The sequence below is a fragment of the Pseudomonas sp. G34 genome, from assembly GCF_031119625.1.
In the GTDB taxonomy this organism is placed as follows: Bacteria; Pseudomonadota; Gammaproteobacteria; order Pseudomonadales; family Pseudomonadaceae; genus Aquipseudomonas.
The window spans coordinates 228,175-284,698 of record NZ_JAVHZV010000002.1; the positions used below are offsets into that span (position 1 = coordinate 228,175).

Genomic DNA, 56,524 nt, shown 5'->3' on the forward strand with positions numbered 1-56,524 from the left:
GATACCGTGGGCTTCATCCGTCACCTGCCGCACAAGCTGGTCGAGGCGTTTCGCGCGACCCTCGAAGAGTCGAGCAACTCCGACCTGCTGCTGCACGTGATCGATTCCCACGAGCCGGAGCGTGACGCGCAGATCGAGCAGGTGCTTCACGTGCTCGGCGAGATCGGCGCCCAGGATCTGCCGGTGCTCGAGGTGTACAACAAGCTCGACCTGCTCGAAGGCGTCGAACCGCAGATCCAGCGCAATGCCGATGGTCGCCCTGAGCGGGTGTGGCTGTCGGCCCGTGATGGTCGTGGCCTGCCCCTGCTCAAGCAGGCGGTTGCCGAGCTGCTCGGTGATGACCTGTTCATTGCCACGCTACAGCTGCCGCAGCGCCTGGCGCGCTTGCGGGCACAATTCTTTGAACAGGGCGCGGTGCTGCAGGAGTCCTATACCGAGGACGGCAGCAGCCTGTTGCAGGTGCGCATTCCGCGGGTCGAGCTCAACCGCCTGGTCAGTCGAGAAGGCCTGCAGCCACTCGAGTTCATCGAGCAACACACTTTGCAATAAAGCCCGCAGCGGTGATTTTGCCGCTGGAAGCAGGCATTCTGTAGCATTGGTGGGCGCGCCGTTGGCGCGTCTTTGCTTTATCAGTATGGAGAGCGCTATGGCTTGGAATGAGCCGGGTGGCAACTCGAACAATCAGGATCCCTGGGGTGGCGGCGGCCGTCGTGGTAACGGCGGCGGTGGCGGCGGCGACCGCAAGGGACCACCGGATCTTGACGAAGCCTTCCGCAAGCTACAGGACAAACTCAATGGGGTGTTCGGTGGCGGCAACAAACGCGGCAGTGACGACAATGGCTCCAGAGGCAAGGGTGGCGGTTTCGGCCTGCTGTTCGTTGCGCTGGCCGTGGTGGGCGCTTTTTGGCTGTACAACGCGATCTACGTGGTCGATGAGCAGGAGCAGGCCGTGGTGCTGCGTTTCGGCAAATACCACGAGACCGTCGGCCCGGGCCTGAACATCTACTTCCCGCCCTTCGATCGCAAGTTTCAGGAAAACGTCACCCGCGAGCGTGCTTACAGCAAGCAGGGGCAGATGTTGACCGAAGACGAAAACATCATCGAAGTGCCGCTGACCGTGCAGTACAAGATCAGCAATCTGAAAGATTTCGTGCTCAACGTCGACATGCCGGAAACCAGCCTGCAGCACGCCACCGACAGTGCCGTGCGCCACGTGGTGGGTTCCACCGAGATGGATCAGGTACTGACCGAAGGTCGCGAGCAGATGGCCGGCGATGTGCGCGAGCGTCTGCAGCGCTTCCTCGACACCTATGGCACCGGTATCACCGTGACCCAGGTGAACCTGCAGAGCGCCGCGGCGCCGCGTGAAGTGCAGGAAGCCTTCGACGACGTGATTCGGGCCCGTGAAGACGAGCAGCGTGAGAAGAACCAGGCGGAAACCTACGCCAATGGCGTGGTTCCCGAAGCCCGTGGTCAGGCCCAGCGTCTGATCGAGGATGCCAGCGGTTACCGCGACGAAGTGATCTCCCGCGCCCAGGGTGAGGCGGATCGTTTCACCGCGCTGGTGGCCGAGTACCGCAAGGCACCGGAAGTCACCCGTGAGCGTCTGTACCTGGACACCATGCAGCAGATGATGAGCAATACCAGCAAGGTGCTGGTAACCGGCGACAAGGGGCAGAACAACCTGCTTTACCTGCCGCTGGACAAGATGATCGACAGCCGTGGTGGCAGCAGCAACACGTCGTCCAGCGCTGCCGGCGCGGGCGCAGCCGATCTCGGTGCACGCGTTGGTAACAGCGCCGGCCAGTCAGACGTGCGTACAAGGGAGAGCCGTTGATGAGCAATAAATCACTGGTGACCCTGATCGCGGGCGTGGTGCTGGCTCTGGTGGCCTGGAGCAGCTTCTACATCGTGGCGCAGACCGAGCGGGCGGTATTGCTGCAGTTCGGGCGTATCGTCGAGGCCGACGTACAGCCGGGTCTGCACATGAAGATTCCTTACGTCAACCAGGTGCGCAAGTTCGATGCCCGCCTGCTGACCCTGGATACCGTCAACTCGCGCTTCCTGACCCTCGAGAAGAAGGCGCTGATGGTCGATGCCTATGCCAAGTGGCGCGTGCTGGACGCCGAGCGTTACTACACCGCGACCTCGGGCATGAAGCAGATCGCCGACGAGCGTCTGTCGCGTCGTCTCGAAGCCTCGCTGCGTGACCAGTTCGGTAAGCGCACCCTGCACGAGTCGGTGTCTGGCGAGCGTGATGCGCTGATGGCTGACGTGACCGCTTCGCTCAACCGGGCGGCGCAACGCGAGCTGGGTATCGAGGTGGTGGACGTTCGCGTCAAGGCCATCGACCTGCCCAAGGAAGTCAACCGCAGCGTATTCGACCGCATGAGCTCCGAGCGTGAACGTGAGGCGCGTGAGCATCGCGCCAAGGGTAAGGAACTGGCGGAGGGCATTCGTGCCGACGCCGATCGTCAGCGCCGGGTGCTGCTCGCCGAGGCCTATCGTCAGGCCGAGGAATTGCGTGGTCAGGGTGATGCCCAGGCCGCTGCGATCTACTCCAAGGCTTACGGTCAGGATCAGGAGTTCTACTCCTTCTATCGCAGCCTGAACGCCTACCGCGAGAGCTTCTCCGACAAGCGTGACGTGCTGGTGCTGGATCCGAGCAGTGACTTCTTCCGTTACCTGGAAAAGTCCAAGCCTTGATAGGGCTGTAAGTCGCACGCTGCAAGCGCCAGGTTGGGCCGAGTGCTCGCCTGTCGCTTGAAGCTTGTGGCTTCGGGCTTTTGGCGTGGTATGATGCGGCAGCCGGGAAAATCCCGGCTTTTTTACGCCTGTGGGAATCATGCGGCACGAACCTAGCGTTACGTTCTGTCTTGCAAGGCTGTTGACCTTGTCCCTTTCCGCGCCCCTGGCGTGGGGGCCTCGTGCAATCAATTCACTGATCGCCGCGATGCCCGTTCCTGGAGCCGACCGGCCTGTTGCCGGCTTTGGCTTTCCATCCGCTTCACTGAAGGCTTGTGCCGCCCGAATCAAGAGGGAAATGGCGAAATGGCGACCGTAGACCGCTGGCTGCTGCCAGATGGGATCGAAGAAGTATTGCCCCCGGAAGCGGCGCGCATCGAAATCGCGCGTCGTCAGGTGCTGGATCTGTTTCAGCGCTGGGGGTATGAATTCGTGGTTACACCCCATATCGAGTACCTGGAGTCGCTGCTCACCGGTGCTGGCCAGGATCTGGATCTGCGCACCTTCAAGGTGACCGATCCGTTGTCCGGCCGGCAGATGGGCTTTCGCGCCGACATCACCCCGCAGGTCGCGCGCATCGATGCGCATACCCTGCGCCGTGAGGGCCCGAGCCGGCTGTGCTACGCCGGCAGCGTGCTGCATGCACAGCCGCGGGCGCTGACCACCTCGCGCAGCCCGATTCAGCTGGGCGCCGAGCTGTATGGCGATGCCAGCCCGGCCAGTGACGTCGAGGTGATCAGCCTGCTGGTCGACACCCTCGAGCTGGCCGAGGTGCCGGACGTGCACATGGACCTCGGCCACGTCGGTATCTACCGCGGCCTGGTGCGTGCGGCGGAGCTGTCTGGTGAAGCCGAGCAGCAGCTGTTCGATGCCCTGCAGCGCAAGGCCATGGACGAGATCGATGCGCTGACCGAGGCGCTGCCGGAATCGCTGCGGCGCATGCTGCGCGCCCTGGGCGAGCTGTGTGGCGGTCGCGATGTGCTGGACCTGGCCCAGGCGTGCCTGGTCGATGCGCCGGATGACGTGCATGCCGCCCTGGATGAGCTGGTGGCCATCGCCGATGCGCTGGAGCTGCGTTATCCGGAGCTGCCGCTGTATTTCGATCTCGGCGAGTTGCGCGGTTACCACTACCACACCGGTGTGGTGTTCGCCGCGTTCGTGCCGGCTGTCGGCCAGGCGATTGCCCAGGGCGGCCGCTACGACGACATCGGCGCCGACTTCGGCCGTGCTCGCCCCGCTACCGGTTTCTCCACCGATCTGAAAACCCTGGTGACGCTCGGCCGTATGCCGCTCGGCGAAGAGCCGGCCGGTATCTGGGCGCCGGACAGCCATGACGTTTACCTGTGGCAGGCGGTTCGTCGTTTGCGCGCTGCAGGCGAGCGTGTGGTGCAGGCGTTGCCTGGTCAGGAGCTGGCCGCGGCTGCCGATGTCGGCTGTGATCGCCAACTGCTATTGCATGACGGTCGCTGGCAGGTGCTGGCGCTGGACTGAGCGGCCTGCGTGGTCGTCTATTCTGATTTACTTTCGCCGGCCGTGACCGGCTCAAGCTTGCGCGAAGAGGACAAGTATCATGGGTAAGAATGTCGTCGTCCTGGGCACCCAGTGGGGTGATGAGGGCAAGGGCAAGATCGTCGATCTGCTGACCGAACATGCCGCCGCCGTAGTGCGCTACCAGGGCGGCCACAATGCCGGTCACACCCTGGTGATCGATGGCGAGAAGACCGTGCTGCACCTGATTCCCTCGGGCGTGCTGCGCGAGGGCGTACAGTGCCTGATCGGCAACGGCGTGGTGGTTGCACCCGACGCCCTGCTGCGCGAGATCAACAAGCTCGAAGAGAAGGGCGTACCGGTGCGTGAGCGCCTGCGCATCAGCCCGTCCTGCCCGCTGATCCTGTCCTACCACGTGGCCCTGGATCAGGCCCGCGAGAAGGCCCGTGGCGAGCTGAAGATCGGCACCACCGGTCGCGGCATCGGCCCGGCCTACGAAGACAAGGTGGCGCGTCGTGGCCTGCGCATCGGTGACCTGTTCCACCGCGAGCGTTTCGCCGCCAAGCTCGGCGAGCTGCTGGACTACCACAACTTCCAGCTGGTGAATTACTACAAGGAGCCGGCCATCGACTTCCAGGAAACCCTGGATCAGTGCATGGAATACGCCGAGCTGCTCAAGCCGATGATGCTCGACGTCACCGCCGAGCTGCACAACCTGCGTCGCGCCGGCAAGGACATCATGTTCGAGGGCGCCCAGGGCTCGCTGCTGGACATCGACCACGGCACCTACCCGTATGTCACCAGCTCCAACACCACCGCTGGCGGTATCGCCACCGGTTCCGGTGTCGGCCCGATGTACCTGGATTACATTCTCGGTATCACCAAGGCCTACACCACGCGCGTCGGTTCCGGCCCGTTCCCCACCGAGCTGTTCGACGACATTGGCGCCTTCCTGGCCAAGCGTGGTCACGAGTTCGGTGCCACCACCGGTCGTGCTCGTCGTTGCGGCTGGTTCGATGCAGTGATCCTGCGTCGCGCCATCGACGTCAACAGCATCTCGGGCCTGTGCCTGACCAAGCTGGACGTGCTCGACGGCCTGGAAACCATCCGCATCTGCGTGGGCTACAAGAACGAGAACGGCGCCGTCATCGACGCCCCGACCGATGCCGACAGCTACATCGGCCTGGAGCCGGTCTACGAGGAAATGCCGGGCTGGAGCGAGTCGACCCTGGGTGCCAAGACCCTGGACGAACTGCCGGCCAATGCCCGCGCCTACATCAAGCGCGTGGAAGAGCTGGTCGGCGCGCCGATCGACATCATCTCCACCGGCCCGGATCGCAACGAGACCATCGTGCTGCGTCATCCCTTCGCCTGAGTGATGGTGGCTCCACGGCGAGCTGTCAGCGGGTAACAAGAAACGGGTCGCCTCTGGGCGGCCCGTTTTCATTTGACGGGCACTCACGTGCGGCACAATCTGGCGATGTGCCGCTACTCGGCACGCGCCTTGCTTGGTGTTGATCCTACCCCTGAAGTTGCCGCTCCTCTGGCGGTCGGAGGATTTGCCCGTGATCGCTGTGTTGTCGCTGTTGCGTAGTCGCCTGCTGTTGCCGGTGTTCATTGCCCTGGGCGTGGCGTTGCTGGTTCAGGTGCTGCTGGTGCTGGCCCTGACCCGTAGTACCGTGGATGGCCTGGTGACCGATCTGGAGCGCCAGCTGGGCAGTGACTCCCAGCGCCTGGCGAGCGAGCTGGAGCAGGCCAACAAGGAAGTTTCGGCCAGCCTTGGCGGGCTGTCGGTGCGCACCCGCGAGAGCCTGTCGGCCGGGTTGTCGAGCCGCCTCGGCGAGGAGCGCGTGCAGATTCGCGCCAGCCTCGAGCGCAGCCTGCGTGATTCCGCCAATGATCTGGCGCAGTTGCTGGCCGCCGTGGCGCCGCGGGCCATGTGGGATTCCGATGTTCCGGCGCTGTCGGAATTCGCCCGCCGCGCCCAGCGTAACCCCAACGTGCTGTTCGTGATCTACGACGACGCCGAGGGTAACCATCTGACCCGTTACCTCAACCGCCAGAACGCGCAGATCAAGAGCATGCTCGACAAGGGCGAGGGCGAACGTGCGCTGGACAAGGTCATCAATGCCGCAAAAAGCGACCCGAGCGTGTATTTCGTCGAGGCCAGCATCAGCCCCAGCGAAGTGGAAATCGGCAAGGTGCTGATGGGGGTTTCCACGGCCGCCATCGATGCCGAGCTGGCAGCCGTGGACAAGCGTTTCGAGGCCTTGCTCGCCAACGGTGGGCAGTTGGTGGCCGAGAGCCTGGCCGGTGCCTCCACGGACAGCGCCAAGGCGCTGTCGGCGCGCCTGGCATCGGCGCAGCAGGCTGCCCAGGGCATGGCGACCAATACCGGTGTGGCGGTCGACGCCGCGGCCGCGAACCTGCGCTGGCGCATCGGGCTGGGCCTGGCGGTGGTCGGCTTCGGGGTGCTGCTGGCGCTGGCGATCGTTTTGGGCCGGCGCGTTGTCGTACGCCTGCGTACCCTGATCGCGGCGCTCGACGATCTGGCTGCCGGCGAGGGTGATCTGACCCGCCGGATCGAAATCGACAGCCGTGACGAAGTGGGCGAAATGGCCTCGGCGGTCAACCGTTTCGTCGCCAAGCTGCAGCCCATCGTTCGCGAGGCCGGCGAGGTGGCGGTGCGCACCGGGCAGGAAATCACCGCCCTGAGCGCCCGTAGTGCCGCGGCGCAATCGGCAGCCGAACGCCAGCGTGACGAAGTGGCGGCCAGCCTGCAGGCGCTGGCGGCGATGGCCGACGAGGCGCAGGCCGAGAGTCGGGCCATGCAGGAGGCCCTGCAGCGGGTCGCAGCGATTCGCCAGTCGACCCAGGAAAATGCCGCGATCGCCAGCCGGGTTGGCAGCTCCATCGAGGAGCTAGTGCAGCGGGTCGATGCGGGGGCTGCGGTCATCGAGCGGCTGGCCACGCAGAGCGAGCAGATCGAGGTGGTGCTCACGGTGATTCGCGCCATTGCCGAACAGACCAACCTGCTGGCCCTCAATGCGGCCATCGAGGCGGCGCGGGCGGGCGAGAGTGGTAGTGGCTTTGCGGTCGTCGCTGACGAAGTGCGTGCCCTGGCCAGCAAGACCCAGCAATCAACCGGCGATATCCAGGCGCATATCGTTGCGCTGCAGCAGGGTGCTCGCGAGGCGGTCGGCGCGATTGGCCAGGCCGGGCAGCAGGCCGATCAGGGGTTGGCGGCGCTGCGCGAGAGTGCGCGCATCCAGCAGGCGGTGCAGCGTTCCGTGGAGGACGTGCATGGCGCCATCAATGCGGCGACCCAGGCGGCGGCGCACCAGGCCGAAGGTGCCGATGCGGTGCGTGGGCGGGTCGAGGTGATTCATGCCGAAGCCCAGCGCGCGGCCGAGGCCGTGGCGGCGACCGCCAATAGCGGCCGGGTGCTCGATGGCCTGGCGGCTCAGCTCAAGGGCAGCCTGGGGCAATTCAAGGTGTGAGGCGGGGTGCCCGGGGCCTGGCGCGCGCCAGGCGCTGCGGCAGGTTTTCGCAGGCAATAAAAAACCGAGCCATTGGCTCGGTTTTTTGAAATTTGGTGCCCAGGAGAAGACTCGAACTTCCACGATCTTGCGATCACTGATACCTGAAACCAGCGCGTCTACCAATTCCGCCACCTGGGCACTGCAGTAATGTTCACCGTTGCCGGTACGGATCATTACGTCCGTTATTTGCAAAGCAGGTTATCAAGCTGCTTCACGAAATTTGGTGCCCAGGAGAAGACTCGAACTTCCACGACCTTGCGGTCACTGATACCTGAAACCAGCGCGTCTACCAATTCCGCCACCTGGGCACTGAAACTGATGATTGCTCATCTGTTCCGTGTTACAACGTCTCCTCGACGCTGTGGGCGCGAACTATACGGTCGTGCTTTTACCTTGTAAACCCCTGACGTCGAAAAATTATTCGTGTCGAAAGCTGACCCGGAGGGCGCTTTCGCGCTTCAATAGACACATGGCAAAAACCGACTCTATAGATAAGGTGAACAGTTTCTAATGGCCGATTGGCAATCCCTCGATCCCGAGGCCGCCCGAGAAGCGGAAAAGTATGACAACCCCATCCCCAGTCGCGAGCTGATTCTCCAGCAGCTGGCTGATCGCGGCTCACCCGCCAGTCGCGAGGAGCTGCTCGAAGAGTTCGGGCTGACCACCGACGAACAGATCGAGGCGCTGCGTCGCCGGCTGCGCGCCATGGAGCGCGATGGCCAGCTGATCTATACCCGTCGTGGCACCTATGCGCCCGTGGACAAGCTCGACTTGATCCTCGGGCGCGTCAGCGGCCACCGCGATGGCTTCGGCTTTCTGGTGCCGGATGACGGCAGCGACGACCTGTTCCTGAGCCCGGCGCAGATGCGCCTGGTATTCGATGGTGACCGTGCGCTGGCGCGGGTTTCCGGCCTCGACCGCCGCGGCCGCCGTGAAGGCGCCATCGTCGAAGTGATCTCCCGTGGTCACGAGACCATCGTCGGCCGTTATTACGAAGAGAGCGGCATCGGTTTCGTGATTCCCGACAACCCGAAGATCCAGCAGGAAGTGCTGGTGACGGCGGGCCGCAATGGCGGCGCCAAGCAGGGGCAGTTCGTCGAAGTGACGATCACCCACTGGCCGACCCCGCGCTTCCAGCCCCAGGGCGATGTGACCGAAGTGGTCGGCAACTACATGGCGCCGGGCATGGAAATCGACGTGGCGCTGCGCAGCTACGACATTCCTCACGTCTGGCCCGAGGCGGTGATCAAGGAAGCCGCCAAGCTCAAGCCGGAAGTCGAAGAGAAGGACAAGGAAAACCGCGTCGACATGCGCCACATCCCGTTCGTCACCATCGACGGTGAGGATGCGCGGGACTTCGACGACGCCGTGTATTGCGAGAAGAGTGGCGGCAACTGGCGCCTGTTCTCCGGTGGCTGGAAGCTCTATGTGGCGATCGCCGACGTTTCCCATTATGTGAAGGTCGGTTCGGCGCTGGATGCCGAAGCCCAGGTGCGCGGCAACTCGGTGTATTTCCCCGAGCGCGTCATTCCGATGCTGCCCGAGGAGCTGTCCAACGGCCTGTGTTCGTTGAACCCCAAGGTCGACCGCCTGGCCATGGTCTGCGAGATCAGCATCTCCAAGACCGGCAAGATGACCGACTACAAGTTCTACGAGGCGGTGATCCACTCCCATGCGCGCCTGACCTACAACAAGGTCAGTGCCATGCTCGAGCAGCCCAAGAGCAGCGAAGGCAAGGCCCTGCGCAGCGAATACAAGGAGGTGCTGCCGCACCTCAATCAGCTGTATTCGCTGTATCAGGTGCTGCTCACCGCGCGCCATGAGCGCGGCGCCATCGACTTCGAAACCCAGGAAACCCGCATCATCTTCGGCACTGGCCGCAAGATCGCGGAGATCCGCCCGACCCAGCGCAACGATGCCCACAAGCTGATCGAGGAATGCATGCTGGCGGCCAACGTGGCCACCGCCGCGTTCATGCAGAAGCATGGCATTCCTGCGCTGTATCGGGTGCACGACGGCCCGCCGCCGGAGCGCCTGGAAAAGCTCAAGGCATTCCTTGGCGAGCTGGGCCTGTCGCTGCATCGTGGCAAGTCGAAAGACGGCCCGTCGCCCAAGGACTATCAGGCGCTGCTGGAAAGCATCCGCGGTCGTGACGATTACCACCTGATCCAGACGGTGATGCTGCGCTCGCTCAGTCAGGCGGTGTACAGCGCCGACAATCAGGGCCACTTCGGCCTGAACTACGATGCTTACGCGCACTTCACCTCGCCGATCCGCCGTTATCCGGACCTGCTGATCCACCGCGCCATCCGCAGTGTGATCCGCTCCAAGCAGGATACGCCGCACGTCGAGCGTGCCGGCGCGGTCAGCATGCCCAAGGCGCGTATCTACCCGTACGACGAATCGATACTGGAGCAACTTGGCGAGCAGTGCTCGATGTCCGAGCGGCGTGCCGATGAAGCCACTCGCGATGTGGTCAACTGGCTCAAGTGCGAGTTCATGAAGGATCGCGTCGGCGAAACCTTCCCGGGTGTGATCACCGCGGTAACCGGCTTCGGTCTGTTCGTCGAGCTCAAGGACATCTACGTCGAAGGCCTGGTGCACGTCACCGCGCTGCCCGGTGACTACTACCACTTCGACCCCGTGCACCACCGCCTGGCCGGTGAGCGCAGTGGCCGCAGCTTCCGCCTTGGCGACAGCGTGTCGGTGAAGGTCATGCGTGTCGATCTGGACGAGCGCAAGATCGATTTCGAGATGGCCGAAGGTGCAGAACAGGCACCGGCTGCGCGCGGCAAGCGCCGCGAGTCGGGCAGCGACAGCCGCGGTGGTCGCGGCTCGCGCGGCGGCTCTACGGGCAATACCGACGTGCAGAAAAGCCGTGACGTGAAAAAGGCCCTGCTCGCCGACTCCAAGTCTTCCGGCAAGGGTGCCAGCAAGGCGGCGGACAAGGGCGGCAAGCCGAGCCGTCATCGCAAGGGCCCATCGAAGAGCAAGGCCAAGTCATGAGTCAGCTGGAAAAGATCTACGGCGTACATGCCGTGGAAGCCTTGCTGCGTCATCACCCCAAGCGGGTGAAACAGATCTGGCTGGCTGATGGCCGCAGTGACCCGCGTGTGCAGCCGCTGCTCGAGCTGGCGGGTCAGGCGCGGGTCGCCGTCGGCCAGTGCGAGCGCCGCGAGATGGATGCCTGGGTCGAAGGTGTGCACCAGGGTGTGGTGGCCGAGGTCAGCCCGAGCCAGGTGTGGGGCGAAGCGATGCTCGAGGAACTGCTCGATCGTTGCGAAGGCCCGCCGCTGCTGCTGGTGCTCGATGGCGTCACCGACCCGCACAACCTGGGTGCCTGCCTGCGTACCGCCGATGCCGCCGGCGCGCTGGCGGTGATCGTGCCCAAGGACAAGTCGGCAACCCTGACGCCGGTGGTGCGCAAGGTCGCCTGCGGCGCCGCGGAGGTGATTCCGCTGGTGGCGGTGACCAACCTGGCGCGCAGCCTGGAAAAACTCCAGCAGCGCGGCCTGTGGGTGGTCGGCACGGCCGGCGAGGCCGAGCAGGAATTGTTCCAGCAGGACATGACCGGCCCGACGGTGCTGATCATGGGTGCCGAGGGCAAAGGCATGCGCCGCCTGACCCGCGAGCACTGCGATTACTTGGTCAAGCTGCCCATGGCCGGTAGCGTCAGCAGCCTCAACGTGTCGGTGGCCACCGGCATCTGCCTGTTCGAGGCGCTGCGCCAGCGCCGTTCGGTCAAGCGCTGAAACAATCGCCGGCTCATCGCCGGCGATTGCTGTTCAAAATATCACCAGTTCATCTTGCGTGCGCCAGGGGGCTTCTCTAGAATGTCGCCCCTTGCCGTCACGGCAGGCGCGTTCGCGCCCCTTCGTTTCAGCAAGCCAACAGTGTCATTCACTCCTTGCCTGACCGCATTTGGCGGCAGGCTACAACCCGTAAGGAGCATTCATGCGTCATTACGAAATCATCTTTCTGGTTCACCCGGACCAGAGCGAGCAAGTCGGCGGCATGGTCGAGCGTTACACCAAGCTGATCGAAGAAGACGGCGGCAAAATCCACCGTCTGGAAGATTGGGGCCGTCGTCAACTGGCCTATGCCATCAACAATGTTCACAAGGCTCACTACGTGATGCTGAACGTTGAGTGCAGCGGCAAGGCCCTGGCCGAGCTGGAAGACAACTTCCGCTACAACGATGCCGTGATCCGTAACCTGGTCGTCCGTCGTGAAGAAGCCGTTACCGGCCAATCCGAGATGCTCAAGGCCGAAGAAAACCGCAGTGAGCGCCGTGAGCGTCGTGAACGTCCTGAAAACGCCGAGTCCAACGACGGCGATGACAGCGACAACAACGACAGCGACAACGCTGACGAGTAATCACCGGATCTATTGAGGAGCCAACTCCATGGCACGTTTCTTCCGTCGTCGTAAATTCTGCCGTTTCACCGCTGAAGACGTGAAAGAGATCGATTTCAAAGATCTCAACACCCTGAAAGCCTACATCTCGGAAACCGGCAAAATCGTTCCTAGCCGTATCACCGGTACCAAGGCTCGTTATCAGCGTCAGCTGGCTACCGCTATCAAGCGCGCCCGCTTCCTGGCCCTGCTGCCCTACACCGACAGCCACGGCCGTTAAGATCTGACGTTCGACAAGTAGTAAGGGATATATCGCATGCGCGCCTTGGCAGAATTCATCATGCGCGGCCGTATGCAGGCCACCCTCGTGGTGGTCGGTTCTGCAGCATTGCCGCTGCTGTTCTGGTTGAGTGCCGCCGCGGGAAGCCTGGTGCTTCTGCGGCGTGGCCTGAGTGATGCGACTGGCATCCTCGCCTGGGCTTTGCTGCCAGCCATTGGCTGGTGGTATTTCGGCGAACCGCGCACCTTGCTGGTGTTGCTGGGGGCGCTGGGGTTGGCGTGTGTATTGCGCGCCAACCCGTCCTGGCGGCGAGTGCTGTTGTTCAGCATCGCATTGGGCCTGGTGTATGGGCTGGTACTGAGGGCGACGTTCCATGAGCCCATCGAAGCCATGGCGCAGGAGTTGAACAAGCTCTTGCCGCAGATGTTCGATGGCGTTCACCAACAGATGTCGGTGGATGATCAGGCGCGTCTTCAGAGTCTCATAGCACCGGTGCTGACCGGATTGCTGGCAGCGTTGCTGCAGGTGGTCAGCTTGCTTAGCCTGATGCTTGGGCGGTTCTGGCAAGCGGCGTTGTACAACCCGGGAGGTTTCGGCTCCGAGTTTCGTGAGCTGAGATTTCCGCCGATGCTGGCGATGTTACTGCTGGTCGGCATGCTGCTCGGGCCCAATCTGGGTGTCGAGATGGCCATGCTTACCCCGTTGTGCAGTGTTCCGCTGGCGTTCGCGGGCATCGCCCTGTTGCATGGGCTGGTGGCCAAGGGCCGACTGTCGAAGTTCTGGCTGGTCGGCATGTACATCACGCTGCTGCTGTTCATGCAGCTGACCTTTCCCTTGCTGGTGGTGTTAGCCATCGTCGACAGTCTGTTTGATTTTCGTGGTCGTTTGACGGACAAGCCCGGTTCGGGCCCCGCCAACGGTGAAGGTTAAAAGTTAAGAGGTAACACCCAAATGGAAGTCATCCTGCTGGAAAAAATCGCCAACCTGGGCAACCTGGGCGATAAAGTGAACGTTAAAGCCGGTTACGGCCGTAACTTCCTGCTGCCGCAAGGCAAAGCCACCGCTGCCACCGAAGCCAACGTTGCGGCTTTCGAAGCGCGTCGTGCCGACCTGGAAAAAGCAGCTGCTGACCGTAAGGCTTCGGCCGAGTCGCGCGCTGCTCAGCTGGCTGAGCTGGAAGTCACCATCACCGCCACCGCTGGCGATGAAGGCAAGCTGTTCGGTTCCATCGGTACCCACGACATCGCTGACGCCCTGACCGCCTCCGGCGTTGAAGTGGCCAAGGCTGAAGTGCGTCTGCCGAACGGCACCATTCGCCAGGTTGGCGAATACGACGTAGCCGTGCACCTGCACAGCGATGTCGAAGCAACCGTCAAGGTTGTCGTAGTCGCTGCCTAACTCTCAGCGAACTGCTTAGCGGGTTTGCACTCAGGTGCCTTCCCGCTAACATCGGGCACGGTATTGCGAAAGCGATACCGTGCCCTTTGTTTTTCAACGCAAGCATTCTTTCCAGGCGCCCATGAACGACATCAGCATCCCCGAACAGTACGACCTGCAAACCGCCGCCCTGAAAGTGCCGCCGCACTCGATCGAGGCTGAGCAGGCGGTGCTCGGTGGCCTGATGCTCGATAACAACGCCTGGGAGCGCGTGCTCGACCAGGTGTCCGATGGCGACTTCTATCGCCATGATCATCGCCTGGTATTTCGCGCCATCCACAAGCTGGCCGAGCGTAATCAGCCCTTCGACGTGGTCACCTTGTCCGAGCAGCTCGACAAGGAGGGACAGCTGTCCCAGGTCGGCGGCCTGGCCTATCTCGGCGAACTGGCGAAGAACACGCCGTCGGTGGCCAACATCAAGGCTTATGCCGGCATCATTCGTGAACGTGCCACGCTGCGTAAACTGATTGGCATCAGCAACGATATCGCCGACAGCGCCTATGCACCGGAAGGGCGAACCGGCGAGGAAATTCTCGACGAGGCCGAGCGGCTGATCTTCCAGATCGCCGAGGCGCGGCCGAAGACCGGTGGCCCGGTGGGCATCAACGATATTCTGGTCAAGGCCATCGACCGCATCGACGAGCTGTTCAACAACGGCGATGCGATCACTGGCCTGTCCACCGGCTTCTCCGATCTGGACAACCTGACCAGCGGCCTGCAGCCGGCCGACCTGATCATCGTTGCCGGTCGTCCGTCGATGGGCAAGACCACCTTCGCGATGAACCTGGTGGAAAACGCGCTGATGCGCAGCGACAAGTCGATCCTGGTGTATTCCCTGGAGATGCCATCGGAATCCATCGTGATTCGTATGCTGGCCTCGTTGGGTCGTATCGACCAGACCAAGGTGCGCGCGGGTCGCCTCGACGATGATGATTGGCCGCGGCTGACCTCGGCGGTCAACCTGCTCAATGACCGCAAGCTGTTCATTGACGACACCGCCGGTATCTCACCGTCGGAGATGCGTGCGCGTTCGCGGCGCCTGGCCCGTGAGCACGGCGAGATCGGCCTGATCATGGTCGACTACCTGCAGCTGATGCAGATCCCCGGTTCCAGCGGCGATAGCCGGGTCAACGAGATTTCCGAAATCTCGCGCTCGCTCAAGGCGCTGGCCAAGGAATTCAACTGCCCGGTGATTGCCCTTTCGCAGCTCAACCGGGGCCTGGAGCAACGGCCCAACAAGCGTCCGATCAACTCCGACTTGCGCGAATCCGGGGCCATCGAGCAGGACGCCGACATCATTCTTTTCGTCTACCGGGACGAGGTCTACCACCCGGAAACCGAATACAAGGGCGTCGCCGAGATCATCATCGGCAAGCAGCGTAACGGCCCGCTGGGTACCGCACGCCTGGCCTTCCTCGGCAAATATTCGCGTTTCGAGAACCTGGCGCCCGGCAGCTACCAGTTCGACGACGAGTGACGGTTCAGCCCGTGGCCGGCTCGAACACCGCGTAGCCCGAACGCCCGGCGGCCTTGGCCTGATAAAGCGCCTGGTCGGCCGCCTTGTAGAGGTCGGCGAACTGTTCGGCATGCCGCGGATAGAAGGCGGCGCCAATGCTGATGCTGACGTTCAGCGCGTGGCCGGCGTAGTCCACAGGGCGGGCCAGCTCGGCAAGCAGGCGTTCGGCGACATCCTCGGCGTAACGCTGCGCATCCTCCCCGCCAATCAATACCGCGAATTCATCGCCGCCCAGGCGCGCCACCGTGTCGCTGCCGCGCACCTGTTCGCGCAGCCGCCGGCCGATCTGCTGGAGCAGCAGATCGCCGGCGTCGTGGCCATGCCGGTCGTTGATCGGTTTGAAATGATCCAGGTCGATCAGCAGCAGGGCGAGGTTCTCGTCGCTCTGCCGTGCGCTGCGCAAGGCGCGCTCGCAGCGTTCCACCAGGTGACGGCGGTTGGGCAGCTCGGTCAGGGCATCGTGGAAGGCGGCATGGCGCAATTCCAGCTCCTGTTGGGAGAGCTGCTGGTTGGCGCTTTTCAGTTCAGCGGTACGCCGATCCACGGCCAGTTGCAGTTCGTCGGCACTGGCCTGTACCTGGGCCAGGCGGGCACCTTTCTCCTCATCGGCGCGTTGCAGCGCCTCGGCACGCTGGTTCTTCAGCAACTGGATGCGGTAGGCGAGGGCGAACGAGAACAGGATCGACTCGACTGCCACGGCGACCGGAAACACGTAGCTGTTCCACGCCGCGGGCTGGATGACGCCCGTGGCGCGCAGCAGCAGCAGGTTGACGCTGGCCAGGATCATGCCGTACCCGCAGAAGTACAGGAACGCCGGAAAATAGCCCTGGCGCCAGCGTTTCAGCGAGGCCCACAGTGCAGTGGGAATGGTGGTGAGAGCCAGCAGCACGAAGATCCAGGCGCCGACGGCGCGCAGGCCGAACGCATCGGCGAGTACCGCCAGCAGATAGAGCGCACAGCTCAGGGTCAGCAGGTGGTGGGCCCAGGGGGTGTAGCGGCGCGTTTGCAGCAGCTTCTGGGTGAAGCGGCAGGCACCGAACCCCCACAGCGCCGGCACGCTGATGCGATCGAGCCAGAAGGGCACCGCCGAGCCGGGCCATAGGTACTGGAAGCCGTGCCCGGTCATGCCGAGAATCATCAGCAGCGCGCCGGTCGTGGTGACCACATACCAGAAGTAGGCACTGTCGCGCAGCGCCAGGAACAGGAACAGGTTGTACAGCAGCAGTGCGCTGATCACGCCGTAGATCAGGCCCAGCCAGAGGTTCTCGGTCGCCACCTGGGTTTTCAGGTCAGCCAGCTGCCACACCTTCAACGGAAAGGAATTGCCGGCCGGGTCATAGCTGCGCAGATAGAAGGTAAGCGGCTGCTCGCCAAGTGCAGGCAGGCGCAGCAGCATACGGCGGTGGGGGTGGTCACGGCCTTCGGCGAAGCTGACCACCTCTCCAGACTGGCGTTTCTGCCAGCCGCCCTGGCCATCGGGCAGGTACAGCTGCAGATCGAGCAGGGTGACCGAGGCGATTTCCAGCCACCATTGGCGTGGGGCATCCGCTGTGGCGCTGAGGGTTACCTTGATCCACCAGGGATTGGCGCTCTGGCCCACGCTGGCCTTGCCCTGGGCAGGCATGAAGCGCTGCTGCACGGCGGGGTCGCTCATCTGCTCGATGCTCAGCTTTGCGCCGGGGTCCTCGAGCAGTTCCACGTGTTCATTGAGGCTCTGGCCGCTGCTGTGCGAGGTCAAGGCGAGGGGGTCGGCATGCGCCGTCAGGCTCAGGGCGGCCAGCAGCAGAATCTGCGACAGGAAGGTGGCTAGGCGCTGCAAGCGGGGGGCTCCTGAGGGCAGGCGGGTCTTGTTGTGTAAGCACAAGAGTACACCTAACCGAGCAAATTTAGATGCTGGCCCAGCAGCCGGTGCCTGCTATCGGATGCTCGGTGCAACCTGGCGTAGCAGTCGGGTTTGGTTAAAATTTGTGCTATATTCCGCGCCCGTGAAATTCCTGATCAAAAACGGTTACCGCCATGCAAGCCGCCAAGCCGCTGTTCGACTATCCCAAATACTGGGCCGAGTGTTTCGGCCCGGCGCCGTTCCTGCCGATGAGCAGGGAGGAGATGGATCAGCTCGGCTGGGATTCGTGCGACATCATCATCGTCACCGGTGATGCCTATGTCGATCACCCCTCGTTCGGCATGGCGATCATTGGCCGGCTGCTGGAGTCCCAGGGCTTTCGCGTCGGCATCATCGCCCAGCCCAACTGGCAGTCCAAAGACGATTTCATGAAGCTCGGCGAGCCGAACCTGTTCTTTGGCGTGGCGGCCGGCAACATGGACTCGATGATCAACCGCTACACCGCGGACAAGAAGATTCGCTCCGACGACGCCTACACGCCAGGCGGCCTGGCCGGCAAGCGCCCGGATCGTGCCAGCCTGGTGTACAGCCAGCGCTGCAAGGAGGCGTACAAGCACGTGCCGATCGTGCTTGGCGGCATCGAGGCGTCGTTGCGGCGCATCGCCCATTACGACTACTGGCAGGATCGCGTGCGCAACTCGATCCTGATCGATGCCAGCGCCGACATCCTGCTCTACGGCAACGCCGAGCGGGCCATCGTCGAGGTCGCCCAGCGCCTGTCCTACGGCCAGAAGATCGAAGACATCACCGACGTGCGCGGCACCGCGTTCATTCGCCGCGACACGCCGAAGGACTGGTACGAGGTTGACTCCACGCGCATCGACCGGCCGGGCAAGATCGACAAGATCATCAACCCGTACGTGAATACCCAGGACACCCAGGCCTGCGCCATCGAGCAGGAAAAAGGTGCGGCCGGCCCAGGCAACGTCGAGGACCCCAACGAAGCCAAGGTCGTGCAGATTCTCGCCAGCCCGAAGATGACCCGCGACAAGACGGTGATCCGTCTGCCGTCGATGGAAAAGGTGCGCAACGACCCGGTTCTGTACGCCCATGCCAACCGCGTGCTGCACCTGGAAACCAACCCGGGCAACGCCCGCGCGCTGGTGCAGAAGCACGGCGAGATCGACGTGTGGTTCAACCCGCCACCCATCCCGATGACCACCGAAGAGATGGACTACGTGTTCGGCATGCCCTACCAGCGCATCCCGCACCCGGCGTATGGCAAGGAGAAGATTCCGGCCTACGAGATGATCCGCTTCTCGGTGAACATCATGCGTGGCTGCTTTGGTGGCTGCACCTTCTGCTCGATCACCGAGCACGAAGGGCGGATCATCCAGAACCGGTCGGAAGAGTCGATCATTCGCGAGATCGAAGAGATCCGCGACAAGGTGCCGGGCTTTACCGGGGTGATTTCCGACCTCGGCGGCCCGACCGCGAACATGTACCGCATCGCCTGCAAGAGCCCGGAAATCGAATCCGCGTGCCGCAAGCCGTCCTGCGTATTCCCCGGCATCTGCCCGAACCTGAACACCGATCACTCCTCGCTGATCCAGCTGTATCGCAGCGCCCGTGCCCTGCCGGGGGTGAAGAAGATTCTCATCGCTTCCGGTCTGCGCTACGACCTGGCCGTCGAGTCGCCGGAGTACGTCAAGGAGCTGGTCACCCACCACGTCGGTGGCTACCTGAAGATCGCCCCGGAACACACCGAGGAAGGGCCGCTCAACCAGATGATGAAGCCGGGCATTGGCAGCTATGACAAGTTCAAGCGCATGTTCGAGAAGTACTCCAAGGAAGCGGGCAAGGAGCAGTACCTGATTCCCTACTTCATCGCCGCCCACCCGGGCACCACCGATGAAGACATGATGAACCTGGCCCTGTGGCTCAAGGGCAACGGCTTCCGCGCCGACCAGGTGCAGGCGTTCTACCCCTCGCCGATGGCCACCGCCACGGCCATGTACCACTCGGGCAAGAACCCGCTGCGCAAGGTCACCTACAAGAGCGACGGCGTGACCATCGTCAAGAGCGAGGAGCAGCGCCGCCTGCACAAGGCTTTCCTGCGCTATCACGACCCGAAGGGCTGGCCGATGCTGCGTGAAGCGCTGCAGCGCATGGGGCGTGGCGACCTGATCGGTGATGGCAAGCACCAGTTGATTCCGGCCTATCAGCCGAAGGCCGACGAGTACCAGAGCGCCCGCCGCAAGAACTCCACGCCGGCCGGCAGCAAGAAGGTCGCCGGCAATGGCGGCGGCAAGGCAGCGGCTGGGCGCATCCTCACCCAGCACACCGGCCTGCCGCCGCGCGGCAGCGACGGCAGCAAGCCCTGGGACAAGCGCGAGCAAGCCAAGGCGGCTGCCGAGGCGCGTAACCAGCAGGCGGCGCGCGAGCGTGCCGGTGCGGGCAAGGGCAAGAAGCCGGTCAAGAAGCCTGCTGTGCCGCGTTAACTGGCTGTTTCAAGGTGGGAGCAGATACTCGTAGGGTGGACGACGCTTGCCTGCGCGGCCCGATCCGCCCACCGCTGTGCAATCGTAATGGTGGACAAAAAGAGCGTTGTCCACCCCACGGGGAAGTGTCTGCTCCCGGCACTTCGCGGCAGTTCTAGTCGGCGCTGAAGCGGCAGGTCAGGTAGCGATTGCTCGGCCCATAGCGCAGGATCGAAGCCAGTCGCTTGAGCAGGTACAGCGGATGGCTGCGGTAGTACGCCAGCACGGCATTGCCGACGCCTTCCGAGCGATGCTCGCGCGCGTCCTTTTTGCCTTTCTTGAACAGCCCGGAAAACTCCCAGCGCTGGATCTGCTCGTAGCGTTCCTTGGGCGTTAGCCCGTGGTGGCGGAACAGCGCGTAGAAGCTGCGCGGGCTGAAGTCGTGCAGGTGATGAGGGTTGCCATCCAGGGTCGGCGTGGTCGGCACCGAGGCGATGATGCGCCCGCCCTTTGTCAGCAGGCTGGCGTAGTTGGCCACCAGGCGCTGCGGGTTCGGCAGGTGTTCGATGGTTTCCAGGCTGACGATGCTGTCGAAGCCCTGGCTGTCGGCGAAGGTTTGCGCGTTCGCGCACAGGTAGCGCAGGTTGTCCCGCTGATAGTTGGCCTGGGCATAGGCGATCGCTTCGGGGTCGATGTCGATACCGGTGATCTGCTTGTCCGGGTTCTGCTCGGCCAGCAGCGCACTGCCGTAGCCGCAGCCACAGGCCATGTCGAGTACCCGCGGGCCATCCAGCAGGCGGCTGGCGAACCCATAGCGCTGCATATGCAGGTCGAGGGTTGCCTGGTCGGCCGCCAGCCGCTCGTCCATCTGCAATGGGTAGATGCGTTCGAGGCTGTGCATGGCGACCGTCCTTTCTCCGTGGGGATGGAAATATAAACCATTCTACCTTCGCGGGTAGCCGCACGTGGCCGGCGTGTGTCAGCCGTAACGTTTCTTCGCCTCGATGGCCAGGCCGCTGCCGATGCTGCCGAAGGTATTGCCTTCCACGTGGCGGGCGTTGGGCAATAGCGCCGCCACGCTCTGGCGCAATGCCGGCACACCGCTGGAGCCGCCAGTGAAGAACACCGTATCGACCTGCTCCAGGCCCACGCCGGCGTCAGCGAGCAGCGCGGTGACGCTGTCGCGGATGCGTTCGAGCAGCGGTGCGATGCTGTCTTCGAACAAGGCACGGGTCAGTTCGGCGACCAAACCGGTCTCGATGCGCTGCAGGTCGATCGGCTGTTGCTGGTGCTCGGTCAGGGCGATCTTGCTGTTTTCCACCTGCATCGCCAGCCAGTGGCCGGCGCGTTGCTCGATCAGCTTGAACAGGCGGTCGATGCCGGTCGGGTCGATGATGTCGTAGCGCATGTTCTGCAGCGCCCGCTGCGACGCGGCGGCGTAGACCATGTTGATGGTGTGCCAGGTCGCCAGGTTGAGGTGCATGCTGGTGGGCATCGGCGCGTCGCTCTTCATCCGGCTGCCGTAGCCGAACAGCGGCATCACGCCCTGCAGACTGAGCTGCTTGTCGAAGTCGGTGCCGCCGATGTGCACGCCGCCGGTGGCCAGAATGTCGTCCTGGCGCTCTGCCTGCTGGCGGCGCTCGGGGGCCAGGCGCACCAGCGAGAAGTCCGAGGTACCACCGCCGATATCGACGATCAGCACCAGCTCCTCGCGCTCGATGGTGGACTCGTAGTCGAAGGCCGCGGCGATCGGCTCGTACTGGAAGGACACGTCCTTGAAACCGAGCTTCTGCGCCACGGCGACCAAGGTGCTCTCGGCTTCCTGGTCGGCCAGCGGGTCGTCATCCACGAAGAACACCGGGCGGCCCAGCACCACGGCCTCGAACGGCCGTTCGGCCACCGCTTCGGCGCGTTTCTTCAGCTCGCCGATAAAGAAGCCGAGCAGGTCCTTGAAGGGCAGGGCGCTGCCCATCACCGCGGTTTCGCTCTTCAGCAGCTTGGAGCCCAGCAGGCTCTTGAGCGAGCGCATCAGGCGGCCTTCATAGCCTTCCAGGTACTCGTGCAGGGCCAGGCGGCCATAGACCGGGCGGCGCTCCTCGAGGTTGAAGAACACCACGGAGGGCAGGGTGATCTTGCCGTCTTCCAGCGCGATCAGCGTTTCGCCACCCGGGCGCAGCCAGCCAACCGTGGAGTTGGAGGTGCCGAAGTCGATACCGCAGGCGCGGGCAGGGGTGGTAAGGGACATGACGCGCGGCTCCTGAAAAAACGGCCGCGCATTCTAGGCCAAATGAGACCCTCGTGCTGCCGCTTCGTCAGGGCAGTGGGGGATTTTGTACTTCGCCGCGACGGACGCGCCATTGGCCCCACTCGAAGCCCAGCACGACGATCAGCGACAGGGCGAATGGCAGCAGCAGGTAGAAGCCGCGGAACACGATCAGCGCCGCCAGCACGTCCGGTGCGGGGATCTCCGGCAGGGCCGCCAGGAAGCTCACCTCCAGCACGCCCAGGCCGCCAGGGGCGTGGGACAGCAGCGCCAGCGAGAAGGACGCCAGGAACACGCCCAGCACCACCATGTAGCCGGGGTTGTGCGCCTCGGGCAGGGCGAAGTAGATGATCGCCGCCGCGCAGGCCAGTTCCAGCGGGCCGGCCAGCAACTGGCGGCCAACGATGCGCAGGCGTGGGTACTCGACATGCAGTTTGCCGAACGTCCAGGGCTTGAACTGCAGCCAGGAACCCAGCACGTATAGACCGACCAGCAGCAGCAGGAAACCGCCGATAACCACCGAGACCAGCGGGGTGACGTCCAGCACGCGATGGATCAGGTCAGGCTGCAGCACCAGCACGCAGCCGCTGGCCAGCAGGGTGCCGAGGGCGAAGGTGAAGGAGCAGAAGACGATCAGGATGCCGATTTCATGGGGCGTCAGCCCTTTGGTGCGGTAGGCGCGGTAGCGCACCACGGCACCGGAGAACACCGAGGCGCCGATATTGTGGGCCAGGGCATAGGTGGTGAAGGAGCACAGGGTGATGAAGCGCCAGGAAATCTTCTTGCCCAGGTGGGCGATGGCGATGCGGTCGTACCAGGCGAGTGCCGAATAGGCGCCGAGAGTGGCGACGGCGGCGAGAACCCAGTCGAGGTGCGGGATGGCCTTGAGGCTGCCGGCGATCTCGTCGAGGGAAATGTTGCGCACTTCGCGGTAGAGCAGGAAGCAGGAGGCGACCACGGCGCACAACCCGATCAGCGTCCAGATCAGGTCACTGCGTTTCATCGTGGGCTTGGTACCTTGCAACGGCGATCCCCTGTTTCACGTCTCTGCGGACAGTCGATGGTGCATTCGATGGGCTGTCGCAGCTATTGTTCAGACCCTTTCCCCTGGGTATGTCCCGGCGGGATGTGGGTGTACAGGGTGCGCAGTATCCCGGAGGCGGGCCGGTTGCTCAACTGGCACGATTTCGCAGGCCGTTACCGAGTGTGTCTTTTTACCGGCCCAGACCCAGTGTGGCCGCGGCCAGCACGCCATAACGCAGGGTTTTCGCCAGGCTGACGATCAGCATGAAGCGCCACAGCGGCTCACGCATGATACCGGCGACCAGGGTCAGCGGATCGCCGATCACCGGCAGCCAGCTCAGCAACAGCGACCAGCGCCCGTAACGCCCGTACCAGTGCTGCGCCTGCAGCAGGCGCCGATCACTGACCGGAAACCAGCGGCGGCCGCGAAAGCGCTCCAGGTAACGGCCCAGCCACCAGTTGACCAGCGAGCCCAGCACGTTGCCCAGGCTGGCGACCAGAACCAGCACGCCGGCCGGCTGCCCGCCACCGAGCAGCAGCGCCACGAGCAGTGCCTCGGACTGCAGTGGCAGCAGCGTCGCCGCCGCGAAGGCGGCGCCGAACAGCCCCAGGTAGGCGTAGAGATCCGGCAAGGTGCTGGGCTGTCAGGACTTCTTGTCGGCTTCGGCGTTGGCCATGATCTCTTCCAGCTTGAGGCCGGTAAGGTCATGGATGGTGCGCCACAGGTAGTAGAAGACGGCCATCAGCATGATCATCGACGGAATGGCGATCATCGGGTAGCTGAGCAGGGTCATGCGGCCCAGTTCGTCATTGAAGGCTTCGCTGCCGGCCGGGCTGGTGACGATCCATTTGGCCAGCACGTAGTTCATCAACGAGGAAAAGAAGAAGGTGCCGCTGAGCAGGTAGGTGGCACGCAGCAGGCGGGCTTCGAAGCGCTGGGTATGGCCGCCCTGTTCCAGGCGCTCATGGATCTTGTCGACGTTGAGCACGGTCTTGTTGAACAGCAGCGTGCGGATCAACGGGTAGCGGGTGCGGGTCGACACCAGCACGGCGATGCCGATCAGGCCGGGAATCGCCGCTTCCTTGATCGCCAGCCATTGGTTGTCCAGGTGCAGCAGACCGATGCCGCCGGTGAGGATCACGCTGACCAGGCCGAGCAGCGCGACGAAGTTGAATTTGCGGTACTTGACCAGCTCGAACGCCCCCCAGCCCAGCGGGAACGCCAGGGCCAGCACCAGCGCGCCATCCGGGCCCAGGCGTGCCTCGCCACTGAGCTTCATGAGGATCAGCGACGGGATCACGATGCTGATCAGCAGGTCGATGAATGGGCGGGGTTTGTGCGGGGCGGCAGGCGTTTGCGTGGTGTCGGTCATGTCGATGCGCGTTGAGGGGCGAGCGCCGATGATCGCCTGCCTGAGGCGCTGGCGCCAGCCCGATTGTCGGTGCATTCACCACAAAGTCCTTCGGCGGGCGAAAGAGTCGGCTTGCCGGCCGACGGCGCTTCGGCGCCGTTGTTTGCTGAAATTGGCCGGTCACTGGGTTAAAATTGCCAGCTTGAGCTGCACGGTGAGCGTCGCCGGCGCGCCGGTGCCAGATTTGTTCAAGCGTTCATGGGGATGGCCGGATGGGCCCGCTGCGTTGCTATGGTGTGCTGTTGCTCGCGATGCTGCTGTGCGCACGCGCGGACGCCGAGCTGCGCATCCTCACCGAGCCGGGCCCGCCCACCGCGTTCATGGAAGACGGCGAGCTGCGCGGCTTTGGCGTCGATGTGGTGCGTGAGCTGATCGAGCGAACCGGCGCCAACGCGCAGATCGAGATGATGCCCTGGACCCGCGCCTACACCCTGGCGCAGCGCGGCCCGAACGTGGCCTTGTTCGCCATGGTGCGTACGCCCGAACGTGAACAGCGCTTCCAGTGGGTCGGCCCGATCCTGCACGGCAAGGTACGCTTCTATTCGCTGAAATCCAGTGGCATGCAGGTCGACAGCCTCGATGATGTGGCCGCCAGCGGCCCCCTGGCAGTGCCCAAGCAGTGGTACAGCTACGAGGCCCTGCAGGCCAAGGGGCTGGCGAACCTGTATGGCGTGCCGACGCCGCAGACCATGGTCACGTTGTTCGCCCATGGCCGCGGCAGCCTGATCCTCCTCGAGGACATCCTGCTGCGCGACATGCTCGCCCCGGCAGGGCTGGAGCCGGCGGACGTGCAGCCGCAGATGGTGTTCATGGAGTCGTCGTATTACATCGCGTTTTCCCGCGATACCGACCCTGCCGTCGTCGCTGCCTGGCAGAACGAACTGGCGGAAATGCGCCGAGATGGCAGCTTTTCGGCGATTTTCCGCCAGTGGCTGCCCGATGTAGAGCCGCCCGCCGCCCCGCGCTGAGTTGGCGGGGAATTTGCTGCGCAAGCTGGAATCCGCGCGCTGCGCCTGGCCGCTCGCGCAACTGCCGGGGCCTGGCCCATCGGTCGCAACACGCCACAAGAATTCGCTCCAGACGGCCGGGACAAGGCTGTCGAGCCCCTGATTCATCCGACGCTTTGGACAATGCCTATGACCAACATGCAACGTGCTTCCCACCATGAATTGCGGCGCGCCTTCCGCACCCTGCTGGCCTCGAGCGCCTGCTACCACACGGCATCGGTCTTCGACCCGATGTCCGCGCGTATCGCCGGTGACCTTGGCTTCGAAGTCGGCATCCTCGGCGGCTCCGTGGCGTCGCTGCAGGTGCTGGCCGCGCCCGATTTCGCGCTGATCACCCTGAGCGAGTTCGTCGAGCAGGCCACCCGCATCCACCGCGTTTCCCGCCTGCCGGTGATCGCCGACGCCGACCACGGCTACGGCAACGCCCTGAACGTGATGCGCACCGTGGTCGAACTGGAACGTGCCGGTATTTCCGCGCTGACCATCGAAGACACCCTGCTGCCCGCCCAATTCAACCGCAAGTCGACCGACCTGATCAGCATTGCCGAAGGCGTCGGCAAGGTACGTGCGGCCCTGGAGGCGCGGGTCGACCCGGACCTGGCGATCATCGCCCGCACCAACGCTGGCGTGCTCAGCATCGACGAGGTGATCAAGCGCACCGTGGCCTATCAGAAGGCCGGCGCCGACGCCATCTGCATGGTCGGTGTCGAGGATTTCGAGCACCTGGAGAAGATCGCCGAGCACCTCAGCGTGCCGCTGATGCTGGTGACCTACGGCAATCCCAAACTGCGCGACAACGAGCGCCTCGCCAAGCTGGGCGTACGCATCGTGGTCAACGGCCATGCCGCCTACTTCGCCGCCATCAAGGCCACGTACGACTGCCTGCGCGAGCAGCGCAACGCGGTTGGCAGTGACCTCAGCGCTTCCGAGCTGGCGCACAAGTACACCCAGCCCGAGGACTACGTGGCCTGGGCCGACGAGTTCATGAACGTCAAGGAATAACCCCGCAACACCTGCCACGCCGGACAGCGGCCGCGCAACGCGCGCCGATTCGTCCGCCGTCGGCTGCCCCTTGCCAAGCCCGTGCGCACGCTCCTATCTTCCCCTGAGCAGCATTCTTTTCGGGAGAGCGATATGGCCACCGGTTGGGCGCAAGACGGCGCCGTGCAGGAACAGATCGACAGCACCATCGAAGACGCCGTGCAGCGCGCGCGCAGTCAACTGCCCAAGGGCGAGAGCCTGACCCATTGCGAAGAATGCGATGTGCCGATTCCCGAAGCGCGTCGCCAGGCCGTGCCCGGTGTACGCCTGTGCGTGAACTGCCAGGCGCAGGCCGACCTCGAGCAGGCCAAGGCTGGCGGCTTCAACCGCCGCGGCAGCAAGGACAGCCAGCTGCGTTAGTCGGGCCGCGACAAGGTCTTGTAGTAGATGGCATTGGCGCGGTACTGGCCGTCCGGCCCGCAGGCGTAGTCCGGCAGGCCACCGATGCAGGTGTAGCCTAGGGTGCGGTAGAGGTTTTCGGCATCACTGCCGGCCTCGGTATCCAGATAGAGCAGGCCACGCTGCCGTTGCTCGGCGTGGGCTTCCAGCTGTTGCATCAGCAGGCGGGCAATGCCGCGGCGACGGGCACTGCTCAGCACCAGCAGCTTCTGCACTTCGCCGCGATTCAGGCCATTGGGCTTCAGGCACAGGCTCAACTGCACCGAGCCCAGCACGTGGCCATCCTCTTCAGCGACCCAGAGGGCCAACGCACCGCTGGCCAGCGCCCGGCTTACCTCGTCGAAGTAACCATGCGCCTGCTGGGTGTCGATATCGGCCATGAAACCCACGGATGCGCCGTTGGCCACGGCATCGATCAGCAGGGCGATCAAACCCTGGCGGCAGGCTTCGAAATCAGTCGCGTGGAGCTGGCGGATCTGCAGGCTCATGGCGCGCTCCGCTGTGGCGTGAGGATCAGCTGCATAAAGGTCAGGTCCAGCCAGCGCCCGAACTTGCAGCCGACCTGGGGCATCTGCCCGGTGATGGTGAAGCCCAGGCGTTCGTGCAGGCGCACCGAGGCGGCGTTGCCGCTTTCGATGGCAGCGACCATCACATGCTTGTCGACCTTGCGCGCACGCTCGATCAGCGCCTGCATCAGCAGCGGGCCGAGGCCCTGGCCGCGGGTGTCATGGCGCACGTACACGGAGTGCTCGACGGTGTTGCAGAAGCCCTCGAACGGCCGCCAGTCGCCGAACGAGGCGTAGCCCAGCACCTGCCGCGCCTCGTCGACCGCCACCAGAATCGGGTAGCCCTGGGCCGCACGCGCCTCGAACCAGGCCTGGCGGTTGGCCAGGTCCACGGGGCGCTCGTTCCAGATCGCCGTGGTATTGAGCACGGCATCATTGTAGATGGCGAGCAGGGCGGGCAGGTCATCGGCAGCGGCATCACGGATCGTAATGGGCATGGTTCTCTCAAAGGCCGGTTGGTGTGTTTACCAAAGCATTGAGTATCGCGGGCGAAGCGGCATAGGATCAATGCTTGCATACCCCCAGTTTGAGCCTGTCATGCACGAAGGGCACTGGCTGTCATGGCAGGTGGCCGAGCTATGCTGGGTGGTAGGTTTTGGTCGAGCACGACCGCCGATATCAGCGGAGACGAGACATGGCATTGCTTCCAGTGAGTGTGGCCAAACGCATGACCGTAGGCGTCCTGCTGTTGCTGAGCCTGACTGCTGTGGCGGTCTACTCGGTAATGACCTTGCGCGGCAAACCACAATTGATGGCCGTTGGCGTGACGTCGGCCGAGCAGGCTGCCGCTGCACTGGCGCGTCAGCTTGCGTTGCAGCTCAGCGAAATCCAGGGCACCACGGCTGCCCTGGCGCACCTGGCCGAGGCGCTGCCCCGCGATGCTGCACTGGTGCGCGGCGCTTTGCCCGGGGTGATCGACAGCCAGGGCAACGCCGCCATCGCCGGTGGCGGCCTATGGCCCGAGCCGGATGCCTTCGAAAGCGGCGTGGCGCTGCGCAGTTTCTTCTGGGCGCGCAGTGCAGCCGGCGGTCTGCAATACAGTGAAGACTACAATGCCGCCTCCGCGACGCCCTATCAGAACGAGTCCTGGTACACCGCGGCCCGTTCATCGGCAGCCGGGCGCTGCGTGTGGTCGGATGGCTATCTCGACACGGTCACGGGCGTGGCGATGACCACCTGCAGCGTGCCCTATCGCCTGGCAGGGCAGTTCGCCGGTGTCGCCACGGTCGATCTGCGCCTCGATGGTCTGGCCACCTTTCTACGCGAGCATGGCGGCATCACGGGCGGTTACGCGTTCGTCGTCGACAAGGCCGGTAATCTGCTGTTTTTCCCTGATGCGCAGGCAGCCAATGGCTTGCCTACCCTGGCTGGGCTGGTCGAGGGTGAGCCGGCGCTCGCGCCCTTACAGGCAGCGTTGCAGGCGGCACGCAGTGGTGAGCCGACCAGCATGCTGAATTTCGACGTGCGCCTGCAGGGGCCTGCCTACGTCAGTTTCCAGCCGCTTGGCGATACCGGATGGCAGGTGGGGCTGGTGACGCCGGAGCGTCAGGTTTCCGGCTTGAGCCAGCGCCTGACCGGCGAGATCCTGCTGTTCCTGCTGCCCTTGCTGGCCGTGCTGCTCGGCCTGGCATGGCTCGCCGGGCGTCGTTTGCTGGCGCAGATCGAAGAGACCACCGGGCAGATCGAGCAACTCGGCCAAGGGGGCGGTAGCGAATTGCCGATCGGCCGTAACGATGAAATCGGCGCATTGCGCGGTGCGGTGAATCGCTACGCCGGCTCGTTGCGCCGCATGCTGCTGGATATATCCGAGCAATCACGAGTACTCGAGCGCCAGGCCGCCGAGCTGGCCAGCCTGTCGCAGGCAATCGCCGAGCGCGCCGAAACGCAACGTGAAGACAATGCGTTGCTGGCTACGGCGATCACCGAGATGTCGGCCAGTGCTCAAGAGGTGGCCGGCAATACCAGTGACTGCTCGGACACCGCGGAGCGCTCGCTGCTCTCGGCACGAGCAGGCCAGGTCAACGTGCGCAGCAACAGCGCTTCGATTCAGGCGCTGGCCGAGGAGATCGGCCAGGCCGAAATGGCCATTGGTCGTCTCGGTACCGACATCGAGCGAGTTGGCAGCGTGCTGGAGGTGATCACCTCGATTTCCCAGCAGACCAACCTGTTGGCGCTCAACGCGGCGATCGAGGCGGCACGGGCTGGCGAGCAAGGGCGTGGTTTCGCCGTGGTGGCTGATGAGGTGCGCACGCTGGCCGGTCGCACCCAGGCGTCGGCCAACGAGATTCAGGTGATGATCGGCCAGTTGCGCGAAGCATCAGGCCAGACGGTCGCCACCATGCAGGCCGGCGTGCGCCGTACCCACGAAGCGGTCGAGCAGGCCAACGGTGTCGCGCACACGCTGGAAGGCACGGTGAGCGGCTTCGAGGATATCGTCCAGCGTGCCCAGCAGATCGCCGTGGCGGCTCAGGAGCAGAGCCACGTGACCCAGGAGATCAGCGAGCTGGCGGTGCGCATTCACAGCGCCAGTGAAGAGGGCGCCCGCGACTCCGGAACCTTGCGCGAGCTGGGCCGGGGTATCGAAGAGCTGTCCCAGCGGCTCGCGCGGATGAGTGGCCAGGGCTGAGCTGACCCCAGGTGGCCCGTGCATAGCGGACATCTGGCTCTGCAGGGGCTCAGCGGCGCTGGATAGAGTGGCGGCAGTTCTCCATTGGATAGCCGCCATGCTCCTGCTTCTCGCTGCCTTTGCCGGGCTGGTTCGCGGCTATAGCGGCTTTGGTTTCGCGATGATCCTGGCGCTCGGGATGCTTGGCTCACGCGCCCCCAGCGAGGTTATTCCCACGGTTTTGCTGCTCGATCTGGTCGGCAGTGCCAGCCTGTGGTTACGCGCTTTGCGCGATAGCCATCATCGGCTGACGCTGCGCCTGACTGCCGGGCTGCTGTGCGCCGTGCCCATCGGCGTGCTGGCGCTAGCCCGGGTGCCTTCAGCTTGGTTGGCGCCTGGTATCGCAATGGTGTGTCTGTTTGGCGGGATGATGGTCTTGCGACAGTCGCCAGCCCCCGTTACCGAAGCCGCCGTGCCACTACGCTCGGCTTTCTGGGCGGGGCTTGGCGCTGGCCTGGCGACTGTATTGGCGTCGGCCGGTGGGCCGCCGTTGATGCTCTATCTGCTTCGTTGCGGGCTGACGCCCCGGGCTCTGCGCGCGACGGCAATCATGTTCTTCGCGCTGAGCAGTGCGCTGGCGTTGCTGGTCATGGGGCTGTTTGACGTCGTGGGCCGCACGCATGTGCAGTTGGCGGCTACCCTGCTGTTGCCAGCGCTGGCTGGCAATCTGCTGGGGCAATGGCTGCAGCCACGCTGGCAGCCGTTACCGCTGCATCGCCTCGTGGGCGTGCTGTTGGTGCTGTTCTCGGCCGTTTTGCTGTACCGCACTCTGGCCGGTTAACCACTGCGAAGCGCCGGGCGCAGGGCGCGCCCGGCGTAGCCATCATTTGTCGCGGTCGACCGCGAACGGGCCCCAGGCCTGACGGCTGGGCATGATTTCCAGGCGGTTGATGTTGATATGGGCGGGCAGGGTGGCGACGTAGAAGATCTGCTCGGCAATATCTTCGGCGCTCAACGGCGTGGTGGTGCTGTACATCGCATCGGAAGCCGCCTGGTTACCCTTGGTGCGTACCAGGGTGAACTCGGTTTCCGCCATGCCCGGGGCGATGTCGGTAACCCGCACGCCGGTGGACACCAGGTCGCAGCGCAGGTTGAAGCTGAACTGCTTGACGAACGCCTTGCTGGCGCCATACACGTGGCCGCCCGGGTACGGCCATTCGCCGGCCACCGAACCGATGTTGATGATGCTGGCGCCCTTGCCGGTTTCCAGCAATTTGGGCAGCACCGCGTGGGTGACGTTGACCAGGCCGGTGATGTTGGTGTCGATCATCGTGTGCCAGTCTTGCAGCGCGACCTTCTGCGCGGCTTCCGGCGCCAGGGCCAGGCCGGCGTTGTTGATCAGTGCGTGGATCTTGTCGAACGGCGCCGGCAGGCTGTCGACCAGCGCCTGCACGGCGGTGGCGTCACGCACGTCGAGGGTGGCGATATGCACCGGCACCTTGCCTGCCAGCTCGGCCTTGAGCTCTTCCAGGCGCTCCTGGCGACGGCCACTGAGCACCAGGCCCCAGCCTGCTTCGGCGAAGCGGCGAGCGGTGGCGCGGCCAAAGCCGGAGGTGGCACCGGTGATGAAAACTACCTTGGTCATGTTCTGCCTCTTTTCAGAATGTCGTAATGGCCGCTGCGTCAGGCAGCTAACCGGGTTCGTCAGGCGGAGAGCTCGAGGAACTTGCGTACCCGCTCGGTCTCCGGGTTGCTGAAGAATTTCTCCGGGGCGGACTTTTCGATGATCTTACCTTTTTCCAGAAACACCACCTGATCCGACACCGCGCGGGCGAATTCCATTTCGTGGGTGACCACGATCATGGTGTAGCCCTCGGCGGAGAGGTTCTTCATCACCGTCAGCACTTCGCCGACGCGCTCCGGGTCGAGTGCCGAGGTAGGCTCGTCGAACAGGATCACCTCCGGGCTCATGGCCAGTACGCGGGCAATCGCCACACGCTGCTTCTGGCCGCCGGAGAGGGTGTAAGGATAACTGTCCCGCTTGTCGCCCATGCCGACTTTTTCCAGCAATTCGATGGCGATCACGCGGGCTTGCTCCTTGGCCATGCCCTTGACCTGCACCGGCGCCTCCATGACGTTCTGCAGCACGCTGAGATGGGGCCACAGGTTGAAGCCCTGGAACACCATGCCGGTCTTGGCGCGGATGGCCGCCAGCTCGCGATTGGTCATCTTGCGTCCGGCTTGTTCATTGATCCCGATGCGTTGCCCGGCGATATGGATGCTGCCGCGATCCGGCTCCTCCAGCCAGTTGATGCAGCGCAGCATGGTCGATTTCCCCGAGCCGGAGGAGCCCAGCACGCTGACCACCTCGCCCTTGTTCACGGTCAGTTCGATGTCGCGCAGCACCTCGATGTCGGAGAAGCTCTTGGACAGGTTTTGAATGCGTACTGCCGGGATGTCAGCCATGTTCGAATCCTCGTTTCGCTCCGAAGCGCGCCGCCCATTTGAGCGCCAGTTCCAGGCCGATGCTGATGAGCCAGTACAGAACGATCACCACCACGAAGGCTTCGGTAGGAATGAAGTAGGTGGCCTGCACCGAGTTGGCGGCGGCGGTCAGCTCCTGCACGGTGATGATGGTCAGAAAGGCGGTGTCCTTGAGGGCGATGATCAACTGGTTGCCCAGCAGGGGCCGGGTCTTGATCACCAGTTGCGGCAGGATGATGCGCATGAACAATCTGAAGGGCGTGAAACCGTGCGCCTTGGCCGCCTCGACATAACCGGCCGGCAGTACCAGGCGGCTGCCGCGCAGGATCTCGGTGAAGTAGGCGCCGTGGTAGACGATCAGGGCCAGTAGCCCGGCCGTCCAGGCGTCCAGGCGTAGCCCCAGGCGCGGCAGGCCGTAGTACAGCAGGTAGGCGAGGATCAGGAACGGCAGCATGCGCATGCCGTTGACCAGCCAACGCACGATGATCGAGAGCGGCGTGCGCTCCTCGAGGCTGTAGAGCATCGCGCAGCCAAGCACGAAGGCGCAGACGATGGACAGGGCGAACAGCGCCAGGGTGTTGAAAAAGCCGTTGAAGAAGGCTTCGCGGGCGTCCCAGATAATGCTCCATTCGGTCATGCTGAAATGTCCTTACATGGCCAGTCGGTTGGCTTTCTTCTCGGCAATCGCCTGCAGCTTGAGCAGCACGCCGATGATCAGCATGTACAGCAGCGCGGCAGCGAGAATCGGTGGCAGCGGGTCATAGGTCACCGCCGCGATACGGTTGGTCACCCGCGTCAGGTCGACGATGCCGATGATGGCGATGGCCGGGCTGCCCTTGATCAGGAACGACATTTCGTTGACCAGGCCGGGCAGGCTGCTGGTGAGCATCTGCGGCAGCATGATGCGACGGAAGAACACGCCCTGGGTCATGCCGCAGGCCAGGGCTGCTTCCTTCTGCTCACGGGAGAAACTGATGAATGCCGAACGCCAGATCTCCGCATTGAAGGCGGTGGTGTTGAGCGTCAGGGCGAGGATGGCGGCGGTGTTGCGGTCAAGGTTGATGCCGAACATCGGCGCCGAGAGAAAGATGAACAACACCAGGGTCACCAGCGGCGTGGCACGCGCCAGGCTGGTGTAGAGAATCAGCAGCTGTTCCAGAAAGGGGATGCGCGCCATGCGCAACAGGGCGATGCCAAGCCCGCAGAACACCCCGATGGCAATGGCGATGGCGGATATCCACAGGGTCGTCCAGGCGCCCTCCAGCAGCAGTAGCCAGGCTTGTCCGTTCATGGCAGCTCCTTCGGGTCGAGAGGGGAATGAGGCCGGCGAAGCAGGCGCGCTTGACAAGCCCCGCGCCTGCTCGCGATAGGCGTTGATACGTGGCTTACTTCATGCCGGCCAGGGTATGGAACTGATCGACGTCGGTGATGGGTTCCTTGGGCATCGACGGGAAGGCCTCGCCGAACCATTTGCTCTGCAGCTCGGCCAAGCGGCCGTTGTCGCGGATCTGGTCCATGAAGCCGGTGATCAGCTTCAGCAGCTCAGGGCTCTTCTTCGGCACCGGCCAGGCGGCGAAACCGTCACCGGATACGGCGATGCCCTTGGCGAAGGTGTCGCCACGGGTCTTGACCAGATCGTTGACCGAGATCAGTGCGTTGATCACGTAGTCCAGGCGGCCGTTGGCAAGGTCCGCATAGGCTTCCGGATAGGATTGATATTCGACCACCTCACCGATCTTGCAGCCGGCATCGGCCATCATCTTCTTCAGTTCCGGCAGTCGCGCGAGCAGCGCACTACCCGCCTGCAGGCCGGCTTTCTTGCCGCACAGGCTGGCGATATCGCTGAGGCTGTCATCGCCGGCACGCTTGACGTAGAAGTGCTGGGCCGAGGCGAAAGGCGGGGCGAAGTTGAACACGCGCAGGCGGTCGTCGGTGACCAGCGCGCCGGTGAAGGCCATGTCGTACTGACCGGAGGACACCGCGGCGAGCAGGCCGGTCCACGGCAGGATTTCCTGCTTCACGTCGAAGCCTTTCTCCTTGGCGTAGGCCTTGAGGTCTTCGAGCAGCTCCTTGTGGAAACCCTCGGGCTTGCCATCGACGATGTAGTTGAACGGCGCGTAGTCGTCCTCGGTGGCAACGCTCAGGTAGCCGCGTTTTTCGATGTCGGCCAGATCCGCGTGAGCGCTGGTGGCACCTGCCAGCAGGCAGCCGGCCAGGCCTGCGAGTGCCAGTTTGCGCAACTGGGCGAATCCGTTCATGGGCGTTGCGGTAGCGATGCCTGCGTGGGTCATGGTCAGAACTCCAGGGGTCGACAGATCGATTGGCTTGCGATGGGCGTGCCAGTTGGCTGTTTTTCACCATAGAGAGCGCAAAGCGTCGGGCAATAGGTGCAGTTTGGCGCATTCGCCTGGCCAGCCTGGGGTGGTGGCCATGGCTCACTAATTGCTTCGGGGAGGGCATAACACATGGAGCGGCAGTGACCATGATCGACCACTTCTACCACCTGGATTTTGATCAGCAGCGCGGGCTGCAGGAGCAACTGCGTGAGTCGCTGGTGTCTGCGATTCTCGCTGGCGGTTTTCCCCAGGACGAGCCCTTGCCGTCCTGCCGGCGGCTGTCGCAGCAGTTGTCCATTTCCCGCAACACCGTGGCGCTGGTCTATGAAAGCCTGCTCGACAATGGCTACCTGGTCAGCCGCCCGCGCAGTGGCTACTACCTGCACCCGGACTACTGCGGCAGCCAGCGTGAAGTCGCCCTGGCGCGCCTTGCACCGGCGCACAGCGATGCCAACCCCCAGGCCGTTGGTGCACCAGGATGGAGCGGTCGATTCAAGATCCAACCGAGTTTGAGGCATGGTGTGTTGCGCCCCAGTAACTGGCAGCGCTTCACCTATCCCTTCGTCTACGGCCAGCCGATTGCCGATCTGTTTCCCCTGGAGCGCTGGCGCGAGGTGTCGCGCAACAGCATGCGCAACGAGCGCAACCCGGAGTGGCTGCGCGACAGCCACGACCAGGACGACGCCATGCTGATCGAGCAGTTGCGTACCCGGGTATTGCCCAAACGCGGCATCTGGGCCGGCGCCGATGAAATCCTCATCACCCTCGGTTCGCAAAATGCGCTGTATCTGCTGGCCACTCTGTTGATGAGCAAGGGCACTCGCGTGGCGCTGGAGAACCCGGGGTTCGGCGACGCCCACAACGTGTTCGACCTGCAGGGTGCGGACATCCACTTGCAGGACGTGGACGAGCAGGGCATGCGCGTCGACGAGCGCCTCAACCGCTGTGAGTACCTCTACGTCACGCCTGGGCACCAAGTGCCTACCGGGGTGAGCATGAGTTCCGCGCGGCGCAGCCAGTTGCTGCAGCAGATCCGCCAGCACGATCAGATCCTCATCGAAGATGACTACGACGCCGAGCTGAATCTCGACAGCCATCCCCAGCCGGCGCTCAAGGCCAGCGACAGCAGCGGCCGGGTGATCTACATGAGCAGCCTGTCGAAGGCCTTTTCGCCGGGGCTGCGGCTGGGGTACCTGGTCGCCGATGCCGAACTGGTCGAGGAACTGCGGGCGTTGCGCCGCTTGATGTATCGCCACCCACCGCTGAACAACCAGCGCATGCTCGCCCAGTTTCTCGCCCAGGGGCATTACGACGCGCACCTGCGGCGTTTCCGCGAGGAGCATGGGCGTCGTCGTGAAGCGTTACAGGGCGCGCTGGATAGCGTGCTGAAGGGGTGTCGGCACGTGAGCAGTGCCGGCGCCGGCGCCTTCTGGCTCAGCGCCCCGGCTGGCGTCGACAGCCAGCGGTTGGCCTGGGCCGCGGCTCAGCAGAGTGTGTTGATCGAGCCGGGGGCGCAGTTCTTCTTCAATGACGATCCGCCGCAGCGTTACTTCCGCATGGGCTTTCACGCCATCGACGTGGCGCTGATCGAACCGGGCATCCGACTTCTCGATGAGGTGCTGCAGGGGCAGTGATTGCGCCGCCATCTGTGATAACCCGCGATCTGCACCGCCACGGATATCGCTCGGTGGGTTACGCGGCGCTCCATCACCGTGTCGACTGAGGGTACAGAGCCCCGCGCCGCTAACCCACCCTACAGGATGTGTTCCCGGCGCCGGTAACCTGCGCGGCCCGGCTCATCCGGTTCGCACCTGTTACAGGTGCTTGGCGCTGAACTCGCCGATCACCTCGTCAAAGATCGCCAGCGCCTGCTGGACCTGGGCCGCGTTGACCATGCACGGCGGCACCACGTGGATGCGGTTCTCCACCACGAAGGCCAGCAGCCCGCGCTCCAGCAATGCGGCTTTCATCTGCGCCATGATCGGCGCGGCCAACGGGGTTTTCTTCACTGGGTCGGCGACCAACTCCAGCGCCTGGAACAGACCGATACCGCGCGCCTCGCCGATCAACGGGTATTTGCTGGCGAGCGCTGCAAGACCTGGGCCGAGCAGTTCCTGGCCGATCCGTCGGGCATTGTCGACCATGCCTTCCTCGGCCATGGTGTCGAGGGTGGCAACGATGGCCGCCATGGCCAGCGGGTGGCCGGAGTAGGTCAGGCCACCCGGGAAAAAGTGGCTGTCGAAATACTCGGCGACGGGCTGGGAAATCATCACCCCACCGGCCGGTACATAGCCGGAGTTCACACCCTTGGCGAATACGATCAGGTCCGGCACCAGGTCGAAATTGTCCAGCGCCAGCCAACTGCCGGTGCGGCCGAAACCGGCCATCACCTCATCGAGAATCAGCAGAATACCGAACTCGTCGGCCAGGGCGCGTACGCCCTGCATATAGCCTTTCGGCGGCACTAGGATGCCGGCGGTGCCGGGGATGGTTTCCAGCAGAATCGCGGCGATCGAGGCCGGGCCTTCGCACTCGATCACCCGGCGCAGGTGCTGCAGCGCGCGGGCACATTCCTCGTCCTCGCTGGTGGCATTGAACTCGCTGCGGTACAGGTAGGGGTTGAAGAAGTGCACATGGCCACGGGCGAACTCATTGGGCACCCGGCGCGGGTCGCCGGTGGCGACGATCGCCGAGCCGGTGCTGCCGTGGTACGAGCGATAGGCCGAGAGAATCTTGTCGCGGCCGGTGTAGAGGCGCGCCATGCGCATGGCGTTTTCATTGGCATCGGCACCGGCGTTGGTGAAGAACACCTTGCTGAAGTTGGCCGGCGCGTGGGAGAGGATGCGTTTGGCCGCTTCGCCACGCATCAGGTTGGCGGTGGCCGGGGCGATGGTCACCAACTGCTCGGCTTGAGCCTTGATCGCGGCAATCACCTTGGGGTGCTGGTGGCCAATGTTGGTGTTGACCAGTTGGCTGCTGAAATCCAGGTACTGGCGACCGTCGTAGTCCCACAGCGTGCAACCGGCGCCGCCGGCGATCACCAGCGGATTGAGTGTGCCCTGGGTCGACCAGGAGTGGAACACGTACTGGCGATCCAGCGCGTGGACATAATCGTTGCTGATCTGGGTTGGGCTGCTCATGGCGACCTCGTGAGTGCAGAGTGGGGCCGGCCAGGCGGTCGGCTGTTACGGCAGGTATTCACCATAGGAACAAAGCGCTGTGCGTCCGTAGGGCCAGACGCCTGAAGTCGGCGGGCCAGCCATCTGGCCTGGCGGCGGCCGCTATCTGTCCCTGGCGCGCTGAGGGCAGCTTGCTAGGGTGAAGCCATCGCACACGTTGAGGAGCACCGCCATGGCACATGCATTCGAGGTCAACGCCACGCCACTCGACCAGCGCCTGGTCGACAGTCTGGGCAGCCCGGCAATCCGCCAGGCACGTATCGACCTGGCGGCCTGCTTTCGCATGGCTGCGCGACTCGGTATGGGCGAGGGGATCTGCAACCACTTCTCCTTCGTGGTGCCGGGTCATGACGACCTGTTTCTGGTCAATCCCTACGGGTTGGCGTTCGCCGAGGTGACCGCCTCGTCGCTGTTGATCTGCGATTTCCATGGCCGTGTGGTGGCCGGTGAGGGCACGCCGGAAGCCACCGCGTTCTTCATCCATGCGCAGTTGCACCGCCTGCATCCACGCGCCAAGGCGGCGTTCCACACCCATATGCCCAACGCGACGGCGTTGTGCATGCTCGAAGGCGATCCGTTGATCTGGGCGGGGCAGACCGCGTTGAAGTTCTATGACCGCCTGTGCGTGGACGCGCACTACAACGGCCTGGCCCTGAGCAACGCCGAGGGTGAGCGCATTGCCGGAGCCGTGGGCGAGGCGGATGTGCTGATGCTCAAGAACCATGGCCCGCTGGTGCTCGGTGGCAGCATCGCCGAAGCCTGGGACGACCTCTACTACCTGGAGCGTGCCGCCGAAGTGCAGCTCAAGGCCATGGCCAGCGGCCGTGCTCTGAAAACCGTGCCTCATGAGGTGGCGCGCAAGGCCTGCCGGCTCATGCTCGAAGGCAATGCCGAGAGTGCGCGGCTGCACCTGGAAAGCGTGAAGCGGCAGATCGCCCGGCAGGAGCCGGAATTTGCCGAGTGAGGGGTAGTTGTAAGGCGCAAGCAGCCGTTCATTGTGGGGCGCCAATTGGTGCGCTGAAGCCCACCCTACGGTTAGATGCGCGGCTGTAGGGTGGGCTTTAGCCCACCAAATCGAAGGTCTGCTTTCGCCTTTACGCCGCCATGACGGCGCAGGCTAGATCGCCACCAACCCGCGCACGCCATCCGTCTCCATGCTTTCGCCACGGCCCTGCTGGACGATTTCGCCGCGGCTCATCACCAGGTACTGGTCGGCCAGTTCGGCGGCGAAGTCGTAGAACTGCTCGACCAGCAGGATGGCCATGTCGCCGCGGGCGGCGAGCTTCTTGATGACCACGCCGATTTCCTTGATCACCGAGGGCTGGATGCCTTCGGTGGGTTCGTCGAGGATCAGCAGGCGCGGCTGGCTGGCCAGGGCACGGCCGATGGCCAGCTGTTGCTGCTGGCCGCCGGAGAGGTCGCCGCCGCGGCGCTGTTTCATTTCCAGCAGCACCGGAAACAGTTCGTAGATGAACGCGGGCACCTCCTTGGCCTGGCTACCGGGAAACCGCGACAGGCCCATCAGCAGGTTTTCCTCGACCGTCAGGCGGCCGAAGATCTCGCGGCCCTGGGGCACGTAGGCGATGCCGGCGTGCACCCGCTGGTGCGGTTTGTAGGCGGTGATCGGCTTGCCTTCCCAGCTGACCTGGCCCTCTTTGGCCGGCAGCAGGCCCATCAGGCATTTGAGCAGGGTGGTCTTGCCCACGCCGTTGCGGCCGAGCAGGCAGGTGACCTCGCCGACCTTCACGTCGAACGACAGGCCGCGCAGGATATGGCTGCCGCCGTAGTACTGGTGGAGCTGTTGGACTTGCAGCATGTCGATGTCCTTCATTCAGATGGTGGGATGGGGGTAGGGTGGATGACGCTTTACCCATCCACCGTGCGGATGCCTGGTGGATGAAAAAAGCGTCATCCACCCTACTGACCGAAGCCCCTCCCACGGGTATGCATTACCGACCGAGATAAACCTCGATCACCCGCTCGTTGGCCTGCACGGCCTCGAGGGAGCCTTCGGCCAGTACGCGGCCCTGGTGCAGCACGGTAACGTGGTCGGCGATGCTGCCGACGAAGCCCATGTCGTGCTCGACCACCATCAGCGAGTGCTGGCGTGCCAGGGACTTGAACAGCTCGGCGGTGAATTCGGTTTCCGCGTCGGTCATGCCGGCCACCGGCTCGTCGAGCAGCAGCAACTGCGGGTCCTGCACCAGCAGCATGCCGATCTCCAGGAACTGCTTCTGGCCGTGGGACAACAGCCCGGCGGGGCGCTGCCGTGAGGCGTCGAGGCGGATGGTGGCCAGCACCTCGTCGATACGGTCGCGCTGCTCGCCGCTGAGTTTGGCGCGCAGGCTGGCCCACACGGACTTGTCGGTCTTCTGCGCCAGTTCGAGGTTCTCGAACACGCTCAGCGCCTCGAACACCGTGGGCTTCTGGAATTTGCGGCCGATGCCGGCCTGGGCGATCTCGACTTCGCTCATCTGCGTCAGGTCGAAGGTCTCGCCGAAGTAGGCGACGCCGCTGCCCGGGCGGGTCTTGCCGGTGATCACGTCCATCAGCGTGGTCTTGCCGGCGCCATTGGGGCCGATGATGCAGCGCAGCTCGCCGACGCCGATGTACAGCGTCAGGTCGGTCAGTGCCTTGAAGCCATCGAAGGCGACGTTGATGTCTTCCAGGGTGAGGATGGTGCCATGGCGCACGTTCAGGCCGCTGCCGGCGCTCTGGCCGAGGCCGATGGCGTCACGGCTGCTGCCGGCCGGATCGATCATCGCTTCGGGGATGGGTGCGCTTCTCATGATTTATCCCCTCGCTTGATGAGACCGATGACGCCCTTGGGCAGGAACAGGGTGACCACGATGAACAGCGCGCCGAGGGCGAACAGCCAATACTCGGGAAAGGCCACGGTGAACCAGCTCTTCATGCCATTGACCAGGCCGGCACCGAGCAGCGGGCCGATCAGCGTGCCGCGCCCGCCGAGGGCCACCCACACGGCCGCTTCGATGGACTGGGTGGGGGCCATTTCGCTGGGGTTGATGATGCCCACCTGGGGCACGTACAGCGCGCCGGCCAGGCCGCACAGCACGGCGCTGAGCACCCAGACGAACAGCTTGTAGCCGCGCGGATCGTAGCCGCAGAACATCAGCCGGTTCTCGGCGTCGCGCAGGGCGGTGAGCACCCGGCCGAACTTGCTGCGCGCCAGGCGCCAGCCCAGGTACAGGCTGCCGACCAGCAGCAGTACGGTGAGAAAGAACAGCGTGGCGCGGGTGTTCGCCGCGGTGATCTCGAAGCCGAGGATGCTGCGGAAATTGGTGAAGCCGTTGTTGCCGCCGAAGCCGGTCTCGTTGCGAAAGAACAGCAACATGCCGGCGAAGGTCAGGGCCTGGGTCATGATCGAGAAATACACGCCCTTGATCCGCGAACGGAAGGCGAAGAAGCCGAACACCAGAGCCAGCAAGCCTGGCGCCAGCACCACCAGGCACAGGGCCCAGAGGAAGTTGTCGGTGCCGTACCAGTACCAGGGCAGCTCGCTCCAGGCCAGAAAGCTCATGAATGCCGGCAGACCGTCGCCCGCTGCTTCGCGCATCAGGTACATGCCCATGGCATAGCCGCCGAGGGCGAAGAACAGGCCGTGGCCGAGGGACAGCAGGCCGGCGTAGCCCCACACCAGGTCGAGCGCCAGGGCGACGACGCAGTAGCAGAGGATCTTGCCGACCAGGGTCAGGGTGTAGGCCGACACATGCAGCGCATGTTCGGCCGGCAGCAGGTGCAGCAGCGGCATGGCGAGCAGCACGGCCAGCACCAGCAGGCCGATGACCATGCAGACCTGCGGGCAGAGCCTGTGGCTGGCGCGGGCCAGCAGCGTTTGGTTGGCGGCGTTCATCGGTGGATCCCCCATAAACCGACCCGTGCAAGCGCGCCCTGCGCGCGAAAGACCGTGGTGATGCAGTCGCTGGCATGGCCAGCTCCCACAGGGTGCGCCGGGTTATTCACCTGTGGGAGCGCGCCATGCGCGCGAACGATAGCGGGGACGCAGTCGCTGGCACGGCCAGCTCCCACGGTGCAGAAGGTCATGGTGTTCAATCGATCACCCTCCCTTTCAGGGCGAACAGGCCTTGCGGACGCTTTTGGATAAACAGAATGATCAGCGCGAGGATGAGGATCTTGCCGAGTACGGCACCGATCTGCGGCTCGAGGATCTTGTTGGCGATGCCCAGGCCGAAGGCCGCCATGACGCTGCCGGCCAGTTGGCCGACGCCGCCGAGCACCACCACCAGGAAGGAATCGATGATGTAGCTCTGGCCGAGGTCCGGGCCGACGTTGCCGATCTGGCTCAGCGCCACGCCGCCGAGGCCGGCGATGCCGGAGCCGAGCCCGAAGGCCAGCATGTCCACACGGCCGGTGGGCACGCCGCAGCAGGCGGCCATGTTGCGGTTCTGGGTGACGGCGCGCACGTTGAGGCCCAGGCGGGTCTTGTTGAGCAGCAGCCAGGTCAGCAGCACCACGGCCAGGGCGAAGCCGATGATCACGATGCGGTTGTATGGCAGCACCAGGTTGGGCAGCACCTGGATGCCGCCGGACAGCCAGTAGGGGTTGGCCACCTCGACGTTCTGCGCACCGAACAGCACGCGTACCAGCTGGATCAGGATCAGGCTGATGCCCCAGGTGGCCAGCAGGGTTTCCAGCGGGCGGCCGTAGAGGTGGCGAATTACCGTGCGCTCCAGGGCCATGCCGATCACCGCGGTCACGCCGAATGCCACCGGCAGGGCGACCAGCGGGTACAGCGCCAGGGCCTCGGGGGCGTAGCGCTGGAAGAGGATCTGCACCATGTAGGTGGAATAGGCACCAAGCATCAGCATCTCGCCGTGGGCCATGTTGATCACCCCGAGCAGGCCGAAGGTGATGGCCAGGCCAAGGGCGGCGAGCAGCAGGATCGAACCGAGGCTCATGCCGCTGAACGCCTGGCCGAGCAGCTCGCCGATCAACAGCTTGCGCTTGACCTGGGCCAGGCTGGTTTGCGCGGCGGTGCGCACGCCGGCGTCGCTCTCCACGCCGGGCTCCAGCAGGTTTTCCAGGCGCGTGCGGGCCAGCGGCTCGCCGGTTTCGCCGAGCAGGCGCACGGCGGCCAGGCGCACCGCCGGGTTGGCATCGACCAGTTGCAGGTTGGCCAGGGCGAGGGTGATGGCGTCGCGTACCGCGTCGTCGTCTTCCTTGTCGAGTGCCTGGGCGAGCAGCGGCAGTTGCGCCGGTTGGGCGCTTTTCTGCAATTGCCGGGCAGCGTTCAGGCGCACGGGTGCCTCAATGGCAAGCAACCCATGGCTGGCCTGGGCGTTGGCGATCAGCCCGCGCAGGCGATTGTTCAGGCGTAGCTTGCGCGGCGTGCCTTGAGGTTCGGCATCGCCTTCGGCGGCGCGGTAGCCGGCGTCGGTTTCGACAAAGGCGCGCTTGTCGCCGTCAGCGGCCACACGGCCCTGCTGCAGGGCATCGAGCAGCGGCTGGCGCTTCAGGTCGGGCATGGCGGCCCAGCTTTCCAGCAGTTTGGCTTGCTGCGCCGGGCTGGCGGCGACGAAGTCGTCGGCTTCGCCTGCCTGGGCGGCAAGCGGCAGCAGGAGTAGCAGGCTCAGGAGAATTCGGGCAAAGGCATAAGGCATTGGCGTGTCCTTGGTATCCCGTTGCTGACGGGAGCGGCGGGCACCAGAGGACACCTGTCCTCCGGCGCCAGCGCGGCGGCTCGGATCAGTTCGACTTCACCGGGGTGTCGCCTTTCTTGTCGTTGCCTTCGATGTACGGGCTCCACGGCTGGGCGCGGATCGGGCCGTCGGTTTCCCAGACCACCGAGAACTGCCCGTCGTCCTGGACTTCGCCGATCATCACCGGCTTGTGCAGGTGGTGATTGCTCTCGTCCATCTTCAGGGTGAAACCGCTCGGTGCGGCGAACTCCTGGCCGGCCATGGCGGCGCGTACCTTGTCGACGTCGGTGGTGCCGGCTTTCTCGACCGCCTGGGCCCACATGTGGATGCCCACGTAGGTGGCTTCCATCGGGTCGTTGGTCACCACGGTGTCGGCGTTCGGCAGCTTCTTGGCCTTGGCATAGGCCTTCCAGTTGGCGACGAATTTCTCGTTGACCGGGTTCTCCACCGACTGGAAGTAGTTCCACGCCGCCAGGTGGCCGACCAGCGGCTTGGTGTCGATGCCGCGCAGCTCTTCCTCACCAACCGAGAAGGCCACCACCGGCACGTCGGTGGCCTCGATGCCCTGGTTGGCCAGTTCCTTGTAGAACGGCACGTTGGAGTCGCCGTTGACGGTGGACACCACTGCGGTCTTGCCGCCGGCGGAGAACTTCTTGATGTTGGCGACGATGGTCTGGTAGTCGCTGTGGCCGAACGGCGTGTAGACCTCTTCGATGTCCTTGTCCTGCACACCCTTGCTGTGCAGGAAGGCGCGCAGGATTTTGTTGGTGGTGCGCGGGTAGACGTAGTCGGTGCCGAGCAGGAAGAAGCGCTTGGCGCCGCCGCCGTCTTCGCTGAGCAGGTATTCCACCGCCGGGATCGCCTGCTGGTTCGGCGCGGCGCCGGTGTAGAACACGTTCGGCGACATCTCTTCGCCTTCGTACTGCACGGGGTAGAACAGCAGGCCGTTGAGCTCCTCGTAGACCGGCAGCACCGATTTACGCGACACCGACGTCCAGCAGCCGAAGGTCACCGCGACCTTGTCCTGGGTCAGCAACTGGCGGCCACGCTCGGCGAACAGCGGCCAGTTGGACGCCGGGTCGACCACCACCGGCTCGAGTTGCTTGCCGAGTACGCCGCCCTTGGCGTTGATCTCGTCGATGGTCATCAGCGCCATGTCTTTGAGCGAGGTTTCCGAGATGGCCATGGTGCCGGACAGCGAGTGCAGGATGCCGACCTTGATGGTCTCGGCGGCCTGCACGGTCCAGGTCAGGCCCATGGCGGCGATGGATGCGGAAAGGGTGAAGGCCTTGATCAGGCTGCGACGTTGCATGGTTCGATCTCCATTCACTAACGAGTTATGTGTTGTTGGCAGTTGGTCAAGGACATCGCTCAGCCCTGCGCCTGCACGGCCCGCTGGCGGGCGCTGTGCAGCATGTGCAGGGTGATCTTGCGCACTTCCGCCTTGCTGACCTCGATGTGGGTCTTCAGCAACAGCTGTGCCTCTTCGCAGCGGCGCGACAGGATCGCGCCGAGAATCCGTGCGTGTTCGTCGTAGGTGGCTGCCACCCGTGGCGTCTGGGTGAAATCCAGGCGGCGGATGATGCGGATCTTTTCGCTGACCTCGCCATGCAGACGGGCCATCTCGCGGTTGCCGGTGGCTTCCACCAGTTGGCAGTGAAAACGCTCGTCGAGCCGCGACACCTCGCGGCCGTCTTCCAGGCGCTGCTCGGGCGCCACCATCCAGATGCGTTTCAGCTCCTCCAGGGGCGCTGGCGTTTCCCCGGCCTCGCGGTCACAGAGGCGCTTGACCGCCGCCAGTTCGAGGACGATGCGCACGTCGTAGAGCTCCTCGAAGTGGGCGAAGTCGAACGGTTTGACCTGCCAGCCGCTGCGGAAATACACCTCCAGGTAGCCCTCGCGCGCCAGGCGATACAGGGCCTGGCGCACCGGCGTGCGGCTGGCGGCCACACGCTCGGCGATCTCGCCCTCGCTGAAGCGGTCGCCGGGCAGCAGGCGGAACTCGAAGATGTCGTCCTTGAGCTGCCCGTAGATGCGCTCGGCGAGGTTCTCCGGGCGCTCCTTGCCGCGCCTGATCGGGTCGACCAATTGCATCTCAGGCCGCCTCGCCCGGTTCGAGCACCAGCAGCGCGTCGCCCGGGTTGACCGCCTTGCCCGGCTGGCAGCGCACGGCCTTGACCGTGCCGGCCAGCGGCGCGGTGACCGCCAGCTCCATCTTCATCGCCTCGACCACCAGCAGCGTGGCGCCGGCCTCGACGTACTGACCGGGCTCGACCAGCACCTTCCAGACGCTGCCGCACATGTCGGCGCTGACCAGATGGCCGTCGATGGCTTCGTCGTCGTCCAGGCCCGCCGCGGGTGCGCTGTGGCTGTCGGCATCGTCGTCGCGCCACAGTTGCACTTCGGCGTCGAAGGCCTGTTTCTGCTGGCGCTGGAAGGCGTCGATGCTCGCCGCGTTGTCGGCCAGGAAGCCCTGGTACTCGGCGAAATCGAAGGTGCTCTGCTCGATCTCTATCTGCGCGCGGCCTTCACGGAACGCCTCGCGGAATTCATCCAGCTCGGCTTCGCTGACCGGGTAGAAACGCACCTGGTCGAAGAAGTGCAGCAGCCACGGCTGGCCGCCCTCGAACTGGGCGTTCTTCACGAACTTGTTCCAGATCGGCAGGGTGCGGCCGACCAGCTGATAGCCGCCGGGCGAGTCCATGCCGTAGATGCACATGTACATGCCGCCGATACCCACGGTGCCTTCGGCGGTGTAGGTACGCGCCGGGTTGTACTTGGAGCTGAGCAGCCGGTGGCGCGGGTCGAGCGGCACGGCGCAGGGGGCGTCGAGGTAAACGTCGCCGAGGCCGAGGATCAGGTAGCTGGCGTCGAAGAGGATGTCGCGTACTTGCTCGCGGCTGGCCAGGCCATTGGCGCGCTGGATGAAGTCGACGTTGTTCGGCAGCCACGGCGCCTGGCTGCGCACGGTCTCGCTGTAGCGGCTGACGGCGGCCAGGGTGGCGCTGTCCTCGAAGGCCATGGGCAGGTGGACGATGCGGGTCGGCACCTTGAGGTTGGCCACGTCGCCCAGCTCGCGTTCGAGGCGCAGCAGGTGGTCGAGCAGCGCCTGCTGGTGCAGTACGCGGCTGTCGTAACGCAGCTGCAGGGAGCGTACGCCCGGTGCCAGCTCTTCCAGGCCGGTGAGCGGCTGGGCCTTGAGCGCTTCCATCAACAGGTGCACGCGCAGGCGCAGTGCCAGGTCGAGCACGTTGTCGCCGTATTCGAGCAGGATGTAGGCATCGCCCGCCTGGCGGTACACCGCGCGCGGGCGGCTGCCATCGGCCGGCAGCTCGGCGAGGATGGTGGCCGATAGCGTTTCGCCCGGCTGCAGGCTCGGCGCCGGCAGTTGCGCGGCGCTGACCGCGCTGAGGCTCTGCAGGCTGGCCAGTTGCGCCTGCTCCAGCGCCTGGGCCTGCTCGAAGCTGATCGGGTGAAAGCGCAGGGTATCGCCCGGCTTGACCTGGCCGACCTTCCACAGCTCGGCCTTGGCGATGGTCACCGGGCAGACGAAACCGCCGAGGCTGGGGCCGTCCTTGGTGAGGATCACCGGGAAGTCGCCGGTGAAATTGATGGCGCCGATGGCGTACTCGCAGTCATGCACGTTGGACGGATGCAGGCCGGCCTCGCCGCCGTCGGCGCGGGTCCAGCTCGGCTTCGGCCCGGAGAGGCGCACGCCCAGGCGGTTGGAGTTGTAGTGCACTTGCCAGTCGGCGGCGAAGAACTGCTCGATCGCATCAAGGGTGAAGAAATCCGGCGCACCGTGGGGGCCATAGAGCACACCGATGTTCCAGGTGGTGGCGTATTCGGGAACCAGGCTGGCATCCAGCGCTTGCGGCGCGCTGACCGGCGCCGGCGTGGTGCAGGCGGGCAGGTCCTGGGAGATCGCCAGCATGTCGGCGGTGCGCAGGGTGCGCCCCGCATGGCCGCCGAACTGGCCAAGGGCGAAGGTCGAGCGGCTGCCCAGGTACACCGGCACATCGAAGCCGCCGCGCACCGCCAGGTAGGTGCGGCAGCCGCTGGTGGCGCGGCCGAGCTTGAGCACCTGGCCGGCCTTGATGGCGATTGGCGCCCAGTAGGGCACGCTTTCACCGTCCAGTTCGGCCGGGCAGTCAGCACCGGCGAGGGCCACCAGCGCATCGCTGTGAAAGCGCAGGCTTGGGCCCTGCAGGGTGAACTCCAGGCCGGCGGCGCTCTCGTGGTTGCCGACGATGCGGTTGGCCAGGCGGAAGGCGTAGTCGTCCATCGGCCCGGACGGCGGCACGCCGATGTCCCAGTAGCCGAGACGACCGGGGAAGTCCTGCACGCTGCTGTAGGTGCCGGGCTCCAGCACTTCGACCACCTGGGCGGCGTAGCTGAAGGTGTCGAGCAGGCGGGTCCAGATCTGCGCACTGTGGAAGCGTGGCTCGGCCACCACCTGGCGCAGGTAATCGAGGTTGCTGGCGATGCCGTGCAGGCGGGTTTCGCCCAGCGCTTTGCGCAGCTTGGCGATGGCCTCTTCACGGCTAGGCGCATGGACGATCAGCTTGGCGATCATCGGGTCGTAGAACGCCGAGACTTCGCTGCCGGTACTGACCCAGCCGTCGACGCGCACGTCGCCCGGGAAGTGCACGTCGGTGAGCACGCCGGGGCTGGGCTGGAAGTTCTTCAGCGGGTCTTCGGCATAGATGCGCACCTCGATGGCGGCGCCTTGCGGGGCGCGGTTCAGGGCGGCCCAGTCGAGTTCGCCGCCGGCCGCCACGCGCAGCATGCATTCGATCAGGTCGAGGCCGGTGACCATCTCGGTGACCGGGTGCTCGACCTGCAGGCGGGTGTTCACTTCGAGAAAGTAGAAATCGTCGCGGGCGGCGTCGTAGATGAATTCCACGGTGCCGGCGCTGCGGTAGCTCACCGACTCGCCGAGCTGCACGGCGGCAGCATGCAGGCGTTCACGGGTGGCCTGGGGCAGGTTTGGCGCCGGGGTTTCCTCGACCACCTTCTGGTTGCGCCGTTGCAGCGAGCAGTCGCGCTCGCCGAGGGCGGCCACGCGGCCGTTGCCGTCACCGAAAATCTGTACCTCGACGTGCCGCGCCTGATCGACGAAACGCTCGATGAAAACCCCGGCATCGCTGAAGAACTGCTCGCCCATGCGCTTGACGCTGTCATAGGCGCTGGCCAGGGCTACCGCATCGGCGCAACGGGTGAGGCCGATACCGCCACCGCCGGCGGTGGTCTTGAGCATGATCGGGTAGCCGATGGTTTCAGCGGCGGCCAGGGCTTCGTCGAGGCTGTGCAGCAGGCCGGTGCCGGGCGCCATTGGCACCTGGGCCTCGGCGGCCAGCTCACGGGCACGATGCTTGAGGCCGAACTCACGGATCTGCAGGGCATTGGGGCCGACAAAGGCGATGCCGGCGCTCTCGCAGGCATCGGCGAACTCGGCGCTCTCCGAGAGAAAGCCGTAACCGGGATAGATCGCCTGGGCGCCGGTCTCCGCGGCAGCGGCGAGAATCTTGTCGATGCGCAGGTAGCTGTCGGCGGCCTTGTCGCCGCCCAGGGCCACGGCCACATCGGCATCACGCACGTGCTGGGCATTGCGGTCGGCATCGGAATACACCGCCACGCTCTTCACACCCAGGCGCTTGAGGGTGCGGATGGCGCGGACGGCGATCTCGCCACGGTTGGCGATCAAGACTGTTTCAAACATGGCGGTTCTCCGTGGCGAGATCGCCGTGACGGGCTGCGCCCGTCCGGCACTTTGACGTCGTCGCTGCGCTGCTGCGCAGCTGGTCCCCGCGGTTGGCGATCAGTACGGTATGGAACATCGGATTCTCCCGGCAGGTTCGGCAGCAGTTCGTTGGTCGTGCCCTCTCTCGAGGAGGGCTTCGCTCATTTTTTCGTGCTGGCGATAAAGGCGCGCCAACCACCGAAACTGGTGATGTCGCGGGCGTCGCTCAGGGCCCAGGGTTCGCAGATGAAACCCTTCACGCTGCGCCCGTCGGCCAGGGTCAGGTTGCCGATACCCAGCGGCGCGGGGATTTCGGCGACGAACTCGCCGAAGCGCGCCAGGGGGATGTCCCACAGCTCGACGATGATCGAGGTGCCGTCGGCGCTGCGCGCCAGACCCGGTTTCGGCGGCACGGTGCCGGCCAGGGCGTAGAGGCGATAGTCCGGCGAGGTCAGGGTCTGCTCGACCAGCACCGCGTTGCGGGTGGTCAGCTGGAAGTTCAGCGGCATGCCGGTCAGGTGCGCGCCGACCACGGCGACCCGCACGCTGCCGGCAGGCACCGCCGTGGCTGGCGTTTGGGTTGGCAGAGCACGGCCGGTGGCGCCCAGCGGCAGCTCCAGGCTGGCCTGCCAGCGCTTGCCGAAAGCCGCCAGGGCGCGGTCGTGCCAGGCCGGGGCGAGCAGGGTGATGCCGGCGGGCAGGCCGTCGTCGCGCAGGCCGGCGGGTACGGCCAGGGCGCAGAGGTCGGCGAGGTTGGTGAAGTTGGTGTAGGTGCCGAACTGGCTGTTGAACAGCACCGGCTCCTGCTGCATCTCGGCGAGGCTGCGGATGGTCGGCGAGGTGGGCACCACCAGCGCGTCGAAACCTGCCAGCGCGTCGTTGATCCTGCGGCTCAGCTCGGCGCGCAGGTACTCGGCCTTGTAGGCGTCGCAGGCGCTGTACTGGTGGCCATTTTCGACGATGCCGCGCACCACCGGATCGATATGCGCCGGGTCGACACCTTCTACCGCAACCGTGCGCTCGGCGACCCAGGGGCCGTAATAGAGCTGCTCGGCGAGTTGACGGAACGGGCTGAAGTCGATGGTCTCGAGGCTCACGCCAAGGCTTTTCAGCTGCTCCAGCGCCTGCTCGAAAACCGCCTGGGTCTGGGTGTCGGCGAAGAACTCCAGGCTGTCCGGCACGGCGAAGCTCAAGGCGGCTTGCATGCCGACCGGGGCACTGTTGGGGTTGTGGCGCGAATAGGCGTCGGCGGCGTCATAGCCACCGGCGATGCCGGCCACGGTTTCGGCATCGCCGACCGTGAGGGCGAACACCGAGATGCAGTCCACCGTGCGGCACGCCGGCACCAGGCCGGTGTTGGGCAGCCAGCCCTTGGTCGGCTTGAGCCCGACGATATTGTTGAAGCCCGCTGGCACGCGGCCCGAGCCGGCGGTGTCGGTGCCCAGGGAGAAGGGCACCAGGCCGCGCGCCACCACGCTGGCCGAGCCGGAGCTGGAGCCACCGCTGACGTACTCCGGGTTGAAGCTGTTGACCACCGCGCCGTGGGGCGAGCGAGTGCCGACCAGGCCAGTGGCGAACTGGTCGAGGTTGGTCTTGCCGATCAGGATGGCGCCGGCAGCGCGCAGGCGGGCGACCACCGTGGCGTCGGTTTCGGCCGCGTAGGCGAACTCCGGGCAGGCCGCCGTGGTGGCCCAGCCAGCGGCGTCGATATTGTCCTTGATGGCGAAGGGCACGCCGTACAGCGGCAGCTTCTCGCGCTGACCTTCGGCCTGGTCGAGCAGCGCCTGCAGCTGGCTCAACTGGGCGTCGAGCTGCGCGGCGCTGGCCAGGCTGATCCAGGCATTGTCGGCGCTATCGAGCGACGCCAGCAGACCATGCAGCAGCTCGGCAGGTTGGGCGGCGGCGCGGTAAGCCTGTTGCCAGTCGGCGAGGGTAAAGGCGAAGGAGGCGTGGGACATGCGCTGAGATTCCATCTTGTATCCAAGTTGAAATCACTAGAGCAATAGCGGTGCCACTTTTTAAGTTATTGATTTATATTGAATTTATCTTTTTATTGTGAGGTTTTTGGTTGTTTTCGCACCGCTGCGGGGCGCAAGCGAAGCCTTTTGGTGCGGTGTGGTGCTCGGGCAGGAGTAAGGCAGAAGCAGCCATTCGTAGGGTGGATCGGGGCGCGTAGCTGACGCTTCACCCATCCACCGCTTGCAATCGCAATGGTGGACAAAAAGAGCGTTGTCCACCCTACCTCTGGGGCAGGAGTAAGGGGAAATCGGACATACAGCGACCTCGTGGGAGGGGCTTTAGCCGCGAGCTCTTTAAGCCTGGTCAGGCACAATCGAGGCTAAAGCCTCTCCCACAAAAGCACTGCTAACCGCCCGCTTTTGCCTTTCAGTGGTCACTGCTTTATCTACAGCCCGTTCAGCAAATCCCGGTAATCCCGCACCGCGTCGAACTCCTCGGTGTCCTTCACGCCCTTGCGACTATCGGGTTCGTGCACCGCCAGCAGGTGTTTCACGCCAAAGCGCCCGGCGCTGCGCAGGATCGGGATGTTGTCGTCGATAAACAGGCTGCGCGTCGGCTCGAAGGCCAGATCCTGCTGCAGGGCCGCCCAGAACTGCTGGTCTTCCTTGGGGTAACCGTAGTCGTGGGAGCTGATCATGCGGTCGAAGTAGGGCGCCAGTTCGATGCGCTCCAGCTTCAGCGACAGCGAGTCGCGGTGGGCGTTGGTGATCATCACCACCTGCTTGCCGGCCTGGCGGATGGCGGCGAGAAAGGTATCGGCATCCGGGCGCAGGGCGATCAGGTCGGCGACTTCGCGCTTGAGCTCCTTGATCGGCAGCTTCAGCTCGCGGCTCCAGAAATCCGTGCAGTACCAGTTCAGCTGGCCGGCGTGCTCGGTGAACAGCGGCTGCAGCTCGGCATCGGCCAGGGCGCGGCTCACGCCATGGTGCTCGGCGTAGCGCTGCGGCAGGTGTTCGAGCCAGAAGTGGTTGTCGAAGTGCAGGTCCAGCAGGGTGCCGTCCATGTCCAGCAAAACGGTGTCGATCTCGGACCAGGGCAGGTTCATGGTGGCTAACTCTCTAAACGGTAAATGGCGGCAAGGCGCCCGCAGGTCGTCAAATGCTACGCCGAGGGCGCAGACAATCGGGGCAAGCGCGGTATGATAACCGTTCCGGTCAGCCCAGCAGCAGGACTCACCCATGCGTCAGAAGCCCACCGTCATCGCCCGAGAAATCGTCGCCAGCAGCCGTCTGTTCCGTGTCGAGGAAGTGCAGCTGCGCTTCAGCAATGGCGCCGAGCGTACCTATGAGCGCCTGGTCGGCCGCGGCACTGGTCATGGTGCGGTGATGATCGTGGCCATGGCCGACGACGAGCACGTGCTGCTGGTCGAGGAGTATTGCGGCGGCACCGGCGAGTACGAGATTTCCCTGCCCAAGGGGCTGATCGAGCCCGACGAAGACGTGCTCGATGCGGCCAACCGCGAGCTGCAGGAGGAGGCCGGTTTCGGCGCCCGCAAGCTGGAGCATCTCACCGAACTGAGCCTCTCGCCCGGCTATATGAGCCAGAAGATCCAGGTGGTGCTGGCCCGCGACCTGTACCCGCAAACCCTGCCCGGCGACGAGCCGGAGCCACTGCGGGTCGACAAGGTCAGCCTGCGCGAGCTGTCCGCGCTGATCCAGCATCCGCAGTTCAGCGAGGGCCGCGCCCTGGCGGCGTTGTATCTGGTGCGTGACCTGCTGGAGCAGCGCGGGGAGCTGAGCCGATGAGCCATCCGTTGTTGCCTGGCGTGTTGGCGTTGGTGCAGCAGGCCGGCGAAGCCATTCTGCCGTTCTGGCGCCAGGGCGTGGAGGTGGTCGAGAAGGCCGATGCCTCGCCGGTTACCGCTGCCGATCTGGCCGCGCATCGCATCCTGGCTGATGGCTTGCAGGCGCTGGATGCGGGCATTGCGGTGCTGTCCGAGGAAGACGCCGATATCGCCTTGAGCGAGCGCGCCGGCTGGTCACGCTGGTGGCTGGTCGACCCGCTGGATGGCACCAAGGAATTTATCGCCGACAGTGAAGAGTTCACCGTCAACGTGGCGCTCATCGAGCGTGGAGAGGTGGTGTTCGGCGTGGTCGGCATTCCGGCTACTGGCGTGATATACCACGGCGGTCATGAGTTCGGCGCCTGGCGTATCGAGCCAGGTAAGCAGCCCCAGGCGATCAGCATGCGCGAGACGCCGGCCAGCGGCCTGACCGTGGTCGCCAGCCGCCGCCATGGCAGCGCCCTGCAGGAGCAACTGCTGGCCGCGCTGGTCTCGCGTTTTGGCGACATCGAGCGAATCAGCGTCGGCAGTTCGCTGAAGTTCTGCCAGTTGGCCGAAGGCAGCGCCGACTTCTACCCACGCCTGGCGCCTACCTCGCAGTGGGACACCGCGGCGGCGCAGGGCGTGCTGGAGGGCGCAGGTGGTGTGGTGCTGACCCTGCAGGGCGAGCCGCTGCGCTATGCAGCGCGGGAGTCGCTGCTCAACCCGTTCTTCCTGGCGTTGCCGGCGGATGCCGAGTGGCGTGGGCTGATCGTGGAAGAAGCTCGGGCGCTGGGTTAAAGCAATTCGGTGATCCAGCTTATGCCTGGATCGCCTTGGCGAGCACTCGCGGGCATGGACTAGGCGTCCCCGCCCGCTCCCACAAAGTACTGTTTCCGGTATCAGTCCAGCATGTCGCTGTAGCGATCATCCTGCTTGTAGACCAGCGGCTGGGCAAAGCCCGGCACCTTGATCTGTTCACTGCCGATATCGATCTCGATGTCGTCGATCAGGTCGTTGCCGAAGTTGTAGATGATATCCAGCTGCCCCTTGGTGGCCTGCTCATCGTAGGCCCGAGCATTGGCGCGGGTCTGTTCGCGGCGCTGTTGGTAGGCGCTGAAGGCTGCTTCGCCGTGGCGCTTGCGCAGCATGCGCTCGACCACATGGGGGGCCAGCACCACGGCACTGGCGTTGTTGCCGCCAAAACCCTTGGAGTTGATGAAGCACACGTCCATGCGCTGGTCGTGGCGGTCGACGTTGCTGATGCTCAGGTGCTGCTGGTGCACGTCCGGCGCGACTTCATCGATGGTCTTGATGCCGGGGATGATGCCGTACTTGAAGGTGCCCAGCGCGGAGATCACCTGGTCGCCGCTGGCGGTGGCCAGGGAGTGGCCGACGAAGGCTTTCACTGCCGCCACTGGCCAGCGATCAATCGCGAAGGCGGCCGCGACACGATCCAGCAATTCGGATTCGGTAACCCGGTTGGCCGGCGTGCTGGAGCCGTGGGCATGCACGAAGCTGCGCTGGCGCACCGCGTCGATACCGACCAGTTGCGTGGCGGCAGCCACCGCTTTGGCGACGGTCAGGTAGTTGCCTGGGCCGGGCGCGGAAATGGATTTCTTGAAGCCGTCGGCGTTGATGAACACGTCGGTGGCGGCGCCGTGGATGTCGGCACCCAGTTGCAGGGCCAACTCGTCGTCCATCAGCACCACGAACTGGCAGGCTTCGGAGAGGGTGAAGCCACAGTTTTCACCGAACGGCCGGCTGGCGCGGCGGAAGTCGACGTCGTCCTTGCCTTCGATCAGGCGCAGACCGTCTTCGGTGGCCAGTGCGCCCATGGCGCCATAGCCCTCGATGCATTCGGCGTTGATCGGTGCTTCGCTGTTACCGACGATCACCACCCGTGCCTTGCCGGCATTGATCTGCTCGATGCCCTTCTGCAGGTTGTACAGGAAGGTCGCGCAGGCGCCGGTGACGCTGCCAGTGGTGCCAACGCTGCCCAGCACGTAGGCGTTGATGAAGTCGGCCGGCATGGTATTGAGGCCCAGGGCCAGCTGTTTGGAGCTGACGCGGTGGCCCTTGAGGCGCGACTGCATCAGGCCGCCAAAGCCGTTCTCGTCGAGCTGGCTCATGATGCTGCCGGCGAACACGGCGATTTCGTCCGGTGCCACGTGGTCGACGATGGTCTGCCATGGCACGCCGGTGGCGCGCAGGGCGTCGGTCACGCCGACCACGGCCATCTGCAGGCCGCGTGGGTGAAAGCGCGAGTTGTACAGCTCGCCAGGCTCGAAGCCGGTGGGCAACTGGCCGGCGGATTTCACCGGCAGGGGGCGGTAGCTGTCGACCTTGAATTCACAGCTGTCATGCAGGGTGACGCGCACTTGGTTGCCGTCCAACTCCTCGACCGACCAGTTGGCCGGCAGCGGCTCGGGCAACTGCTTGCGGTTGCTGACGAAGGTCAGACTGCCCGCTTCGCCACCCACGGCGATGCTCTTGTGCCAGTGGGTCGCATCGGGATCCAGGTGCTGCTTCTCGATGCGCCGCACCAGGGTCGAGGCGAGAATCTGCGCACCGTAGCGGCGCTCGATATCGGCAGGCGACAGGGCTTCACCTTCCAGGCTCTGGTAGCGGCCTTCCACCACGCGCACCAGCTTGGTCATCACCGCCAGGCCGGTAAGGGTTTCCTGGCGTGCCTGATCGTCCAGCGATTCGATCACCGTACGGCGAAAACCGTGGTGGAAGGAGCTGCGGCCGGCGGCATTGTAGCCACCGAAACCGACGATCACAGGCAAACGAGACTTCACGCGGACACTCCTTAAACTATTCAGATCGGCACGCAGATCGAGTGCGTACCGGGTCAGCGGATCGAGGCGCGGCGCGCGCTCCTGTCGAAAGGAGGCGCCATTATGACTTTTCAGGTGCCTATGCTGACGCGATCCATGACCCACAAGTCACGACTTGATACAAGGTTACCCGTTATCGCGAGCGTCGGCACGAACCGGATCGCAATTGCCATGGGCCGTATCGGCGACAAATAAAAAACCCGGCACTGGTGCCGGGTTTCTTCACATCAAGAGCGCGGGTTACATGCCCAGCAAGTTGGGCAGGCCCAGCGAGATGAACGGCACGTAGGTGACCAGCAGCAGGAAGCCCAGCATCACCAGCAGCCATGGCGACACGGCGCGTACCACCCGGGTCAGCGGCATGCCGGTGACCGCCGAGGTGACGAACAGGTTGAGCCCCGTCGGCGGGGTGATCAGGCCGATTTCCATGTTCACCACCATGATGATGCCCAGGTGGATCGGGTCGATACCCAG

The 56,524-nt window shown here is 64.6% G+C and carries 48 protein-coding genes, 2 tRNA genes and 2 pseudogenes (1 of these 52 cut by a window edge); 25 read left to right on the plus strand and 27 right to left on the minus strand.

Features of this window, described 5'->3' with window-relative positions; translation table 11 throughout:
* The 7 genes and pseudogenes from hflX to QYS36_RS23840 form a co-directional block, all read left to right on the plus strand.
* Positions 1-549 carry the end of a ribosome rescue GTPase HflX gene (hflX, locus tag QYS36_RS01580; protein WP_308837824.1) on the plus strand. It extends 753 nt beyond the left edge of the window, so 549 of the gene's 1,302 nt are visible here — the last part of the coding sequence; its start codon lies beyond the left edge, outside the window; its stop codon occupies positions 547-549.
* 97 nt (positions 550-646) lie between these two features.
* Complete coding sequence (hflK, locus tag QYS36_RS01585; protein ID WP_308837825.1) at positions 647-1,837, plus strand: FtsH protease activity modulator HflK; 1,191 nt, start codon at positions 647-649, stop codon at positions 1,835-1,837.
* Entirely contained in the window at positions 1,837-2,706 is an 870-nt protein-coding gene (hflC, locus tag QYS36_RS01590) for a protease modulator HflC (protein ID WP_308837826.1), read from the plus strand. Before hflK ends, hflC begins: the two co-directional genes overlap by 1 nt.
* A 345-nt stretch (positions 2,707-3,051) precedes the next feature.
* Positions 3,052-4,236 carry an ATP phosphoribosyltransferase regulatory subunit gene (locus QYS36_RS01595; protein WP_308837827.1) on the plus strand — a complete coding sequence of 395 codons (1,185 nt, stop codon included), beginning with the start codon at positions 3,052-3,054 and terminating at the stop codon, positions 4,234-4,236.
* Between the two features lie 79 nt (positions 4,237-4,315).
* Entirely contained in the window at positions 4,316-5,608 is a 1,293-nt protein-coding gene (locus QYS36_RS01600; RefSeq protein WP_111464443.1) for an adenylosuccinate synthase, read from the plus strand.
* Positions 5,609-6,614: 1,006 nt separating this feature from the next.
* Positions 6,615-6,875 (plus strand): annotated as a pseudogene (locus tag QYS36_RS23835) (HAMP domain-containing protein); the annotation flags it as partial.
* The gene (locus QYS36_RS23840; protein WP_374990408.1) at positions 6,849-7,733 is read left to right on the plus strand and encodes a methyl-accepting chemotaxis protein; all 885 of its coding nucleotides are present in this window, start codon (positions 6,849-6,851) and stop codon (positions 7,731-7,733) included. The pseudogene QYS36_RS23835 and the gene QYS36_RS23840, both read left to right, overlap by 27 nt.
* A gap of 93 nt (positions 7,734-7,826) precedes the next feature.
* Here QYS36_RS23840 and QYS36_RS01610 read toward each other — a convergent pair.
* Positions 7,827-7,913: transfer RNA gene (locus QYS36_RS01610), tRNA-Leu, on the minus strand.
* Positions 7,914-7,996: 83 nt separating this feature from the next.
* Positions 7,997-8,083 (minus strand) — tRNA-Leu (locus QYS36_RS01615).
* A 202-nt stretch (positions 8,084-8,285) separates the two neighbouring features.
* Here QYS36_RS01615 and rnr point away from each other — a divergent pair.
* From rnr to dnaB, 7 genes are all read left to right on the plus strand, one after another.
* Positions 8,286-10,781 carry a ribonuclease R gene (gene rnr / locus QYS36_RS01620; protein ID WP_308837829.1) on the plus strand — a complete coding sequence of 832 codons (2,496 nt, stop codon included), beginning with the start codon at positions 8,286-8,288 and terminating at the stop codon, positions 10,779-10,781.
* Positions 10,778-11,527: a 23S rRNA (guanosine(2251)-2'-O)-methyltransferase RlmB gene (gene rlmB / locus QYS36_RS01625; protein WP_308837830.1), complete on the plus strand. Its 750-nt coding sequence runs from the start codon at positions 10,778-10,780 to the stop codon at positions 11,525-11,527. The genes rnr and rlmB overlap by 4 nt, the downstream gene beginning before the upstream one ends.
* 202 nt (positions 11,528-11,729) lie before the next feature.
* Positions 11,730-12,152 (plus strand): 30S ribosomal protein S6, encoded by a 423-nt coding sequence (gene rpsF, locus QYS36_RS01630; protein WP_070880841.1) that lies wholly within the window; start codon positions 11,730-11,732, stop codon positions 12,150-12,152.
* A gap of 28 nt (positions 12,153-12,180) precedes the next feature.
* Positions 12,181-12,411 (plus strand): 30S ribosomal protein S18, encoded by a 231-nt coding sequence (rpsR, locus tag QYS36_RS01635; RefSeq protein ID WP_003246847.1) that lies wholly within the window; start codon positions 12,181-12,183, stop codon positions 12,409-12,411.
* Positions 12,412-12,447: 36 nt separating this feature from the next.
* Positions 12,448-13,341, plus strand: a complete 894-nt coding sequence (locus QYS36_RS01640; RefSeq protein WP_308837831.1) for a hypothetical protein — start codon at positions 12,448-12,450, stop codon at positions 13,339-13,341.
* Positions 13,342-13,362: 21 nt separating this feature from the next.
* Positions 13,363-13,809, plus strand: a complete 447-nt coding sequence (gene rplI / locus QYS36_RS01645; RefSeq protein WP_111464451.1) for a 50S ribosomal protein L9 — start codon at positions 13,363-13,365, stop codon at positions 13,807-13,809.
* 121 nt (positions 13,810-13,930) lie between these two features.
* On the plus strand, positions 13,931-15,325 hold the full coding sequence (gene dnaB, locus QYS36_RS01650; protein ID WP_308837832.1) for a replicative DNA helicase: 1,395 nt from the start codon (positions 13,931-13,933) through the stop codon (positions 15,323-15,325).
* Between the two features lie 4 nt (positions 15,326-15,329).
* Here the strand turns inward: dnaB and QYS36_RS01655 are convergent, their stop codons facing one another.
* Positions 15,330-17,183 carry a diguanylate cyclase domain-containing protein gene (locus QYS36_RS01655; RefSeq protein ID WP_308837833.1) on the minus strand — a complete coding sequence of 618 codons (1,854 nt, stop codon included), beginning with the start codon at positions 17,181-17,183 and terminating at the stop codon, positions 15,330-15,332.
* 197 nt (positions 17,184-17,380) lie between these two features.
* On the opposite strand from QYS36_RS01655, the gene QYS36_RS01660 reads away from it, so the two are divergent.
* Positions 17,381-19,708, plus strand: a complete 2,328-nt coding sequence (locus tag QYS36_RS01660; RefSeq protein WP_308837834.1) for a YgiQ family radical SAM protein — start codon at positions 17,381-17,383, stop codon at positions 19,706-19,708.
* Between the two features lie 154 nt (positions 19,709-19,862).
* Here the strand turns inward: QYS36_RS01660 and QYS36_RS01665 are convergent, their stop codons facing one another.
* The 5 genes from QYS36_RS01665 to QYS36_RS01685 form a co-directional block, all read right to left on the minus strand.
* Positions 19,863-20,588 carry a class I SAM-dependent methyltransferase gene (locus QYS36_RS01665; protein WP_308837835.1) on the minus strand — a complete coding sequence of 242 codons (726 nt, stop codon included), beginning with the start codon at positions 20,586-20,588 and terminating at the stop codon, positions 19,863-19,865.
* Between the two features lie 78 nt (positions 20,589-20,666).
* Positions 20,667-21,932: an Hsp70 family protein gene (locus QYS36_RS01670; protein ID WP_308837836.1), complete on the minus strand. Its 1,266-nt coding sequence runs from the start codon at positions 21,930-21,932 to the stop codon at positions 20,667-20,669.
* Positions 21,933-21,999: 67 nt separating this feature from the next.
* On the minus strand, positions 22,000-22,953 hold the full coding sequence (locus tag QYS36_RS01675; RefSeq protein WP_308837837.1) for a YbhN family protein: 954 nt from the start codon (positions 22,951-22,953) through the stop codon (positions 22,000-22,002).
* A gap of 211 nt (positions 22,954-23,164) precedes the next feature.
* Positions 23,165-23,605, minus strand: coding sequence for a YqaA family protein (locus QYS36_RS01680; protein ID WP_308837838.1), 441 nt, complete (start codon positions 23,603-23,605; stop codon positions 23,165-23,167).
* Between the two features lie 12 nt (positions 23,606-23,617).
* Positions 23,618-24,346, minus strand: coding sequence for a VC0807 family protein (locus tag QYS36_RS01685; RefSeq protein ID WP_308837870.1), 729 nt, complete (start codon positions 24,344-24,346; stop codon positions 23,618-23,620).
* A gap of 251 nt (positions 24,347-24,597) precedes the next feature.
* On the opposite strand from QYS36_RS01685, the gene QYS36_RS01690 reads away from it, so the two are divergent.
* The 3 genes from QYS36_RS01690 to QYS36_RS01700 all read left to right on the plus strand — a co-directional run bounded on the left by QYS36_RS01690 (position 24,598) and on the right by QYS36_RS01700 (position 26,793).
* Positions 24,598-25,353, plus strand: a complete 756-nt coding sequence (locus QYS36_RS01690; protein WP_308837839.1) for a transporter substrate-binding domain-containing protein — start codon at positions 24,598-24,600, stop codon at positions 25,351-25,353.
* A gap of 177 nt (positions 25,354-25,530) precedes the next feature.
* A complete protein-coding gene (locus QYS36_RS01695) occupies positions 25,531-26,394 on the plus strand; it encodes an oxaloacetate decarboxylase (protein ID WP_308837871.1) in 864 nt (287 codons plus the stop codon).
* A 132-nt stretch (positions 26,395-26,526) separates the two neighbouring features.
* The gene (locus tag QYS36_RS01700; protein ID WP_308837840.1) at positions 26,527-26,793 is read left to right on the plus strand and encodes a DksA/TraR family C4-type zinc finger protein; all 267 of its coding nucleotides are present in this window, start codon (positions 26,527-26,529) and stop codon (positions 26,791-26,793) included.
* Here QYS36_RS01700 and QYS36_RS01705 read toward each other — a convergent pair.
* Both QYS36_RS01705 and QYS36_RS01710 read right to left on the minus strand, forming a co-directional pair.
* Entirely contained in the window at positions 26,790-27,320 is a 531-nt protein-coding gene (locus QYS36_RS01705; RefSeq protein WP_308837841.1) for a GNAT family N-acetyltransferase, read from the minus strand. The genes QYS36_RS01700 and QYS36_RS01705 overlap by 4 nt on opposite strands.
* Positions 27,317-27,835 carry an N-acetyltransferase family protein gene (locus QYS36_RS01710; protein ID WP_308837842.1) on the minus strand — a complete coding sequence of 173 codons (519 nt, stop codon included), beginning with the start codon at positions 27,833-27,835 and terminating at the stop codon, positions 27,317-27,319. Before QYS36_RS01710 ends, QYS36_RS01705 begins: the two co-directional genes overlap by 4 nt.
* Before the next feature lie 314 nt (positions 27,836-28,149).
* Here QYS36_RS01710 and QYS36_RS23845 point away from each other — a divergent pair.
* The 3 genes and pseudogenes from QYS36_RS23845 to QYS36_RS01720 form a co-directional block, all read left to right on the plus strand.
* Positions 28,150-28,914 (plus strand): annotated as a pseudogene (locus QYS36_RS23845) (cache domain-containing protein); the annotation flags it as partial.
* A 411-nt stretch (positions 28,915-29,325) separates the two neighbouring features.
* Positions 29,326-30,024 carry a methyl-accepting chemotaxis protein gene (locus QYS36_RS23850; protein WP_374990409.1) on the plus strand — a complete coding sequence of 233 codons (699 nt, stop codon included), beginning with the start codon at positions 29,326-29,328 and terminating at the stop codon, positions 30,022-30,024.
* Between the two features lie 97 nt (positions 30,025-30,121).
* Positions 30,122-30,844, plus strand: a complete 723-nt coding sequence (locus QYS36_RS01720; RefSeq protein ID WP_308837844.1) for a sulfite exporter TauE/SafE family protein — start codon at positions 30,122-30,124, stop codon at positions 30,842-30,844.
* A gap of 42 nt (positions 30,845-30,886) precedes the next feature.
* Here QYS36_RS01720 and QYS36_RS01725 read toward each other — a convergent pair whose 3' ends face one another.
* From QYS36_RS01725 to QYS36_RS01745, 5 genes are all read right to left on the minus strand, one after another.
* A complete protein-coding gene (locus QYS36_RS01725) occupies positions 30,887-31,648 on the minus strand; it encodes an SDR family NAD(P)-dependent oxidoreductase (protein WP_308837845.1) in 762 nt (253 codons plus the stop codon).
* 59 nt (positions 31,649-31,707) lie between these two features.
* Positions 31,708-32,469, minus strand: coding sequence for an amino acid ABC transporter ATP-binding protein (locus QYS36_RS01730; protein WP_308837846.1), 762 nt, complete (start codon positions 32,467-32,469; stop codon positions 31,708-31,710).
* Complete coding sequence (locus QYS36_RS01735) at positions 32,462-33,124, minus strand: amino acid ABC transporter permease (protein ID WP_308837847.1); 663 nt, start codon at positions 33,122-33,124, stop codon at positions 32,462-32,464. The genes QYS36_RS01730 and QYS36_RS01735 overlap by 8 nt, the downstream gene beginning before the upstream one ends.
* Positions 33,125-33,136: 12 nt before the next feature.
* Positions 33,137-33,778, minus strand: coding sequence for an amino acid ABC transporter permease (locus QYS36_RS01740; RefSeq protein WP_308837848.1), 642 nt, complete (start codon positions 33,776-33,778; stop codon positions 33,137-33,139).
* Positions 33,779-33,872: 94 nt separating this feature from the next.
* The gene (locus QYS36_RS01745) at positions 33,873-34,778 is read right to left on the minus strand and encodes a transporter substrate-binding domain-containing protein (RefSeq protein WP_308837849.1); all 906 of its coding nucleotides are present in this window, start codon (positions 34,776-34,778) and stop codon (positions 33,873-33,875) included.
* Positions 34,779-34,969: 191 nt separating this feature from the next.
* Here QYS36_RS01745 and QYS36_RS01750 point away from each other — a divergent pair, with 191 nt between their 5' ends.
* Entirely contained in the window at positions 34,970-36,457 is a 1,488-nt protein-coding gene (locus QYS36_RS01750) for a PLP-dependent aminotransferase family protein (protein WP_308837872.1), read from the plus strand.
* A gap of 180 nt (positions 36,458-36,637) precedes the next feature.
* On the opposite strand, the gene QYS36_RS01755 is transcribed toward QYS36_RS01750, so the two are convergent.
* The gene (locus QYS36_RS01755) at positions 36,638-37,963 is read right to left on the minus strand and encodes an aspartate aminotransferase family protein (RefSeq protein ID WP_308837850.1); all 1,326 of its coding nucleotides are present in this window, start codon (positions 37,961-37,963) and stop codon (positions 36,638-36,640) included.
* A 211-nt stretch (positions 37,964-38,174) separates the two neighbouring features.
* On the opposite strand from QYS36_RS01755, the gene QYS36_RS01760 reads away from it, so the two are divergent.
* Positions 38,175-38,966: an aldolase gene (locus tag QYS36_RS01760; RefSeq protein WP_308837851.1), complete on the plus strand. Its 792-nt coding sequence runs from the start codon at positions 38,175-38,177 to the stop codon at positions 38,964-38,966.
* 153 nt (positions 38,967-39,119) lie between these two features.
* Here QYS36_RS01760 and urtE read toward each other — a convergent pair whose 3' ends face one another.
* The 9 genes from urtE to yrfG all read right to left on the minus strand — a co-directional run bounded on the left by urtE (position 39,120) and on the right by yrfG (position 52,490).
* Positions 39,120-39,818 carry an urea ABC transporter ATP-binding subunit UrtE gene (urtE, locus tag QYS36_RS01765; RefSeq protein ID WP_308837852.1) on the minus strand — a complete coding sequence of 233 codons (699 nt, stop codon included), beginning with the start codon at positions 39,816-39,818 and terminating at the stop codon, positions 39,120-39,122.
* Between the two features lie 133 nt (positions 39,819-39,951).
* Positions 39,952-40,791, minus strand: coding sequence for an urea ABC transporter ATP-binding protein UrtD (gene urtD / locus QYS36_RS01770; protein WP_308837853.1), 840 nt, complete (start codon positions 40,789-40,791; stop codon positions 39,952-39,954).
* On the minus strand, positions 40,788-41,813 hold the full coding sequence (gene urtC, locus QYS36_RS01775) for an urea ABC transporter permease subunit UrtC (RefSeq protein WP_308837873.1): 1,026 nt from the start codon (positions 41,811-41,813) through the stop codon (positions 40,788-40,790). Before urtC ends, urtD begins: the two co-directional genes overlap by 4 nt.
* Positions 41,814-42,072: 259 nt before the next feature.
* Complete coding sequence (gene urtB, locus QYS36_RS01780; RefSeq protein WP_308837874.1) at positions 42,073-43,644, minus strand: urea ABC transporter permease subunit UrtB; 1,572 nt, start codon at positions 43,642-43,644, stop codon at positions 42,073-42,075.
* 85 nt (positions 43,645-43,729) lie between these two features.
* On the minus strand, positions 43,730-44,995 hold the full coding sequence (gene urtA / locus QYS36_RS01785) for an urea ABC transporter substrate-binding protein (RefSeq protein ID WP_308837854.1): 1,266 nt from the start codon (positions 44,993-44,995) through the stop codon (positions 43,730-43,732).
* A gap of 59 nt (positions 44,996-45,054) precedes the next feature.
* Positions 45,055-45,777 (minus strand): GntR family transcriptional regulator, encoded by a 723-nt coding sequence (locus tag QYS36_RS01790; RefSeq protein ID WP_308837855.1) that lies wholly within the window; start codon positions 45,775-45,777, stop codon positions 45,055-45,057.
* 1 nt (position 45,778) lies between these two features.
* Positions 45,779-49,405 carry an urea carboxylase gene (gene uca, locus QYS36_RS01795; protein WP_308837856.1) on the minus strand — a complete coding sequence of 1,209 codons (3,627 nt, stop codon included), beginning with the start codon at positions 49,403-49,405 and terminating at the stop codon, positions 45,779-45,781.
* Positions 49,406-49,587: 182 nt separating this feature from the next.
* Positions 49,588-51,384 carry an allophanate hydrolase gene (atzF, locus tag QYS36_RS01800; protein ID WP_308837857.1) on the minus strand — a complete coding sequence of 599 codons (1,797 nt, stop codon included), beginning with the start codon at positions 51,382-51,384 and terminating at the stop codon, positions 49,588-49,590.
* Between the two features lie 446 nt (positions 51,385-51,830).
* Positions 51,831-52,490 (minus strand): GMP/IMP nucleotidase, encoded by a 660-nt coding sequence (yrfG, locus tag QYS36_RS01805; RefSeq protein ID WP_308837858.1) that lies wholly within the window; start codon positions 52,488-52,490, stop codon positions 51,831-51,833.
* Positions 52,491-52,623: 133 nt separating this feature from the next.
* Between yrfG and nudE the strand changes: the two genes are divergently transcribed.
* Both nudE and cysQ read left to right on the plus strand, forming a co-directional pair.
* Positions 52,624-53,190, plus strand: a complete 567-nt coding sequence (gene nudE / locus QYS36_RS01810; protein WP_074885402.1) for an ADP compounds hydrolase NudE — start codon at positions 52,624-52,626, stop codon at positions 53,188-53,190.
* Complete coding sequence (gene cysQ, locus QYS36_RS01815) at positions 53,187-54,008, plus strand: 3'(2'),5'-bisphosphate nucleotidase CysQ (RefSeq protein ID WP_308837859.1); 822 nt, start codon at positions 53,187-53,189, stop codon at positions 54,006-54,008. Before nudE ends, cysQ begins: the two co-directional genes overlap by 4 nt.
* A gap of 101 nt (positions 54,009-54,109) precedes the next feature.
* On the opposite strand, the gene QYS36_RS01820 is transcribed toward cysQ, so the two are convergent.
* Positions 54,110-56,011 carry a beta-ketoacyl synthase gene (locus QYS36_RS01820; RefSeq protein WP_308837860.1) on the minus strand — a complete coding sequence of 634 codons (1,902 nt, stop codon included), beginning with the start codon at positions 56,009-56,011 and terminating at the stop codon, positions 54,110-54,112.
* Positions 56,012-56,290: 279 nt separating this feature from the next.
* Positions 56,291-56,524, minus strand: a 234-nt coding sequence (locus tag QYS36_RS01825) for a TRAP transporter large permease subunit (RefSeq protein ID WP_308837861.1), incomplete at its 5' end; no start/stop codon positions are given.

Excerpts from the sequence above, each read along its gene's own strand:
- QYS36_RS01640 (WP_308837831.1), top strand. The coding sequence starts at position 12,448 with ATGCGCGCCTTGGCAGAATTCATCATGCGCGGCCGTATGCAGGCCACC.
- urtC (WP_308837873.1), bottom strand. The coding sequence starts at position 41,813 with ATGGTCATCGGCCTGCTGGTGCTGGCCGTGCTGCTCGCCATGCCGCTG.
- QYS36_RS01670 (WP_308837836.1), bottom strand. The coding sequence starts at position 21,932 with ATGTCCCTTACCACCCCTGCCCGCGCCTGCGGTATCGACTTCGGCACC.
- atzF (WP_308837857.1), bottom strand. The coding sequence starts at position 51,384 with ATGTCCCACGCCTCCTTCGCCTTTACCCTCGCCGACTGGCAACAGGCT.
- hflC (WP_308837826.1), top strand. The coding sequence starts at position 1,837 with ATGAGCAATAAATCACTGGTGACCCTGATCGCGGGCGTGGTGCTGGCT.
- QYS36_RS01720 (WP_308837844.1), top strand. The coding sequence starts at position 30,122 with ATGCTCCTGCTTCTCGCTGCCTTTGCCGGGCTGGTTCGCGGCTATAGC.
- urtB (WP_308837874.1), bottom strand. The coding sequence starts at position 43,644 with ATGCCTTATGCCTTTGCCCGAATTCTCCTGAGCCTGCTACTCCTGCTG.
- QYS36_RS01725 (WP_308837845.1), bottom strand. The coding sequence starts at position 31,648 with ATGACCAAGGTAGTTTTCATCACCGGTGCCACCTCCGGCTTTGGCCGC.
- QYS36_RS23840 (WP_374990408.1), top strand. The coding sequence starts at position 6,849 with ATGGCCTCGGCGGTCAACCGTTTCGTCGCCAAGCTGCAGCCCATCGTT.
- rnr (WP_308837829.1), top strand. The coding sequence starts at position 8,286 with ATGGCCGATTGGCAATCCCTCGATCCCGAGGCCGCCCGAGAAGCGGAA.
- urtD (WP_308837853.1), bottom strand. The coding sequence starts at position 40,791 with ATGAGAAGCGCACCCATCCCCGAAGCGATGATCGATCCGGCCGGCAGC.
- urtA (WP_308837854.1), bottom strand. The coding sequence starts at position 44,995 with ATGCAACGTCGCAGCCTGATCAAGGCCTTCACCCTTTCCGCATCCATC.
- QYS36_RS01745 (WP_308837849.1), bottom strand. The coding sequence starts at position 34,778 with ATGACCCACGCAGGCATCGCTACCGCAACGCCCATGAACGGATTCGCC.
- rpsF (WP_070880841.1), top strand. The coding sequence starts at position 11,730 with ATGCGTCATTACGAAATCATCTTTCTGGTTCACCCGGACCAGAGCGAG.
- uca (WP_308837856.1), bottom strand. The coding sequence starts at position 49,405 with ATGTTTGAAACAGTCTTGATCGCCAACCGTGGCGAGATCGCCGTCCGC.
- QYS36_RS01595 (WP_308837827.1), top strand. The coding sequence starts at position 3,052 with ATGGCGACCGTAGACCGCTGGCTGCTGCCAGATGGGATCGAAGAAGTA.
- urtE (WP_308837852.1), bottom strand. The coding sequence starts at position 39,818 with ATGCTGCAAGTCCAACAGCTCCACCAGTACTACGGCGGCAGCCATATC.
- QYS36_RS01675 (WP_308837837.1), bottom strand. The coding sequence starts at position 22,953 with ATGAAACGCAGTGACCTGATCTGGACGCTGATCGGGTTGTGCGCCGTG.
- QYS36_RS01685 (WP_308837870.1), bottom strand. The coding sequence starts at position 24,346 with ATGACCGACACCACGCAAACGCCTGCCGCCCCGCACAAACCCCGCCCA.
- QYS36_RS01695 (WP_308837871.1), top strand. The coding sequence starts at position 25,531 with ATGCAACGTGCTTCCCACCATGAATTGCGGCGCGCCTTCCGCACCCTG.
- QYS36_RS01665 (WP_308837835.1), bottom strand. The coding sequence starts at position 20,588 with ATGCACAGCCTCGAACGCATCTACCCATTGCAGATGGACGAGCGGCTG.
- QYS36_RS01690 (WP_308837839.1), top strand. The coding sequence starts at position 24,598 with ATGGGCCCGCTGCGTTGCTATGGTGTGCTGTTGCTCGCGATGCTGCTG.
- QYS36_RS01750 (WP_308837872.1), top strand. The coding sequence starts at position 34,970 with ATGATCGACCACTTCTACCACCTGGATTTTGATCAGCAGCGCGGGCTG.
- QYS36_RS01700 (WP_308837840.1), top strand. The coding sequence starts at position 26,527 with ATGGCCACCGGTTGGGCGCAAGACGGCGCCGTGCAGGAACAGATCGAC.
- QYS36_RS01710 (WP_308837842.1), bottom strand. The coding sequence starts at position 27,835 with ATGCCCATTACGATCCGTGATGCCGCTGCCGATGACCTGCCCGCCCTG.
- cysQ (WP_308837859.1), top strand. The coding sequence starts at position 53,187 with ATGAGCCATCCGTTGTTGCCTGGCGTGTTGGCGTTGGTGCAGCAGGCC.
- QYS36_RS01600 (WP_111464443.1), top strand. The coding sequence starts at position 4,316 with ATGGGTAAGAATGTCGTCGTCCTGGGCACCCAGTGGGGTGATGAGGGC.
- QYS36_RS23850 (WP_374990409.1), top strand. The coding sequence starts at position 29,326 with ATGTCGGCCAGTGCTCAAGAGGTGGCCGGCAATACCAGTGACTGCTCG.
- rlmB (WP_308837830.1), top strand. The coding sequence starts at position 10,778 with ATGAGTCAGCTGGAAAAGATCTACGGCGTACATGCCGTGGAAGCCTTG.
- QYS36_RS01755 (WP_308837850.1), bottom strand. The coding sequence starts at position 37,963 with ATGAGCAGCCCAACCCAGATCAGCAACGATTATGTCCACGCGCTGGAT.
- nudE (WP_074885402.1), top strand. The coding sequence starts at position 52,624 with ATGCGTCAGAAGCCCACCGTCATCGCCCGAGAAATCGTCGCCAGCAGC.
- QYS36_RS01760 (WP_308837851.1), top strand. The coding sequence starts at position 38,175 with ATGGCACATGCATTCGAGGTCAACGCCACGCCACTCGACCAGCGCCTG.
- QYS36_RS01790 (WP_308837855.1), bottom strand. The coding sequence starts at position 45,777 with ATGCAATTGGTCGACCCGATCAGGCGCGGCAAGGAGCGCCCGGAGAAC.
- QYS36_RS01660 (WP_308837834.1), top strand. The coding sequence starts at position 17,381 with ATGCAAGCCGCCAAGCCGCTGTTCGACTATCCCAAATACTGGGCCGAG.
- yrfG (WP_308837858.1), bottom strand. The coding sequence starts at position 52,490 with ATGAACCTGCCCTGGTCCGAGATCGACACCGTTTTGCTGGACATGGAC.
- QYS36_RS01740 (WP_308837848.1), bottom strand. The coding sequence starts at position 33,778 with ATGAACGGACAAGCCTGGCTACTGCTGCTGGAGGGCGCCTGGACGACC.
- hflK (WP_308837825.1), top strand. The coding sequence starts at position 647 with ATGGCTTGGAATGAGCCGGGTGGCAACTCGAACAATCAGGATCCCTGG.
- rplI (WP_111464451.1), top strand. The coding sequence starts at position 13,363 with ATGGAAGTCATCCTGCTGGAAAAAATCGCCAACCTGGGCAACCTGGGC.
- QYS36_RS01735 (WP_308837847.1), bottom strand. The coding sequence starts at position 33,124 with ATGACCGAATGGAGCATTATCTGGGACGCCCGCGAAGCCTTCTTCAAC.
- QYS36_RS01730 (WP_308837846.1), bottom strand. The coding sequence starts at position 32,469 with ATGGCTGACATCCCGGCAGTACGCATTCAAAACCTGTCCAAGAGCTTC.
- rpsR (WP_003246847.1), top strand. The coding sequence starts at position 12,181 with ATGGCACGTTTCTTCCGTCGTCGTAAATTCTGCCGTTTCACCGCTGAA.
- QYS36_RS01705 (WP_308837841.1), bottom strand. The coding sequence starts at position 27,320 with ATGAGCCTGCAGATCCGCCAGCTCCACGCGACTGATTTCGAAGCCTGC.
- dnaB (WP_308837832.1), top strand. The coding sequence starts at position 13,931 with ATGAACGACATCAGCATCCCCGAACAGTACGACCTGCAAACCGCCGCC.